This window comes from Kitasatospora sp. NPDC058243, assembly GCF_042882025.1.
Lineage (GTDB): Bacteria > Actinomycetota > Actinomycetes > Streptomycetales > Streptomycetaceae > Kitasatospora.
The window spans coordinates 250,472-307,653 of record NZ_JBHVWW010000001.1; the positions used below are offsets into that span (position 1 = coordinate 250,472).

At 72.7% G+C, this 57,182-nt stretch carries 47 protein-coding genes and 1 pseudogene (1 of these 48 cut by a window edge); 21 read left to right on the forward strand and 27 right to left on the reverse strand.

Going from position 1 to position 57,182, the window contains the following annotated elements:
- Positions 1–87: 87 nt before the first annotated feature.
- Positions 88–286 (forward strand): annotated as a pseudogene (locus tag ACFVX9_RS01030) (IS5/IS1182 family transposase); the annotation flags it as partial.
- 368 nt (positions 287–654) lie between these two features.
- On the forward strand, positions 655–1,842 hold the full coding sequence (locus ACFVX9_RS01035; protein ID WP_380482940.1) for a hypothetical protein: 1,188 nt from the start codon (positions 655–657) through the stop codon (positions 1,840–1,842).
- A 235-nt stretch (positions 1,843–2,077) separates the two neighbouring features.
- Here the strand turns inward: ACFVX9_RS01035 and ACFVX9_RS01040 are convergent, their stop codons facing one another.
- From ACFVX9_RS01040 to ACFVX9_RS01050, 3 genes are all read right to left on the reverse strand, one after another.
- Positions 2,078–2,626 carry a hypothetical protein gene (locus tag ACFVX9_RS01040; protein WP_380482942.1) on the reverse strand — a complete coding sequence of 183 codons (549 nt, stop codon included), beginning with the start codon at positions 2,624–2,626 and terminating at the stop codon, positions 2,078–2,080.
- Positions 2,627–3,074: 448 nt separating this feature from the next.
- Positions 3,075–3,797, reverse strand: a complete 723-nt coding sequence (locus ACFVX9_RS01045) for a glycine-rich domain-containing protein (protein WP_380482944.1) — start codon at positions 3,795–3,797, stop codon at positions 3,075–3,077.
- A gap of 589 nt (positions 3,798–4,386) precedes the next feature.
- Positions 4,387–4,797, reverse strand: a complete 411-nt coding sequence (locus ACFVX9_RS01050; RefSeq protein ID WP_387979745.1) for a hypothetical protein — start codon at positions 4,795–4,797, stop codon at positions 4,387–4,389.
- A gap of 616 nt (positions 4,798–5,413) precedes the next feature.
- Between ACFVX9_RS01050 and ACFVX9_RS01055 the strand changes: the two genes are divergently transcribed.
- A complete protein-coding gene (locus ACFVX9_RS01055) occupies positions 5,414–6,646 on the forward strand; it encodes a hypothetical protein (protein ID WP_387979747.1) in 1,233 nt (410 codons plus the stop codon).
- 262 nt (positions 6,647–6,908) lie between these two features.
- Here ACFVX9_RS01055 and ACFVX9_RS01060 read toward each other — a convergent pair whose 3' ends face one another.
- Positions 6,909–7,607 (reverse strand): glycine-rich domain-containing protein, encoded by a 699-nt coding sequence (locus ACFVX9_RS01060; protein WP_387979749.1) that lies wholly within the window; start codon positions 7,605–7,607, stop codon positions 6,909–6,911.
- A gap of 754 nt (positions 7,608–8,361) precedes the next feature.
- Between ACFVX9_RS01060 and ACFVX9_RS01065 the strand changes: the two genes are divergently transcribed.
- The 4 genes from ACFVX9_RS01065 (at position 8,362) to ACFVX9_RS01080 (ending at position 11,694) form a co-directional block, all read left to right on the forward strand.
- A complete protein-coding gene (locus tag ACFVX9_RS01065) occupies positions 8,362–8,916 on the forward strand; it encodes a hypothetical protein (RefSeq protein WP_387979751.1) in 555 nt (184 codons plus the stop codon).
- A 363-nt stretch (positions 8,917–9,279) separates the two neighbouring features.
- Positions 9,280–9,726: a transposase gene (locus tag ACFVX9_RS01070; protein ID WP_380482954.1), complete on the forward strand. Its 447-nt coding sequence runs from the start codon at positions 9,280–9,282 to the stop codon at positions 9,724–9,726.
- 445 nt (positions 9,727–10,171) lie between these two features.
- A complete protein-coding gene (locus ACFVX9_RS01075) occupies positions 10,172–10,393 on the forward strand; it encodes a hypothetical protein (protein ID WP_387979753.1) in 222 nt (73 codons plus the stop codon).
- A 962-nt stretch (positions 10,394–11,355) separates the two neighbouring features.
- Complete coding sequence (locus ACFVX9_RS01080) at positions 11,356–11,694, forward strand: hypothetical protein (protein WP_387979755.1); 339 nt, start codon at positions 11,356–11,358, stop codon at positions 11,692–11,694.
- Between the two features lie 581 nt (positions 11,695–12,275).
- Here the strand turns inward: ACFVX9_RS01080 and ACFVX9_RS01085 are convergent.
- From ACFVX9_RS01085 to ACFVX9_RS01095, 3 genes are all read right to left on the reverse strand, one after another.
- The gene (locus tag ACFVX9_RS01085) at positions 12,276–12,587 is read right to left on the reverse strand and encodes a transposase family protein (RefSeq protein ID WP_380482961.1); all 312 of its coding nucleotides are present in this window, start codon (positions 12,585–12,587) and stop codon (positions 12,276–12,278) included.
- Positions 12,588–12,872: 285 nt separating this feature from the next.
- A complete protein-coding gene (locus ACFVX9_RS01090; RefSeq protein WP_380482963.1) occupies positions 12,873–13,265 on the reverse strand; it encodes a hypothetical protein in 393 nt (130 codons plus the stop codon).
- 552 nt (positions 13,266–13,817) lie between these two features.
- Positions 13,818–14,108 carry a hypothetical protein gene (locus ACFVX9_RS01095; RefSeq protein WP_380482965.1) on the reverse strand — a complete coding sequence of 97 codons (291 nt, stop codon included), beginning with the start codon at positions 14,106–14,108 and terminating at the stop codon, positions 13,818–13,820.
- A 271-nt stretch (positions 14,109–14,379) separates the two neighbouring features.
- Here ACFVX9_RS01095 and ACFVX9_RS01100 point away from each other — a divergent pair, with 271 nt between their 5' ends.
- From ACFVX9_RS01100 to ACFVX9_RS01115, 4 genes are all read left to right on the forward strand, one after another.
- Positions 14,380–14,778, forward strand: a complete 399-nt coding sequence (locus tag ACFVX9_RS01100; protein WP_387979758.1) for a hypothetical protein — start codon at positions 14,380–14,382, stop codon at positions 14,776–14,778.
- Between the two features lie 74 nt (positions 14,779–14,852).
- Complete coding sequence (locus tag ACFVX9_RS01105) at positions 14,853–15,413, forward strand: hypothetical protein (protein WP_387979760.1); 561 nt, start codon at positions 14,853–14,855, stop codon at positions 15,411–15,413.
- Positions 15,414–16,103: 690 nt separating this feature from the next.
- Positions 16,104–17,780, forward strand: coding sequence for an ABC transporter permease (locus ACFVX9_RS01110; protein ID WP_380482971.1), 1,677 nt, complete (start codon positions 16,104–16,106; stop codon positions 17,778–17,780).
- A 30-nt stretch (positions 17,781–17,810) separates the two neighbouring features.
- Complete coding sequence (locus ACFVX9_RS01115) at positions 17,811–19,175, forward strand: nitrate/sulfonate/bicarbonate ABC transporter ATP-binding protein (protein WP_380482973.1); 1,365 nt, start codon at positions 17,811–17,813, stop codon at positions 19,173–19,175.
- Between the two features lie 174 nt (positions 19,176–19,349).
- On the opposite strand, the gene ACFVX9_RS01120 is transcribed toward ACFVX9_RS01115, so the two are convergent.
- Together ACFVX9_RS01120 and ACFVX9_RS01125 are read right to left on the reverse strand one after the other, a co-directional pair.
- On the reverse strand, positions 19,350–21,656 hold the full coding sequence (locus tag ACFVX9_RS01120) for an LPXTG cell wall anchor domain-containing protein (protein ID WP_387979763.1): 2,307 nt from the start codon (positions 21,654–21,656) through the stop codon (positions 19,350–19,352).
- 209 nt (positions 21,657–21,865) lie between these two features.
- Positions 21,866–22,495: a TetR/AcrR family transcriptional regulator gene (locus ACFVX9_RS01125; protein WP_380482977.1), complete on the reverse strand. Its 630-nt coding sequence runs from the start codon at positions 22,493–22,495 to the stop codon at positions 21,866–21,868.
- Between the two features lie 284 nt (positions 22,496–22,779).
- On the opposite strand from ACFVX9_RS01125, the gene ACFVX9_RS01130 reads away from it, so the two are divergent.
- From ACFVX9_RS01130 to ACFVX9_RS01150, 5 genes are all read left to right on the forward strand, one after another.
- Entirely contained in the window at positions 22,780–23,655 is an 876-nt protein-coding gene (locus tag ACFVX9_RS01130) for an APC family permease (RefSeq protein WP_387979915.1), read from the forward strand.
- A 151-nt stretch (positions 23,656–23,806) separates the two neighbouring features.
- Positions 23,807–25,543: an amidase gene (locus ACFVX9_RS01135; RefSeq protein ID WP_380482979.1), complete on the forward strand. Its 1,737-nt coding sequence runs from the start codon at positions 23,807–23,809 to the stop codon at positions 25,541–25,543.
- Between the two features lie 421 nt (positions 25,544–25,964).
- Complete coding sequence (locus ACFVX9_RS01140) at positions 25,965–27,134, forward strand: PLP-dependent cysteine synthase family protein (protein ID WP_387979765.1); 1,170 nt, start codon at positions 25,965–25,967, stop codon at positions 27,132–27,134.
- Between the two features lie 253 nt (positions 27,135–27,387).
- The gene (locus tag ACFVX9_RS01145) at positions 27,388–27,759 is read left to right on the forward strand and encodes a CU044_2847 family protein (RefSeq protein ID WP_380369261.1); all 372 of its coding nucleotides are present in this window, start codon (positions 27,388–27,390) and stop codon (positions 27,757–27,759) included.
- Positions 27,759–32,069: a trypsin-like peptidase domain-containing protein gene (locus tag ACFVX9_RS01150; RefSeq protein WP_387979767.1), complete on the forward strand. Its 4,311-nt coding sequence runs from the start codon at positions 27,759–27,761 to the stop codon at positions 32,067–32,069. The genes ACFVX9_RS01145 and ACFVX9_RS01150 overlap by 1 nt, the downstream gene beginning before the upstream one ends.
- Before the next feature lie 135 nt (positions 32,070–32,204).
- Here ACFVX9_RS01150 and ACFVX9_RS01155 read toward each other — a convergent pair whose 3' ends face one another.
- The 12 genes from ACFVX9_RS01155 to ACFVX9_RS01210 form a co-directional block, all read right to left on the reverse strand.
- Positions 32,205–33,311 carry a hypothetical protein gene (locus ACFVX9_RS01155; RefSeq protein WP_387979769.1) on the reverse strand — a complete coding sequence of 369 codons (1,107 nt, stop codon included), beginning with the start codon at positions 33,309–33,311 and terminating at the stop codon, positions 32,205–32,207.
- Between the two features lie 201 nt (positions 33,312–33,512).
- Positions 33,513–33,866 carry a hypothetical protein gene (locus ACFVX9_RS01160; protein WP_387979771.1) on the reverse strand — a complete coding sequence of 118 codons (354 nt, stop codon included), beginning with the start codon at positions 33,864–33,866 and terminating at the stop codon, positions 33,513–33,515.
- 204 nt (positions 33,867–34,070) lie between these two features.
- Complete coding sequence (locus ACFVX9_RS01165; protein ID WP_063352015.1) at positions 34,071–34,637, reverse strand: Uma2 family endonuclease; 567 nt, start codon at positions 34,635–34,637, stop codon at positions 34,071–34,073.
- A 141-nt stretch (positions 34,638–34,778) separates the two neighbouring features.
- A complete protein-coding gene (locus ACFVX9_RS01170) occupies positions 34,779–35,597 on the reverse strand; it encodes a maleylpyruvate isomerase family mycothiol-dependent enzyme (RefSeq protein WP_387979773.1) in 819 nt (272 codons plus the stop codon).
- Between the two features lie 139 nt (positions 35,598–35,736).
- Positions 35,737–36,090: an antibiotic biosynthesis monooxygenase family protein gene (locus tag ACFVX9_RS01175; protein ID WP_380334514.1), complete on the reverse strand. Its 354-nt coding sequence runs from the start codon at positions 36,088–36,090 to the stop codon at positions 35,737–35,739.
- A gap of 81 nt (positions 36,091–36,171) precedes the next feature.
- On the reverse strand, positions 36,172–37,416 hold the full coding sequence (locus tag ACFVX9_RS01180; protein ID WP_387979776.1) for a beta-ketoacyl-[acyl-carrier-protein] synthase family protein: 1,245 nt from the start codon (positions 37,414–37,416) through the stop codon (positions 36,172–36,174).
- The gene (locus tag ACFVX9_RS01185) at positions 37,413–37,724 is read right to left on the reverse strand and encodes an acyl carrier protein (protein WP_380334520.1); all 312 of its coding nucleotides are present in this window, start codon (positions 37,722–37,724) and stop codon (positions 37,413–37,415) included. Before ACFVX9_RS01185 ends, ACFVX9_RS01180 begins: the two co-directional genes overlap by 4 nt.
- The gene (locus ACFVX9_RS01190) at positions 37,721–38,827 is read right to left on the reverse strand and encodes a beta-ketoacyl-ACP synthase 3 (RefSeq protein ID WP_387979778.1); all 1,107 of its coding nucleotides are present in this window, start codon (positions 38,825–38,827) and stop codon (positions 37,721–37,723) included. The genes ACFVX9_RS01185 and ACFVX9_RS01190 overlap by 4 nt, the downstream gene beginning before the upstream one ends.
- The gene (locus ACFVX9_RS01195) at positions 38,824–39,663 is read right to left on the reverse strand and encodes an SDR family NAD(P)-dependent oxidoreductase (RefSeq protein ID WP_363630894.1); all 840 of its coding nucleotides are present in this window, start codon (positions 39,661–39,663) and stop codon (positions 38,824–38,826) included. Before ACFVX9_RS01195 ends, ACFVX9_RS01190 begins: the two co-directional genes overlap by 4 nt.
- A 29-nt stretch (positions 39,664–39,692) precedes the next feature.
- Positions 39,693–40,775 (reverse strand): 3-oxoacyl-ACP synthase III family protein, encoded by a 1,083-nt coding sequence (locus tag ACFVX9_RS01200; protein WP_387979780.1) that lies wholly within the window; start codon positions 40,773–40,775, stop codon positions 39,693–39,695.
- Between the two features lie 17 nt (positions 40,776–40,792).
- Positions 40,793–42,760 carry a hypothetical protein gene (locus tag ACFVX9_RS01205; protein WP_387979782.1) on the reverse strand — a complete coding sequence of 656 codons (1,968 nt, stop codon included), beginning with the start codon at positions 42,758–42,760 and terminating at the stop codon, positions 40,793–40,795.
- Complete coding sequence (locus ACFVX9_RS01210) at positions 42,757–43,848, reverse strand: acyltransferase domain-containing protein (RefSeq protein WP_387979784.1); 1,092 nt, start codon at positions 43,846–43,848, stop codon at positions 42,757–42,759. Before ACFVX9_RS01210 ends, ACFVX9_RS01205 begins: the two co-directional genes overlap by 4 nt.
- 336 nt (positions 43,849–44,184) lie before the next feature.
- Between ACFVX9_RS01210 and ACFVX9_RS01215 the strand changes: the two genes are divergently transcribed.
- Positions 44,185–45,513, forward strand: a complete 1,329-nt coding sequence (locus ACFVX9_RS01215) for a tol-pal system YbgF family protein (RefSeq protein WP_387979786.1) — start codon at positions 44,185–44,187, stop codon at positions 45,511–45,513.
- 38 nt (positions 45,514–45,551) lie between these two features.
- On the opposite strand, the gene ACFVX9_RS01220 is transcribed toward ACFVX9_RS01215, so the two are convergent.
- On the reverse strand, positions 45,552–46,625 hold the full coding sequence (locus ACFVX9_RS01220) for a hypothetical protein (RefSeq protein ID WP_380369291.1): 1,074 nt from the start codon (positions 46,623–46,625) through the stop codon (positions 45,552–45,554).
- A gap of 619 nt (positions 46,626–47,244) precedes the next feature.
- On the opposite strand from ACFVX9_RS01220, the gene ACFVX9_RS01225 reads away from it, so the two are divergent.
- Together ACFVX9_RS01225 and ACFVX9_RS01230 are read left to right on the forward strand one after the other, a co-directional pair.
- Complete coding sequence (locus ACFVX9_RS01225; RefSeq protein ID WP_380369294.1) at positions 47,245–48,555, forward strand: MFS transporter; 1,311 nt, start codon at positions 47,245–47,247, stop codon at positions 48,553–48,555.
- 51 nt (positions 48,556–48,606) lie between these two features.
- Positions 48,607–49,326 carry a hypothetical protein gene (locus ACFVX9_RS01230; protein WP_380483003.1) on the forward strand — a complete coding sequence of 240 codons (720 nt, stop codon included), beginning with the start codon at positions 48,607–48,609 and terminating at the stop codon, positions 49,324–49,326.
- A 170-nt stretch (positions 49,327–49,496) separates the two neighbouring features.
- On the opposite strand, the gene ACFVX9_RS01235 is transcribed toward ACFVX9_RS01230, so the two are convergent.
- Positions 49,497–50,414: a hypothetical protein gene (locus tag ACFVX9_RS01235; RefSeq protein WP_387979789.1), complete on the reverse strand. Its 918-nt coding sequence runs from the start codon at positions 50,412–50,414 to the stop codon at positions 49,497–49,499.
- A gap of 224 nt (positions 50,415–50,638) precedes the next feature.
- Here ACFVX9_RS01235 and ACFVX9_RS01240 point away from each other — a divergent pair, with 224 nt between their 5' ends.
- The gene (locus ACFVX9_RS01240) at positions 50,639–51,199 is read left to right on the forward strand and encodes a hypothetical protein (protein WP_387979791.1); all 561 of its coding nucleotides are present in this window, start codon (positions 50,639–50,641) and stop codon (positions 51,197–51,199) included.
- 225 nt (positions 51,200–51,424) lie between these two features.
- On the forward strand, positions 51,425–52,492 hold the full coding sequence (locus ACFVX9_RS01245; protein WP_387979793.1) for a hypothetical protein: 1,068 nt from the start codon (positions 51,425–51,427) through the stop codon (positions 52,490–52,492).
- A gap of 124 nt (positions 52,493–52,616) precedes the next feature.
- On the opposite strand, the gene ACFVX9_RS01250 is transcribed toward ACFVX9_RS01245, so the two are convergent.
- The 4 genes in view from ACFVX9_RS01250 to ACFVX9_RS01265 are tightly spaced (at most 36 nt apart) and all read right to left on the reverse strand, a layout consistent with a single transcriptional unit that may run on beyond the window.
- Complete coding sequence (locus ACFVX9_RS01250) at positions 52,617–54,869, reverse strand: MMPL family transporter (RefSeq protein ID WP_387979795.1); 2,253 nt, start codon at positions 54,867–54,869, stop codon at positions 52,617–52,619.
- Positions 54,841–56,064, reverse strand: coding sequence for a beta-ketoacyl-[acyl-carrier-protein] synthase family protein (locus ACFVX9_RS01255; protein ID WP_380369311.1), 1,224 nt, complete (start codon positions 56,062–56,064; stop codon positions 54,841–54,843). Before ACFVX9_RS01255 ends, ACFVX9_RS01250 begins: the two co-directional genes overlap by 29 nt.
- Positions 56,061–56,333 carry an acyl carrier protein gene (locus ACFVX9_RS01260; RefSeq protein WP_380369315.1) on the reverse strand — a complete coding sequence of 91 codons (273 nt, stop codon included), beginning with the start codon at positions 56,331–56,333 and terminating at the stop codon, positions 56,061–56,063. Before ACFVX9_RS01260 ends, ACFVX9_RS01255 begins: the two co-directional genes overlap by 4 nt.
- Positions 56,334–56,369: 36 nt before the next feature.
- A protein-coding gene (locus ACFVX9_RS01265; protein WP_387979797.1) for an NAD-dependent epimerase/dehydratase family protein crosses the window boundary here: on the reverse strand, positions 56,370–57,182 show its 3' portion. The gene runs 183 nt beyond the window's last position; only the last 813 of its 996 coding nucleotides appear in the window; its start codon lies off the right edge, out of view — the gene reads right to left on this strand; its stop codon occupies positions 56,370–56,372.

Here is a 57,182-nt window from a genome sequence, read left to right on the forward strand (position 1 = left end):
GCCGTGTTCGGTGGCAGACCCGGCACACGCCTGTCAGCACGTCGGCTCGGCCCGGCGTTCGGCCTCGGTGGCCTGGAAACGGTAGGGACCGTGAAGACGGTCAGCAGCCCCAAGAGCGCTGTCGGGTTCGTCATCCTGCCCAGTCGCTGGGTCGTGGAGCGAGTGGATCATGCACGCCCGCCGCCACGCCAGGGACCACGAAAGGCTGATCCAGCACGTTGAATCCTTGATCACATCGGCGGCGATCACGCGGATGACCCGGTGCCTTACCCGCAAGCAGCCCAGCCGGACGACCCGCCTGACGCCGACCCGGGCGAAGGAAGCGGCGTGATCACTCCAGCCCGGTGGCCACCGGGCTGATCATGACCGCGCACGGCAGTGGCTCCAGGGTCGTCAATCCGCCCGCTTGTGGACCGGCGGCCCTCCCCGGCAACTGGGGAGGCGCACGTCGTGACGGGCATCCAGGGGGCGGCCCGGCGTCGTGGAGCCGCGCGGATCGGACACCGTTTGCGGGCGCGACTGCGGCGGTTAGTGCGTATGCGCGGCATCAGTAGCGGCACGAACGAGCCTGTTGAACGCTGAGGCGGGGCTGATTCGTGCCGGCTGGCGCGGGTTCTCCCCGGCATCTTCTCCCCTTCATGAAAGGACGTTGACGTGACTGAACGAGGTACAGGACCGGCGCGGTTGCGGCGGGCGGCGGTGGGCACCCCGATGGTGCTGGGTGCACTGGTGATGCTGGCGGGTGCCTTCCCGGCCCCGGCCGCCGCCTCTGAGGAGCCGGCGCGGGCGGTGAAGGTCTCCGGGCAGAAGGAGTTCACCACGCCGGGCAACACCGGTTTCTACGTCCCGGCAGGGGTGACGTCGCTGACGGTCTACGTGCTGGCGGGTGGTGGCCCGGGGGGTGTCGCCGCCGGTGGTGGGGGCGGTGGCGGCGGCGGCGGTGGCGGGAGCTTCACGCTGGGGCCCGCCGGTGGTGGCGGTGGTGGAGGCGGAGCCGGTGGCGCGGGTGGTGGCGCGGGTGGTGGCGGCGGCAGTGGCTCATTCGTGTCCTGCACGCTCACCGTGAAGCCGGGAGAACCGGTCTACGTCACCGTCGGCAGGCCGGGAAGCATCCTCAGCGGGGGAACCGGCGGCGGTGCGGGGTCCGGTGGCAGGGCGGACAGCCTGTTCGAGCCCGGCCGCGACGGTTCTCCGGGCGGGGCGGGAACCAGAGACTTCACCAACAACAACAACGGCGGGCAGTCGGTGGTCTACGCCGCGACGAGCAAGGGGAGGGCGCAGGCCTTCGGCGGTGCTGTGGGCGGCTCCGGTGGTGGAGGTGCGGGCGGCGGCGAGGGCCTGCGCGGTGAGCGGGCCGAACTCAGCACCGGCGGCGTCGGCGGGGCCGGCGGCACGCCGGCAGCGGGAGGCAGCGGCGGCGGCGGAGCAGCCGGCGGCCTCGCCTCAGCCTGCACGGGGGCCGATCCCGTCCTGCTCTCGGGGAACACGGGAAACCAGGGCGGCGCCGGGGCCTCCAGCATTTCGGCCAGAGCGGGCGGCACCGGCAGCGGCGGCAGGGTGGGCGACGGCGGCCAGCCGACCACCGGTGGAACCGGTGGCACGGGCGGGTCGGGCGGCGCGGCCCCCACGCCCCCGGCCTCCCTGCCGGTCACCCTGCCCCCGGGCGCCGGACAGGGCGGAACCGGAGCAACCGGCGGCGCGGGAGGCGCCGGGGGTGCGGGAGGCCACGGTGGTGCTCCCGACCCCAGCCCCGGCAGCCAGGCCGGCACCGCGGGCACCGCCGGCACCGCTCCCGCAGCCAGTGGCAACGGCGGCCCCGGCTACATCCTGGTCACCTGGTGACAGGCCACACGACCGTGTAGGTGTTGGTGTGGCCGCCGGCCGCCCCAACACCGTCTCCAGCTGCCGTCCGGTCCGCTCTCCGGGATCGGGCTGACAGGCAGCCGCGAGAGGAGTGCAGATGGCGAGAGCCGGCCCGACGGTGGCAGGAACACCATCACGGGGTATTGCCTGTGCCCGCCCCGGCCACCGGACCAGAGCCTCGTCGCAGAGGCCGGGGAGAGCCCGCGCGCCGGGGTCAGAAGTGGGTGGCGATGAAGGTGACGCCGCCGGTGGTGCTGGTGACGCCCTGCCCGTCCACGCAGCCCAGGGGGTTGTCGGGGATCAGTTCCAGGGTGACCTCGATGCTGTCGCCGGCGAACTTGCCGGAGGTGAAGGTACCGGTGGCCACCGCGACCGGGGCGGCCAGGCCCCCGCCGACGTCGATGGTGGAGGAGACGGTGAAGGTGCTGGTGTCCTTGCCGTCCCAGAGCGCGTTGCCGGAGGCGGTGAACGATCCGACCAGGCAGCTGAGGCTGCCCGCCCCGGTACCGCTGAAGCTGACGGTGTGAACGGAGAGGTCGCTGAAGACACAGGAGGTGGAGCTACCGGTGAAGGAGAGGCCGATCTGCTGGGTCTGATCGGTGATCCCCGGGGTGTAGGAGACGGCGTTCGTGCCTGTCAGGCAGCTCGCGTCCAGCACGGCGGCGGAAGCCTGCGGAGCGGCCGGAAGCCACACACCGGCGGTGATCACCGTGACGGCCAGGGCACGGACGGCCAGGCGGCGCAGAAACGGGATACGTGACATGCGGAGGATCCTTGTCTGTGATGGGGGCGGGCTCTTGGCCCGTTGGGTAGGACGGGCCCAGGGCCCGTCCCGGAACTGTTCGACTGGCTGTGTCGCTCGCTCCGTGAGCCGGAGCAGGTGCCGTGGGCCCGTCAGGTGGCCCTTGGCGGGCGCCCGTGCGTACCCGACGAAGCTGCCGTCGGGTACGGGGCGTGCGGGGGTCGCCGGCGTCGTTCGGTGGTCGACCTCTGGGGGCGTACAGGAATGTAGCTGGTCGGAGTCGGGGCATCCGCGGAGCTCTGACACTGCTTCTCACGTACGGTCCGGGGCCGGTGCGGCCGCGCGAGCCGTGCGCATCGCTGTTGCGCGTCAACGGGTCGACCACCCGGCACCGGGCGGTGACCGTCCGGCATCCGGCTGCCGGGACGGCGTCGAGCACCGTCCCGGCTCATCCTGTGCGGCCGAACGGCTAGAACGACCAGTGGACGATCGCGTACCCCGGGCTTCCCCCCTCGCCTGGGGCATTGCCGTTGTAGGAGCTGGAAGTGCCGCCCGCTCCACCGGTCGCCGCGTCGCCCGGGTTGGAACTTCCGATGTTCGCGGGCAGACCGCCCGTGCCGCCCGGTGATTCGACGTCGGGGAAGCTCACTGGGGCCGTGCTGCTGCCTCCGCCACCACCGGGGCGTACGAAGCCGCCCCCGCCCAGAGCCGTCTCGGCGGGCGCGGTACCGCCGCCCCCTGCGCCACCGCCGGCGTAACCGGGGTTCGGGTTTGGCGCGCCGCCCGCACCGCCGCCCGCGGCGGTCGCCAGCACCGTCGATCCGATCGCGACGGCGCTATTGGTGCCGGCCGTGCCCGCGGTACCGAGCGCGCCGACCGCACCACCAGCACCGCCCGCACCGCCGCCACCGATAGTGATGGTGACCTCCTGCAAGGGGAGCACGTCGATCGCGCCATGGACGTATCCACCGGCTCCACCGCCGCCACCCCCGATCCTGTAGGTGGCAGACGAGGCGCCCGCACCGCCGCCTCCTCCTCCCCAGATGTCGATCGTCAGACCGGTCACACCGACAGGGACGGTAAGGGTGGCGCTCTGGGTGAACTCGCGCACACCGGTAGTGGCGTGGGCGGGGGCGGTGCCGGTGGCGACGGTGGTGGCGCAGACGGCCAGCACGGTGGCACAGGCGGCCATCGGGGCTCTGCTCCACCGGCGTCGTGCCGGGGCCGGGACGGATATCATCGAGGTGTTCCTCCGTATCGCTTCGCGGCCGCACACCACCGGGCTACCGGGCCGGGGCAGGTGGCGCCCAGCCGGCCGGGGCGATGGCGGACTGTCAGACCTCTGTGGGAAGTGCACGCACCATCTTTCGCGTGCCCGAGGAAACGCGCAGTCGGTGCTACGCCGAACGGCCCGGCCCGCGACACCGGCCCGCCCCTCCCGGCAGACAGCCGGACGCGTACTTCCACAGGGCAGGTCTCTTCAGCCCCGTTCCCGACGGACTGGCCCGGCACCGCGGCCGCTCCGGGTTCCCGCCGGTCCCAGGAGGCTGTGCTGCGTGGTGCGCCAGGGGTGATCCACCGGGGTCGTCCAAGTCCGGTCGCACCAAAGGCCGGTTCCCGGCCGGCCGGGCGCGGCGTCCGGACCGCCGGCGCCGTCCCGGAGGTCGCGGGTATCCCCGCCCGGCTGCTCGGCTATCGTCCCGTCCGCCTCCACTCCGAACACGTCGAAACGGTCCGCCGGTTGAACGGGCGGACCGTCACGAAAGATCGGGCCTACGTCATCACGGAACAGTCACTCCGAGAAGTTCAAGGAAATTAGCGGCAGAGGACGACGGTTCCAGGTCAGCGCTTTCACCGGGCTGGAGGGTGGCCTGCGTGGTTCGGACGGAGCGGGCTCCACCGGTATTCCGGGAGGACAGGGACAGCGTCACCGGCTCTGTGCTGAGCGCGCTGTTCGTGCAGTGCAGCAAGGTCGTCCCGTCGGGGATCGCTTCCGTCTCCTCTTCGTCCAGGGGGGTGAGGACGGCCAGGTTGTCGCCGGTCATCTGACCGCCGGCGCCGCGGTCGACACAACTGACCACGGCTTCTCCCGGCGCCAGCGAGCGGGGGGCGGCACCGGCAGCAGGAGCGAGCAGGACGATGGAACCGGCGGCTGCCACACCGACCACGGTGAGCTTCACATTCACACGCATGCAGAAAGTCCTTCGATCGCAACGACAGGCCACGACTTGCAGCGCACACCGCGGCCGGGCCCGCTGCACCACCCATCGCACACCGCCCCAGGGCACCGCGCGCCCCGTGCTGCTCCATCCGGTTCGCGCAGTCGCCGGTGGCGTGCCGGAAGCGGGGGAGCCGGTGGCCGGAGGGAACCCGAGGCGACCTCTCGCCATCCGCGACGAGCCCAGTGCGCGGGGCGTGCGGCGTCTTCCTCCGGATCCCGGTGGCTTCGCGACGGCCCGCCGGATTCCCTCGTACTCCAGCGCATGGGCCGGATCCGCGGCCTCCACGGAGGCGCCACCGCCGAGAGCGTCTCGGACACCGGCGGCCTCACCGGGACCGGCCCGGAGCTGTGCCCGATCGGGGACGGCACCGTCTCAGGAGCCGGCGGCCCGTCACTCTCACCCCGACCTCACGGTGACCGGACGCCCGACGCGGCCGGCCGCCGCCCGGTGCCGGCGGCCGTCCGCCAGCTCACCTGCGAGTACCGGGTGCCGCTTGGCCGCATCGTCACGGACCGTGAAGCATCAGGTGCACAAGTCGCGCCGCTCTGTAGCGGGGCCAATACGATGCGTGCAGGAGGTGGTGATTGTGAACAGGGCAACGACGAGGTCGCGGCCGGCTGTCAAGGCGTTCGTGCTCGCTGCGGCGAGTGCGCTCGCCTGCTCCATGGTCACGGGAGCCGCCGCGCGGCCGGCCGGTGCCGTTGCCGCGACCGGGGTCCGGGCGCCCGGCGCGCAGGTGGCATTCTGGGCGGGCCAGGACGTGCAGCCCTGTGTGGCGGCGGATCCGCTGACCTGTCCACGGGACCTCAGCGCGTTCACCGACACGGTGTGGAACACGCTGGCGACCGGCAACAGCCCGCTCTACCTCGACCTGATCTACGGCTCGGACTTCGGCCCCGCGCTGCCGGGGGAGAACCAGCGCACCGACGGACTCGCTCTCGTCCGGCAGGCCAACGCCCGGGGTGTCCCGGTCAGTGCCTGGATCACCATGCCGTTGTCGGAGGGCACCTTCGACACCTCGCAGAACGCCGCCCTCGTCCGGGACGCCGTCGAGGCCTTCCACAACTGGTCGACGGCGAACAGCCTGCAGTTCACCCAGGCCGTGCTGGATCTGGAGTCCCCGATCGGCGACCAGGCGGTGGCCCAGGCGCTGACCGGCGGTGACCTGACCGGCTTCGACGCCCTGCTGACCGCCGACAGCCTCAACCCCGCCACACAGTGCGCCGCGATCCGCACCTATGCCGACACCATCGCCTGGGCGCACCAGAACGGCATGCGGATCGCGGGCTCGCCGGTGCCCTACGCGCTGGACGACCTCGAGAACGCCAGCATCGCGCTGCAGGCCGCGCTCAACATCACGGCGTTCCCGCCCCCGGGATACGACCAGTACTTCGTGCAGGCCTACCGCGCCTTCGGCATCGACCTGGGATCGGGCTACGTGGCGTCCTACTTCACCGACATGCAGAACCGCTTCGGCGCCGCAGGACAGGTCTCCATCGGCAACACCGGGGTCCCGCCGTACAACAACCTGAACACCGTGGTCGACGACGTCAGGATGCTCGCCGGGCTCGGCGCCTCCACGATCCCGGTCTTCGACCTGGAAAGCACCGTGCAGGCCTTCGGCGCCGACGGCGTGCAGTCCGTCATCCAAGCGGGACACGACCCGATGACCGGCAGCCAACTCACCGCGGCCACCAAGATGACCACAACCGGCACCGCGGCACGCGCTCTCTACCGCACCCTCGACGCGGCCGCCACCACCGCAACCCCCCTCCTCACCGGGCAACAGCCCAACCCCTACCCGGGGGCCTGCACGTAGACCGGCACCGCCACCGTCGGAGGCAGTCGAGACGGGGCACCGCCGTCACGAGGGCCAGGACGGCCGGGCCGTGCGGCGACCCGGACAGGTGGTCAGCTGTGGTCGTCTGCCTGGCGGTGCGGTGAGTGCCTGACACTGTCGGGGATTCCCCGACAGCGTCAGGCACTCACACTCACGGCGCATCGCCCGGCGCGTCCCGCTTGCCGGCCCTTGGGTGCCGGGACGGCTTTGAGCACCGCGCCGGCTCGGCCTGGTCGGGCGGCTAGAACGACCAGTGGATGAGCGCGTATCCCGAGGCTCCCTCCTCGCCGGGCGAGTTGCCACCAAAACTGGAGTTGCCGCCCTGCCCACCGGTCGCCGCGTCGCCCGGGTTGGAGCTGCCGGTGTTCGCGGGCTGGCCGCCCCCGCCCCCCGGAGAGTTGCTGCTGGGGTAGCTGGCGGTGACCGCGTTGCCTCCACCACCACCGGGACGCACGAAGCCACCGCCGCCCAGGGCCGTCTCGGCGGGTGCGGTGCCGCTTCCCCCCGCGCCGCCGAAGGCGATCGCGCCGCCGATGTTTCCGTTCGACGGGCTGCCACCGCCGCCGCCTCGGGCGGTGGCCAGTACTGTCGTTCCGATCGCGATGGTGGTGCTGGTGCCGCTGGAGCCCGCGGTGTTGGCCGCGCCGCCCGCACCGCCGGCGCCGATGGTGATGGTGACCTGTTCCAGGGGGAGCACGTCGATCGCGCCGTGGACGTATCCGCCGGCTCCCCCGCCCCCACCACCGGTCACGGGCGCGGCGCCGCCGGCGCCGCCGCCACCACCACCCCAGGCGTCGATCAGCAGGCCGGTGGCACCGGCGGGGACGGTGAAGGTGGCGCTCTGGGTGAACTCGCGCACACCGGTGGTGGCGTGGGCGGGGGCGGTTCCGGTGGCGACGGTGGTGGCACAGACGGCCAGCACGGTGGCACAGGCAGCCATCGAGGCTCTGCTCCACCTGCGCCGTGCCGGGGCCGGGACGGATGTCATCGAGGTGTTCCTCCGTATCGCTTCGTGTCCGGGCGCCACCGGATCGCCAGCACACTGACAGGTCGCTCCCGTCGCGGCCGGATGATTCGGCGGCGCACCCTCAGACTTCGTGGGGATAGTGCACGCACCATTCCTCGCTCTCGAAGGGACCCACGCCGAGTACTACACCGGACGGGCCAACTACCTGTTCCGGTAGCGGGCGGAGCGCTTGCCAACGCCGCCGTCGCCAGTGCACTGGACCAGTGCGGTCGAGCCGACATGCCCGCCCGGAACGTGCTCCCGCTGATCGGGGGCCCTGCGGAGCCCGCCATCGTGGCCGGTGGCCAGGCTGCCACCCCCCTCATCAGGCATGACGAGCCCGGACGCACGTCACACGATCGTCGTAGCCGGCGTCTGCGAACTTCCGATCCGCGCGCCCTCCGCCGGTGGCACGTCCGTTCGGGTGGAAAGCGGAACGCCCCCGGCAGCCGGCTGCCAGCCTCCGGCCGTCTCTGTGCGAGCCTCAGCCTCAGTGGCACGGCGGATGGTGACGAACCATGCATCGCGCGTCCCGCCGCCCTCTTCACGAGGTTCCAGGCGAGGCCGTCCGAAGACGCCGAAGGCCGGTGGCCAGACCACGGCGGACCTCAGCCCCGCATGTGCATCCCGATCATCCCCGGACCAGAAAGGCCGAGCCATGATGCCCGCCTCCCGATCAGCTCTGTCCGTGGCCGCCGCTCTCACGGTGTTGTGCACCGCTGCGGCGCCGGCCGCCGATGCCGCACCCGCGGCGGCCACGGAGACCCTCACGTGCACGGTGAACGCCGCCGTCGCCTTCAGCCCGCCGCTGTCGGCCCAGGCCCCGCCGACCACCGTGACCATCGGGGGAACCGCGGGCACCTGCCTGGACTCGCAGACCGGCGACAGCACCATCGTCAGTGGAACCGTCAGCGCCACCCTCAAGTTCACCGCGCTCAGCTGCAACCCCGCGACACCCGCCGTACTCGCCCAGGGCTCCACGGCCGCCTTCACCTGGAACCTGAAAGACGGCGGCCAGGCCACCAGCACGCTCACCGGCATCGCCATCACCCAGGTCGACGGAGCCGGCACCCTCACCGCCACCGTCACCGACGGCTCGACACGCCTGGCCAGCGAGAAACTGACCGCCTTGCTGAACATCGACAGCGACCAGCCCATCCTGGACAACTGCATCGACGTCCTCCTCGGAACCGGCACGCCCATCACCAACTCCACCCTCACCGCCGAGACCGCCTTCGCCTGACAATGAGGATTGACCATGGCATCGCCCGGAGGTCTGACCCTTCGCCTGACTGACCCTTCGGTTGTCCTTGTGGGGAATCGTCGGCCGACCGGGCGACCGTCCGGCGCGTGGCCGGTCGGGCTTGCGTGACTTCGTAGTCAGCCGTTCACCTGCGGATGACGCCTCGCGGGCGTGAAAATCGGTCTGGGGGCTGTCCGCCGACACCGCACGATCTTTGGGCTGTTGAGCCCGCATAGGAGTCTGGTGAGGGGGCCGCCCGAGGGACCACGCACTGTCGTCTCGAGCACGCCGTTCAGCTTCTCCGCCTCCCTCTGGCCTACCGGACAGCCCCGTCCCAGAACTGCGTACGAGGGGAGGATGACCGTGGAGGAGACGAGGGAGGACCTGGCCGACGGGGCGGTGGCCCGGGTCGCGGCGATCGACATCGCCAAGGCGTCCGGGGTGGTGTGCATGCGGCTGCCGCACGAGGAGCGCGAAGGTCGGCGGGTCCAGGAGGTCTGGACGGTGGCGTCGACGACCAACGCGGTCCTGGAGCTCGGCGACCGGCTGCGGATCCACGGCGTTCAGCGGGTGGTGACGGAGGCGACCGACAGCTACTGGAAGACCTTCTTCTACCTGCTGGAGGCCCGGGGCTTGAAGTACTGGCTGGTCAACGCCCGCGAGGTGAAGAACGTCCCAGGGCGCCCGAAGACCGACCGGTTGGACGCCGTGTGGCTGGCCAAGCTCGCCGAGCGCGGCATGGTCCGCGCCTCGAACGACGAGGCCACGCCAAGGCGCTGGTCGCCGTCGCCCGCTCGATCCTCGTCATAGCCTGGCACCTCATCAACGACCCCGACGCCCGCTACCAGGACCACGGCGCGGACTGGCACCAACGCCACCTGAACACCGCCCGCAAGACCCGAGACCTCGTCCCGCCAGCTCCAAGCCCTCGGCCACCAGGTCACCCTCGCACCCACAGCCTGACCGACCTGCTCACGCGCTCGTCCGTTCCGCTCACGCGCAACGGACGCTGCCGCCTGCCCGGCTGAGGCTCGATTTTCCGTTCAGCATCCCCGCCTGGCAGAGCGACGGGCTCCCGGCTTCCCGAGGCACGAGTAGCTCTCGCTGCTGACCTACCGTCTTTGACAGGCAGGTCAGATTCCCTCCAAGAGCGGGGGTTCCGGAGGCCTGGGCCAGGCGGGGCTTCCCGTCCCGGCGGCGCGGGTAACTGCCCGGCGAGACGACCTGCATCACGTTCTGCTCGGGAGGCGGTACGGTGCGGGAAGCCGACGGTCTCGTCGGCGCGCCCGGCCAGGTCGGCGGTATGCCGACCGCCGCCGACGAAGGCGGCAACGGCAACACGGGCTGCGGAGGGGCCGGCAGATACGGCGGCAACGGCACCATGAGCAGCCAGGCCTCCGGGCAACCCGGCACCACCGGTACGGCAGGTAGCCCCGGAGCCCAAGGCGGCCCCGGCTACGTCCTGCTCACCTGGTGACAATACCAAGGCCAGCCATGCCCTCGGCCGTCTCCCGGTCCCGCCCGCCCAACCCCGCGGACGGGACCACAGCTGGAACAGCAGGTACCGCAACGCGTCCTTGAGTATCAGTCTCCGCCAGGTTGTCAGGCAAGGATCCGGCGGACCCCTTTCCCGGCCGGGACCTGCCCCACTGCGCACGCCCAGCAGCGAAAGACGGTGCGTGCCCACGGGCTGTCGATCGGACACCAGGGCCGTACAGCGGGGAGGACTTCCACTCGGCGGCGGAGCCAGGGGGCAGGAAGCGCGCATCCCTCCGGCTACCCGACCCGGTGGACCTTCGCAGTCGCAGCCTTCCTGGTCGGAGCACCAGAGACGGGTGGCGGTGAAGGTGACGCCGGCGGTGGTGCTGGTGACGCCTTGTCCGTTGACACAGCCCAGAGGGCTGTCGGGGATGAGTTCCAGGGTGACGGCGATGCTGTCGCCGGCGAGCTTGCCGGAGGTGAAAGTGCCGGTGGCCACCGCGACCGGGGCGACCGGGCCCCGCCGACGTCGATGGTGGAGGAGACGGTGAAGGTGCTGGTGTCCTTGCTGTCGTCGATCGCGGGCCGGAGGCGGTGGATGATCCGACCAGGCAGCTGGGAGCGCCCGCCCCGGTGCCGCTGAAGCTGACGGTGTGAACGGAGAGGCCGTTGAAGAGGCAGGTGGTGGAGTTGCCGGTGAAGGAGAGGTCGATCTGTTGGGCCTGATCGGTGACCCCGGGTGTAGGCGACGGTGTTCGCGCCGGTCGGGCAAAGGGCGCGCCCCTCAAGCCCCCAGGCCAACACCCAAGCCATAGCCTAGGGTGACAGTTAAGTGACCATATGTGCTGATCGTTTGGTCGGCATGCCACCCTGTGCACGGTTCAAGAATGGAGACCGCCGATGCCCTACCCCCCGCTCCGATACGTAGCCGTGGCCGCGGTTCTCACCCTGGCGCCGCTCATGGGCGCCACCACCGCCCACGCCGCAGCCGTTCGCCTGACCGCCCCCGCCTGCCAGAGCGACATCGCCACCGCACAAGTCGATATCGCCGCCGCAGAAGCCGCCAACACCGCCGGCGACGCGGGCACCGCTCTCACCGACGACAACAAGGTCACGGCGGACCTCACCGCTGCGGCAGGGGACTGCGCGAACGAACCCTTCCCGGTCCCGCAGGAAATCGCCGTCGCCCAAACCCTGAACGCCACCGTCACAGCATTGGACAATGTCGGCAACACCCGCGCCGCCGGCAGATCCCTCGCGATCCTCAAGAGCTTCGTCAACGACATCTTCGAACGATGACGAAAAGACCCCAGACCGGCAGCGGACCCGCCGTTCCCTCTCGCCCAACGAGGCCATGGCCCCCGGAAGACGACGCACCGGCCCGGTGAAGACCACAGCCCCACGCCATACCGGGCAACAGGCCATCCGGCAGCCACAGAGGAACGCCCCGGGTCGGGCGCCAGGACCACGACAGCACCGGACGGCTACTCACCAGCGGTACTACAGGTGCGGGGTGCCACTCTCGTGACAGCAGCCTCGGCTGCGCGCCCCCGCGCAAACCCCCGGCCCGGTCGAGAAAGCCGCCCAGCAGGCAGGTCGGCGGTGGTCTCGGCGACGGTCGAACGCGGGTTCTGGATCACTTTCCGTGCCAGAGCCACGGAGGGTCACCGGAGCCGCGATCATGAACTCGTCGATACCCAGGACGCGCGGCACCGCGCGCGCCGGATCCGGCAGGGCGCCTATCAGCCGCAGGAGCGTGGAACGGCTCACCGGGACCGCGAAGGTCTCGGCCAGACGGGAGCCGGCCTGGCCGGCCAGGGCCAGGGCGAGCTGCTGCAGCGCGGTCTGCAGACCCTGGCTCCGCCGCCCGTGACGGAAGGTCAGCCCCGCCGCCTGCTCGACGAACGTGGCCCGGGGCAAGCTCGTTCACGGCAGCGGAACCGGCGGACCCGTAACTCGACCACCACCCGACGCCCGCCCGCCGCACTGTCGTCCAACCGCCGCACGTAGCTGCTGTGCACCCGGGCGGGACGGTGGCGGCGCCCGGCCACGGGCGGGCGCCGCCGGCGACGGTTCGTGCCGTTCCTGTCGGCAGGGGATGCCGCGTACGAGGGGGGCGCCGTCCGCCCGTGTGATTGGCAGGCGTCGATCAAGCCCCGCTCCCGGTGGCGGCGCCCGACACGGGCGCACACGCCGAACCTCGATCGGCACCACGCGGTCAGGTGCCGATCGGATCCCCCACCGGCGGACCGTCAACGGAAAGTCGTCCACCCGTGGACGGCGACGCTGCCGCGCACCGCCGAGCTGCAGGGCCACGCCCCCAGCGGGCCCACGCAGGTTCGGGCCGAGGGGCCGGGCGGCTGCCGGCGGCGCGGCGGCCTGCGACGACCCGGCCCGGCCCTGCCCTGCCCGAACTCCCCGCCCGCTCTGCGACGAACTGCCGATCCGCCCGCCGGCGGGCGCTGGGCCCGCACGCCTCAGGATGCAGGACCGGCCGCCTGCTGGTGGGCCGTGCACGAGTTGTCGGTGATGTGCTTGTGGCCGTTCCCGTTGGACGGGAGGTCGAGGTCCAGCCCGTCGGCGAGCAGTTCGGGCGCGGTGACGCCCACCGGGACGAGGCCGATCAACGACTGCGCGGTGAGGTTCTTGCCGAGATTCTGGCCGAGGCACCCGAGGTTCGGACTCACGTTCACATCGTTGAGGGCGTTGACCGGGATCAGCCCGAACGGGCCGACCTCGCCGGCGCGGCTGCCGGAGTGCCGGGACTGCCCTTCGTCGGCCGGCAGGGCAGAGGCGGCGGCAGTGGTGCCGATCTGCGCGGTGAGCGCGAAGCCGAAAGCGGCGAGTGCGGCAATGGCGCGGGAGCGCATGGAGACCTCCTGAACGCGGGGGGCCCTCCCCCGCTGCAGGCATGGTCGGCGCTGCTCCACTGCCGGGCACGGCGTGTCACCCGGCGGAGGGCAGGTCGACCTGAGCCGTACGGCCCCTCACCGCCGACGGCTCCGGCCGGACGACGGGTCAGCTGCTGCGCAGGGGTGAGCAGCGGGCTACCTCAACGTCAACGACCTCAGGACCAAGCCAGGCCGGCAAGCGCTCCGGCGCGTCGGCACCCAGGCCGGCGAGGCAGCCCTCCACCGCGGCAGCGTCGAGGGTGAGGTAGGCCGACGTCAGATCCGCGGCCCGCCACAAGGCGGCGGGCGTCTCCCGGTCCCCGACATCCGTCACACCCCCGGTTCCACCGGCCGGCCCCAGCACCGGCAGGACCTTCTGCCGAATGCACCCCACGAGACCAACACCGACCGACACCGGAGCCCGGCCCGGACCGGTGTCCGCGTCGATGGGCACTTTCGGGCCAGGACAGAACGCGGCCCTTCCTCGACCCAAGCCGGCCGAAGGCGAGGGCCCCTCGTCGTGAGTGGCGGTCACCAGGCCTGGTTGACATGGCCCTTGAGGGGCCAGTCGGTGGGCGGGATCGGAGCCTGGCCAAAGGCGTCGCGGACGGCTTCGTCCAGGGCACAGGCGCCGCACACCCGGATGTGGCCGTCGTGGGTAACCCGCGAGGCGGCACCGCGGGCGCCGGTGCGGGGGGCGCCGGTGGTGTCGGGGTCGAGGAGCGGGGCCCGCTCGACGGCGAGCAGCGGTGTTCCCGGACGTGGAGCGCCGGGAACGGGCCAGGTCGCGCCGGGCGGGCCCCGGGAGGCCCGACCGCGCATCGACCGCCCGCGTACCGGCGGGCCGTCGCCCCGACCGAGGCACCGCCGCCGGGCCCCGCAGCGTCCTCGCTCATCGGTCGTGCGGGTGAACCTGCGGCCCCGTACGTGTCCCGTGCCTCCTGCGACGTTTCCGGTATGGGAGAACCGTGCGTGGCCGTCCTGTCCGGAGGGCCCGAGCAGGCCGCCGGACGGGCCGGTGCGGGCACCCGCCAGGCCCGGCCGCCCACGGCCCGACTCCCGCAACCCCCTCCACGACCGAAGGTGAACCCCCGTGCCCCGTACCGCCCGCCCCAACCGGACGGCACTCGCCCTCGCCGCCCTCGCCCTGGCCCTGGCCTGCGGACCCGCCACCGCCCACGCCGCCCCCGCGGAGGAGGACGTCGTCTTCGACTGCTTCACCATGGTCGAGGACGACGGCCTCGCCGAGGCGTCCGCCTGCCTGGACGGCCCCGCCGACTACACCGGCCCCGCCACCGTCCACTCCTTCTACACCGGCCAGAGCTGGACCTGCGAAAGCGTCCAGAGCACCGTGGCCGCCGACCAGGACGACCCCGAGATCACCGACATCACCACGTCGGGCTGCACCCCGCTGCCCGCCGGACCCGCCGCCGTCGACCCCGGCGAGGACGACAACCCCGGCGACGACGGCGCCCAGCACGCCACCACCTGAGCACACCGGGCCCGGCCGCGGAAACCCCCGCACCCGCACCGAAATCCGCACCCCGCACACACCAGGAGACACCCGTGTTCGCCCCGCCCCGCCTGTCCGCCCTTCTCGGCGCCGCCGCCGCAGCCGCGCTGCTCGCCGCCCCGGCCGCCTCCCCTGCGGCCGCCTCCCCTGCGGCCGCCGCCACCCAGCCGCGGGCCGCCTACCCCGACCAGGTCAAGGCCGGCATGTACTGCTCGAAGTGGCTCCAGAAGTACGGCCCGCAGAAGCGCACCTACGTCGAGATCCGCACCTGTCTCAAGGTCCGCGACAACGGCACCTGGGGCCTGATCACCGACACCCGGAAGAGCATGTCCAAGGACTATGCCGGCATCTGGTACGCGGCCTCCCGGGACGAGGTGGCGACTTGGAACGTCGAAGGGCGCGTGACCTGGTACGCCGGCGGCACCAACCCCTCCGTGGATTACCACCAGGGCCTGCGCCAGGAGAAGGGGTCCGGCTGGCAGGAGAGCATGTTCACGGAGCAGCTGCGCTGCGGCGGCACCACCGTGGACCGCAACTTCGGTCAGCTCGGCCCCTCCTACAGCGACGCCATCCGCTCCGTCACGAGCTTCAACATCGAGACCGACTGCCGCTGACACCACCGGCGACCCGGGCCCGGACACACCCGCCCCGCAGGTACCGCGGGCAGGCCGTGTCCGGGCCACAGCCGCACAGCCCTTCTCCGAACCGGACGCCCCGGCACGCACCGCCAGCCACCGGCCCGGCCGCCACCGTGACACCCCACACGCCCTGAGGACCAGGGTGGTGCCCCAGATGTCGCCGGTGCAGAAGTGCCATGTTCCGTCCGGCCGCCGGACGCACTGAGCCTCCGGCCGCGCCGGGGAAGCCACGTACGGGATGTACGCGCTCCTGGCAGCCCGACCTCGCCGTAGCTTGCCGTCGCATCCGCCACGGCCATACCCCTGTGCGGGGAATTGATCTTGTGGCATCCGGGAACGGCCACGCCGCAGCCTGGAGACAGCCGCAGGTCAGCGGATTGTGTCGGTTGGCCGCTCAGCCGTCAGATTCCACACCCGAAGGGCTTCCCTACTCCCTGTCGGCCGCGGCCCCGGCGGCGTACGTGTGGACCGGGTGCCCGGCCCCGCGGCTGCTCTGGATCTTCTGTCGGTGCATGTTCGCGTGTCGCTCGGCGGGGACTCGTCCGGAGTTTCCCGGGCATGGTTTCCTGGCCGAGGCAGCGAGCCGACGGCGACACGGGAGGCCAGGTGGCGGGTCCGGGCGGGTTCCCCTCGCGGGGGGTGTGGCGGCGGCCGGCATTCCGGTGGGTGGACGTGCTGGTGGTCGTGGCACTGGTCGCGTTCCTGTACGGCCTGCTGCGGCTCGCCCCGTCGCTGAACGCGCCGTTCCTGCCCAGCACGGCTCCTGACACGGTGTCGACGGACCCGGCGAACCTGCCGTACTACGCGGTGCGCTCGCTGGTACGGATGTTCGCGGCGCTGGTGGCGTCGGTGGTGTTCACCTTCGTGTACGCCACCGCCGCGGCGCGGCTCCGGCGGGCGGACAAAGTGCTGCTGCCAGTGCTGGACATCCTGCAGTCCGTGCCGGTGCTGGGCTTCCTGTCGGTGACGGTGACCGCGTTCATCGCCCTGTTCCCCGGTTCGATCCTGGGCCTGGAGTGCGCCTCGATCTTCGCGATCTTCACCGCGATGGCCTGGAACATGACCTTCGCCTTCTACTACTCCCTCGTCTCCCAGCCCAAGGAGCTGGACGAGGCCGCGCGGGTGATGCGGCTGACGAAGTGGCAGCGGTTCTGGCAGCTCGACGTGCCCTCCGGGATGATCCCGCTGGTGTGGAACGGCATGATGAGCTTCGGCGGCGCCTGGTTCTTCCTCGCCGCCTCCGAGACCATCAGCGTCCTCAACCACCGCTACGCGCTGCCCGGCATGGGGTCCTACGCCGCGGCGGCCATCGCCGCCGGCGACCTGGGTCAGGTCGGCATCGCGATCGCCGTGATGGTGGTCATGGTGATGGGCGTGAACGTGCTGTTCTGGCGGCCCATGGTCGCGTGGTCGGAGCGGTTCCGGGTGGAGGAGTCGGAAGCCGCCGAGCGCCCCCGCAGTCTGGTGCTCGATCTGTTGCGCCGCTCGAGCGTCCCCGAACGGCTCGGCCGCCCGTTGCTGCCGATCGGCCGCGCGCTGGAGCGGGCGAGCCGGCCGTTCGGGCTGGCCGAGCACCCGATCGGCGGGTCGGCGGCGCGCGAGCGGACGGGGGACGTGTTCTTCGCCGGTGCGGTCAGCGTGCTGGTGCTCTTCGGGGCGTGGAAGGCGTTCGCCTACGTCAGATCCACCGTGGGGCTCGCGGAGTTCGGACACGCGCTGGCCCTGGGAGCGGCGACCTTCAGCCGGGTGATCGTCCTGATCGCGTTCGCGACGGTGGTGTGGGTGCCGATCGGCGTGTGGATCGGCATGAACCCGCGGGTGACCCGCTTCGCCCAGCCCGTGGTGCAGGTCCTGGCGAGCTTCCCGGCGAACTTCGTCTTCCCGTTCGCCACCGCCGCGTTCGTCGCGCTGGGCATCTCGCTGAACGTCGGCGCGATCCTGCTGATGGCGCTGGGCGCGCAGTGGTACATCCTGTTCAACGTGATCGCCGGCGCCTCGGCCATCCCCACCGACCTGCGCGAGGCGATGACCACCTTCCACGTCGGCGGGAGACTGAAGTGGCGCACCTTCATCCTGCCCGCGATCTTCCCCTCCTACGTCACCGGCGGGATCACGGCGGCCGGCGGAGCGTGGAACGCCTCCATCGTCGCGGAGGTCGTGACCTACGGCTCCCACACGCTGACCGCCACCGGCCTCGGCTCCTACATCACCCAGGCCACCGCCACCGGGGACTTCCCGAAGATCCTGGTCGGCATCGTGGTGATGAGCCTGTACGTCGTCGCCCTCAACCGGCTGTTCTGGCGCCGCCTCTACCGCATCGCCGAGACCCGCTACTCCCTCTGACCTTTCGTACCAGCGAGCGAGGCAGGACCCGTGACCACCGACCACCCGCGCACCCCCGGCCCCCGCCCGACCGGCGCCACGATCGTGCGGGCCGAGCGGGTGACCAAGACGTTCACCACCCCCGACGGCCGGGAGCTGCCTGTCCTGGACGACATCGGCTTCCACCTGGCGGAGGGCGAGATCGTCGCGCTGCTGGGCAAGTCCGGCTCCGGCAAGTCGACCCTGCTGCGGTGCATCGCCGGGCTGATCGCCCCGTCCTCGGGCACCGTCGCCTACCGGGGCGAGCCGCTGACCGGTGCCAACCCGGGTGTGTCGATGGTCTTCCAGTCCTTCGCCCTGCTGCCCTGGCTCACCGTGCAGCAGAACGTCGAACTGGGCCTGCACGCCCAGGGCGTCGGTGAACAGGAGCGGCGCGAGCGGGCGCTGAAGGCGATCGACCTGATCGGTCTGGACGGCTTCGAGTCCGCCTACCCCAAGGAACTGTCCGGTGGCATGCGCCAGCGCGTCGGCTTCGCCCGCGCCCTGGTCGTCGAACCGGACGCGCTGCTGATGGACGAGCCGTTCTCCGCTCTGGACGTGCTGACCGCCGAGAACCTGCGCAACGAGCTGGTCGGCCTGTGGGAAGGGCATGAGGCGCCGGTCAAGTCGATCCTGATCGTCACCCACAACATCGAGGAAGCCGTCCTGCTGGCCGACCGCATCCTGGTGCTGGCCGCCAACCCCGGCCGCATCCAGGCCGAACTGCGCGTCGACCTGCCCCGCCCCCGCAACCGCCAGGACCCGCACTTCGAATCCATCGTCGACACCGTCTACGGCATCCTCACCGGCCGGGAGGATGCTGCCGTCGCCGCGGTAGAGCCTGCGACGACCGGTGGTGCCGAGCGGCCCGCCCCGACCCCGACCAGCACGCCGCTGCCGGAGGTCAGCGTCGGCGGGCTGGCGGGCCTGCTGGAAATCCTCGTCGCCCGCGGCGGCGAGGACGGCCTGGCGGAGATCGCCGACGAACTCAACTTCGAGATCGACGACCTGCTACCCCTGGTCGACGCCGCCGAGCTGCTCGACCTCGCGCGCACGGAGGGCCCCCGCATCCGCGTCACCGACGCCGGCCGCGAGTTCGCCGCCGCCGACATCCTCACCAGCAAGCAGCTCTTCGCCCACCACGCCGCCAGCCGCGCCCCGCTCGTGCGGGCCATCGTCCAGGCCCTGGCCGCCACCGACGGTCACACCTTGCGCGAAGGGTTGTTCCTCGACCTGCTGCGGCGCGGTTTCTCCGCCGAGGACGCGCGCCGCCAGCTGGACACCGCCATCGACTGGGGCCGCTACGCCGAGCTGTTCGACTACGACTCCGGCGACGGCGAACTCACTCTGGACCCCGGCGCGCAGGACGCCCTGTAGGCGGGGTGCGTGTCTCAGTCCTTCCGGTGGGCCGCCGCGTCGGCGAGCAGGCTCGGCCGGCCCTTCACTCCCCGGTCCGTCCGGCGCCGTCCGGCAGTACGAGGCCGCACCCACGCGGGGGGCGTGGGTGCGGCCGTGGGGTCGTGCGGCTACGGGGCTCAGCGGGTGCGGGGCTCAGCGGGTGCGGCGGCTCCTCAGCAGCAGGAGCGCGCCCGCCGCGACGGTGCCGAGCGCGGCGAAGCCGACGAAGGGCAGGACCCGGCCCATGTTGCTGCCCGTATCAGGGAGTTGGCCGCCGTGTCCGGGCGGAGGGGTGTGGGTCGGGATCGAGCTGGGCGCCGGGCTGGGGCTGGTGGTCGGGCCGGGGCTCGGCGAGGACGTCGGGCTCGGGCTGGGACTCGGGCTCGGCACGGTCACCGGCACCTCGGCGCGGCAGTGCGCGTCGGTGGAGCCGGGGCGGCAGTTGTTCCCGAAGGTGTCGGAGGAGACGGTGTTGCGCAGGACCGCGTCTGCGGCCAGCGGGGAGCGCACGGTGACGGAGTAGTTGATGGTCGCGGTGGCGCCGACGGGCAGGTCCCCGCTCCAGGTCAGCGTGGTCCCGACGGACTGGACCTGCCCGCGGTCGGCAGTGGCGTCGTTGTTGTACGCGGCGGAGTTCAGCACGCCCGACAGGTCGTCGGTGAGGGTGACCCCGGGGGCGTCCGTCTGGCTGGTGTTGGTGACCTGGATCCGGTAGTGGACGGTGTCACCGGGCTTGGCCGTGCCGGGGTCGGCCGTCTTGGTGATGGTGTAGGCGGGTACCGCGGCGACGGTGTTGCGGACGGTGTTGCTGGTGCGCTCCTGGGCCCGCTGGGTCTGGCTGCCCTGGAAGTGGAGGGTGGCGGTGTCGTCGAGGTGGGTGCCGACGGCGGCCGAGGCGTCGACGGTGACCTGGAAGGCGACGTCGGCCTCGGCGCCCGGGGGCAGGTCGGGGACGGTGCAGGTGACGGTCTGTCCGCTGGCCCGGCAGGCGGGGTTGGAGGCGGGGACGAAGGTGGTGCCGGCCGGGATCGTGTCGGTCACGGTGACGTCGGTCGCGGTGTCGAGGTCCGTGCTGCTGCCGTCCTGGCGGCGGTTGGTCACCGCGAAGGTGTAGGTGATGGTCTCGCCGGGGCCGACCAGACCGGGCGGGTTGTCGTCGGGGCTGCCGGGCGGGGTGTTGGCCTTGGTGATCCGCAGGTCGGGTTCGAGGGCGTCGAGGGCGAGCCAGGCCGCCTGCGGTTCCAGGGCGTCGCCGGCGCCGCTGATCCGGACCAGGGCCTGCTCGCTGCCGGCCGGGATCTTGCCGGTCACGTCGATCATCCGGGCGTCGTAGCCGTAGTTGTTGATCGGGTCGGGGTCGCGGGTGGTGATGTTGGTCCCGGTGCCGTCCGCGGCGACGTGGTCGATCCGGCTGGTGAACGCGTTGTCGGTGCCGACCCCGTTGGGGCCGGGCATCGGCAGGAGGGTCAGGTTCTCCGGCGTGGAGCCGACGGCCAGGGTGTCCCCGGCGATCGGCGCGTCGCCGTCGCCGACGGTGATCCCCATGGTGGCGCGCGGGGCCGTGGTGGCGGGGGTGCGGATGCCGCCGAGCGTCAGCGTGGTCGAGTTGTCCGGGTCGCGCAGCAGCTGGTAGCCGTCCCAGACCTGGAGGTAGCGCAGCGGCTCGGCCTGGTCCTCGTACGCGACGACGAGTGACCAGCCGCCCCAGCAACCCACGTTGTTGCCACCGTAGTTCTGCGCGGAGGAGCGTCCGCTGCACGCCTGGATGTCGGCGACGGTGTAGCTGCCGGGGCCGGCCGCCTTGACCTCGGCGGTCACGTCCTTGACCGCCCCGCCGGCCAGCAGCGGCTCGGGCGGGTTCCCGCCGACTTTCTGGTCGAACCAGTCGTAGGTGTCGGCGGTCACCTGCTGGTAGCCGCTCGCGCCCGGGACCTTCCAGAAGACCTGGTTGCCCTTGTTGATGTCCCCGGAGGTGCCGTTGGTGCTGGTCCCGGTCGGGTTGAACTGCCAGTACAGGCGGGCGGAGAGGACGTTCGCCCCGGCCGGCAGCAGCAGTTGCGCGGAGGCGGCGTTGGGGCCCGGCGCGTTCGGGTCGACCTTGATGAACTTGGTCCGCCCGTTGTTCGAGCCCTCGGTGTCCGAGCAGACCGTGCCGTCGCTGTCGTCGCAGGTCAGCACCGAGTTGGAGGCCATCGTGAGGTTGCCGTGCGCCAGCAGGTCGACCACCGGGCCCGGGCCGATCGGACGCTGAGTGCCGGCTCCCCGTGGCTTGGGCTCAGCCGCCTTGGCTGCTTTGGTCTCCGGTTCCGCAACCGACTGGGCGTGACCGGGCCTCGGTGTCCCCGCGGAGGCGGCCGGGGCCGGAACGGTCAGCGCGGCAGCGCCCGCACCGAGCACCACCGCCAGCAGCGCGGACAGGACGTGCGGCGGGCGCGGCCGCAACCGTCGGACAGATGACACGGGAACCTCGATGTCGGCAGACGGCACGGACAGCAGGACCACGTACCTGCGCCGGCCCGAATCCAAGCCTGACGGGTGGTTTCTTCACCTGCCCGGCGCAGCACCAGTGGCCGCAACGCCCGGGGTGTGGTCGCTGTGGCGAAGTCGGGCTTGCCCGGCGATCGGGAGCCTCACTCCCCTCCCGGGGGACGCGACGACCCGCCCCGGCCCTACGGTGTCCGACGCTCCACGCCGTCGAGCAACAGACCGAGCCCCAGCTCGAACCCGCGGTCGTCGAGGCCCGTAGCACCACCGCCGCGGGCGAAGGAGCCGTCCAGGGCGTCCGCGAGCGCCGGGTACTCCGGCCGGTATGCGGCCGGTGCCCGGGTGAAGCCGGCCGTGAAGGTCTCCATCGCGGAGCCGAGTACCAGGTAGTCCAGCGCGGCGGCGACCTCCGCCGCGTCCGCGGGGCCGAGACCGGCCCGGCCGAGGAGGGCGAGCAGCGCGTCGTAGCCGCGCAGCGCGCTGGCTGCTTCGACGCGGCGGCGGGCGAGCAGGGCGATGGCGTTCGGGTGCCTCAGGAAGACCGCGCGGTAGCCGCGCGCGTACGCCGCGAGGCCGGCCCGCCAGTCGGGATCGCCCAGCGGCGTGTGGTCGATCTCGTCGTTGACCAGCTCGGAGACCGTGTCGACCAGCGCGTCCTTGCTCTGGATGTGGTTGTAGAGCGAGGCCGCCTTGACCCCGAGCCGCTCCGCCAGTGCTCGCATGGTCAGGCCGTCGGGGCCGTCCTCGTCCACCACCTGGAGCGCGGCGAGCGCGATCCGCTCGCGGGTCAGCAGTGCCTTGGTAGGTCGGCCCACCGAAAATTCCCCTCTTCCGCTCTCCGTGTCCGGGGGCTATCGTGCCAGACCGACAGCAGTTGCTAACAAAGTTAGTTTTATCTGGAGGGCGCAGCCCGTGGCCGAGAACACCCCGACCGATGCCGACCGGCTGGCCGCGCTCGGCTACCAGCAGGAGCTGCGGCGCAGCCTGAGCGTGCTCGGAAACATCTCCATGGGCTTCGCCGTCGCCTCCCCGGTCGTGGGGCTTCTTCCGGCAGCACGGCTTCTCCCTGCTCACCGACTTCCTGAACGCGCCGAAGGGGCTGGGCATCAGCGACACCGGCGCCCTGCTCGCCGCCGTGGCCGTCGCCGGCTGGGCCTTCATGGGCTTCGACGCCTGTGTGTCGACCGCCGAGGAGACCAAGGACGCCGCTCGACAGGTCCCCAAGGCGATGTGGTGGTCGCTGCTCAGCGTCGGACTCGTCGTCATCCTCAACGCGGTCTCCGTCGAGCTCGCCCACCCCGACCCCGCCGCCGTCGTCGCGGCCAAGGACCTCGACCCGGTCACCACCGCCGTCACCCACGCCTTCGGCGGCTGGGCCGAGAAGCCCTTCGTCCTCGTCGTCCTGATCAGCTTCACCGCCTGCCTGATGGCCTCCCAGGGCGGCGCCGCCCGCGGCCTCTACTCCCTCGCCCGCGACGACGTCTTCCCGTTCTCCCGCCACGTCCGCAAGGTCAACCGGCACAAGGCGCCGATCGGCGGCCTCGTCGCGGCCACGGTGGTCAGCTGCGCCGCACTGGTGCTCGGCCTGAACACCTCGGCCATCGGCAGCCTGATCACCTTCGGCAGCGCCGCCATCTTCGTGCCGTTCTTCCTGCTCGCCCTCGTCGCCCTCATCGCCCGCCTGCGCGGCACCTGGAAGCCCGCCGGCGCGGTCGGCTACGGACGCCTCGGCACCCCGCTCAACGTCCTCGCGGTGCTGTGGACCGGCTTCGAACTGGTCAACATATGCTGGCCGCGCACCATCCTCGCCCCGGCCGGAGCACCCTGGTACCAGATCTGGGCGGCACCGCTCGGCGTCGGCACCGTCACCCTCGCCGGCCTCGCCTACCTGCTCGCGCGCCGCCCCGACCGCCGCATGGCCGACACCGACCAGGAGCACCCGCACACCGACGAACTCGCCCCCGCCGTCCTGTAGCCGGCGCCGACCCGGCCGACACCGCTCGGCCGACACGTGCGAAGCTGCGTCCCCACCCCCGGGCGGGGCCAAGTCCCACCAGCGGCCCAGCGCCGCACCTTCGAGGCCGAACGCCTCGGACCGTTCAACCGAAAACCCTGGAGGCACCCGCATGACACGCGCATTCGACGTCGTCGAGACAGATATCGCCGACCTGCGCGCGGCGTTGGAGAAGGGCGAGACCACCGCGGTCGGCCTGCTCGACGCCTACCTCGCCCGGATCGACGCCTACGACCGACCCGGCACCGCCACCGCGCTCAACGCGATGGTCGTGATGAACCCGCACGCCCGCTCCGAGGCCGAAGCCTCCGACGCCCGCCGCGCGCGCGGCGAGACCCTCGGTCCCCTCGACGGCATCCCCTACACCGCCAAGGACAGCTACCTCGCCGAGGGCCTCACCGCCGCCGCCGGCTCACCGGCCTTCGAGCACCTCGTCGCCCAGCGCGACGCCTTCGCCATCGAGCGCCTGCGCGCCGGCGGGGCCGTGCTCATCGGCCTGACCAACATGCCGCCGATGGCCAACGGCGGCATGCAGCGCGGCGTGTACGGCCGCGCGGAGAGCCCGTACAGCGCCGACTGGCTGACCAGCGCCTACGGCTCCGGCTCCTCCAACGGCTCCGGCACCGCCACGGCCGCCTCGTTCGGCGCCTTCGGCCTCGGCGAGGAGACCTGGTCCTCGGGCCGGGCCCCCGCCTCCAACAACGCGCTGTGCGCCTACACGCCGAGCCGCGGCGTGATCTCGGTGCGCGGCAACTGGCCGCTCGTACCGACCATGGACGTCGTCGTCCCCCACACCCGCACCATGGCCGACCTGTTCGAACTGCTCGACGTCATCGTCGCCGACGACCCGGACACCCGCGGCGACCTGTGGCGCGCACAGCCCTGGATCCCGCTGCCCGCACCGTCCCAGGTCCGTCCGGCCTCGTACCCGGCGCTGGCCCCCGCGGACGCGGCAGCGGCGCGCGCAACGCTCGCCGGCCGGCGCGTCGGCGTCCCCCGGATGTACATCAACGCCGACCCCGACGCTGGCACCAACCCCGACGGCGGCATCGGCGGCCAGACCGGGCAGCCGATCGACACGCGCGCCTCGGTGATCGCCCTGTGGCAGGCCGCCCGCCGCGACCTGGAGGCCGCCGGCGCCGAGGTCGTCGAGGTCGAGTTCCCCGTGGTGACCAACTACGAGTCCGACCGCCCCGGCGCGCCCTCCCTCCTCACCCGAGGCCTCGTCAGCCGCGACTTCCTCACCCACGAGATCCTCGACCTCTCCGCCTGGGCCTGGGACGACTTCCTGCGCGCCAACGCGGACCCCGCACTGGCGACCCTCGCCGACGTCGACAGCGCACTCATCTGGCCCAAGCATCCCGGCGAACTGCCGGACCGCTACGCCGGCTTCGACGACGTGATCGCCGACTACCCGCGGCTGGTGCGCGACCGCCCCTACGCGTCGATCACCGAGATCCCGCACCTCGAGCAGGGACTGCGCGGGCTCGAGGAGACCCGCCGGATCGACCTGGAGACGTGGATGGACGAACTCGGCCTGCACGCCGTGGTCTTCCCCGCCGTCGCCGACGTCGGCCCTGCGGACATGGACGTGAACGAGTCCTCCGCGGACCTCGGCTGGCGCAACGGCGTCTGGGTCGCCAACGGCAACCTCGTCCCCCGCCACCTCGGCATCCCGACGGTCACCGTCCCCATGGGCACCATGGCGGACACCGGCATGCCCGTCGGGCTGACCTTCGCCGGGCGCTCCTACGACGACAACACCCTGCTCCAGCTCGCCGCCGCCTTCGAGACGACCGGGCAACGCCGCACGGAACCGCCGCGCACCCCGCGCCTTCCGGTCGGCTGACGGACAGCCAGGACAAAGGGATCGCGGGTTCCCAATGCCCCCCGCGACTTCACACAACGAAGAGGCCGCTTCCACCAGAAGGTGGAGGCGGCCTTTCCGGCCTTTGCACGCTTGCCGAACTCCGCACCGCACGCAGGGAGCCGTCCCTGACGGTACGTCAGAAATGTGATGCCGATGTGCCGGTGTACCGACCACCACCCGGAGAGGCGCCTGGTCCTGGTCCCAGCCGTGGGCGGCCGGCCCCCTCGGCCCGGAGCTGCTCCTCCAGCTCACGGGCGGGCCGCGCACGTTGCGCTGTCGCGACGAATAGTGCGTGTCGCAAGCACCGCGTTTCCACCAGGGGCCTTCGCGCCTCCCATGCTGGGGCGGATGCCGCCCCGCGTGGGCGGGTGGAGCTCGATGAGCTGGACGGAGACTGCTGATGAGTGTGATGGAACGCGTGGACGAGAGGGTCCTGGCGGTGGAGGGGGACGACGAGTCGGACGTCTACCCGGACGACCGGGAGTGGGTGAACGCCTGCATCCAGCGCATCCGCGGCGAACTCGCGCCCAAGGAGACGGCGGTGAACGAGATTCCGCTGCCCCCGCAGCTCAACGGGTTGAAGCTGTACATCAAGCGAGAGGCCGACCAGCCGTCCGGTAGCCACAAGCACCGGCTCGCGGCGGCGCTGCTCACCCACGCGCTGGCCAGCGGTTGGCTGGCGAAGGGCCGCCCCGTGGTGGAGGCGTCCAGCGGCTCGACGGCCATCTCCGAGGCGTGGTACTGCCAAAGGCTCGGCATCGACTTCTACGCGGTCGTGCCGAAGAGCACGGCCCCGGAGAAGCAGAAGCTGATCGAGCAGTACGGCGGCACCGTGGTCCCGGTGGCGGGTGACATCGTCGAGTACGCCCGCCGGGTGGCGAAGCGCTATGACGGCCACTTCATGGACCAGTTCACGTACGCGGAGCGGTCCTACGACTGGCGTGGCGACCACAGTCTCGCGGCGGAACTGCTGAAGGGCCTGCCGGACCTGGACTGGTTCGCCATGGGCGCGGGCACCGGCGGCACGACGACCTCGGTGGCCCGGTACGCCCGGTACACCGGCAAGAAGCTCCGGGTGTGCGTGCCCGACCCGGAGCACTCCGCGTACTTCGACGGCTGGTACTGGCAGGACCCCACGGTGACCGACCAGGGCTCGCACATCGAGGGAATCGGCCGGCCCAGGGTCGAGGCCTCGTTCGTACCGACCACGGTCAACCGCATGATCCGCGTCGCCGACGCGGCGTCGGTCGCCACCATGCGCTACCTCTCCGACCGGACGGAGTTGGGCATCCACGCCGGGCCCTCGACCGGAACCGGCGTGTTCGCCGCGATCCGGATCCTGCTCGGCATGAACGAGGGCACCCAACTCGGAAGCGTCGCCACCGTGATGTGCGACCCGGGCGACCGCTACACGAACGAGTACTACAACGACGCCTGGCTGGCAACGCAGGGGATCGTCTACAAGCCCTGGTACACCACCATCAAGGACTTCTTCGAGAACGGCGTCTGGGCCCCGCCCACCTCCGTTCCCCCCACGCCCCGCCCCACGACCGTCCTGTGGAACATTTGACGGCCCATGCGCCGACGAGCGGGCCCCGGAACGGCGGTGCAGCCGTTCCGGGGCCTGTTCACGGATTTCCGTCGCGATCGGGGCCGGCTCCCGGCACCAGCGGGACCGCCGCGCGGACCGCCGGCGACGGGAAGCCCGAGCTGACTGGCAGTCATGATTCCGGGACGCGGAGGCCGGTAGGCCTTTACGGTGAGCAGGCGACACCTCACAAGCGGTGTGCTGTTCGGGGACTTTGACCAGATCCGGGGGGATCATGGCGTACTTCGTGGAACTGCCCGTCGGCTCGGTGAGCGACGGGCAGGACGTGGTCCGGGTGGAGATCGAGCAGGTCGGGGAAGGGCTGGTGCAGGTCGCCCGGCCCGGACAGGTGGTGGCTCGGGCGACACGCTCGCTCGGGGACATGCTGGCCGGCGTGCGTCCGGTCGCGCAGAACTTCGTCGAGGGGTTCCGGGACCTGGCGCACGCCCCGGACGAGATCAGCATCGAGTTCGGCCTGTCCTTGTCGGCCGAGGCCGACGTGGTGATCTCCAGTACCGCCGCAGAGGCCAACTTCAAGGTCTCGCTCACCTGGAACCGGCAGACCACCGAGGCGTCGGCGCCTCCGGCGGCCTCGGACCCGGCCTAGTGTCCACGTCCCGCGCCGACGCCGTCGACGGGGCCGGGCCCGACGCACTGGCCTCCGCCGTCGTACGCATCCATGACCGTCGAGGCGTCCCGGTCGGCCTCGGCTTCCTGGTGACCGCCGATCGGATACTGACGTGTGCGCACGTGGTGTCCGCCGCGCTGGGCCTCCCTCCGGGAGCCGAGCCGGACGCCGACGCCCGCGTCGACATCGACCTCCCGCTGCTCACCGACCCGCTCACCGGCCCACTCACCGACCCGCCCGCCGCAGCTGACGGCACAGGCGGTACGCGCGTGCCCACGACCGTTGAACGGTGGGCGCCCGCCCACCCGCACGGCGCCGGGGACGTGGCCGTGCTGCACCTGTCCGCTCCGCTTCCGGGCGCCCGGCCGATCCGCATGGTGGAGTCCTCCGACGTCTGGGGACACACCGTGCGGGCGTACGGCCTGCCGAGCGGCCGCCCGGGCGGTGTCTGGCACTCCGGTGTCCTGAGGGCCCGGCAGGCCAACGGGTGGATCCAGGCCGACCTGGCCGCCAACGGCTACCGGGTCTCCCCCGGGTTCAGCGGCGGCCCGGTGTGGGACGAACAACTCGACGGTGTCGTCGGCATGATGGCGGTCGCGGAGACCGGAGATCCTCCATCCGGTTACCTCATCCCCGCCGAGGGCCTCGCCGCCGTGTGGCCGGAGCTTCGCGAACTGGCGCTGCCGCCGTCACCGTTCCGGAGTCTGCGCCCGCTTCAGGAATCCGACGCCCCGGTCTTCCACGGCCGTCGGGCGGAGACCGCCGAAGTCGCCGCTCTGGTCGCCCGGGAGCGGTGGACCACCCTCGTCGGCCCCTCCGGTTCGGGCAAGTCCTCCCTCGCGATGGCCGGCGTCATACCCCGCCTGCACTCCCAGGGCATGACCGCCGTGGTGATCCGGCCCAGCGCCGGCGCCACCCCGGTGTCCGCGCTCGCCGCCGCGCTGTCTCCGCTGCTGGAACCGGATCTGACCGAACTCGAACGCCTCGAACGCCTTCCGGCGCTCACCGGCCTGCTGCGCGCCCAGGGGCTCGGAGATCTCGCGGCCCTCCTGCTGTCCCGCCTCGGCACCGATCAACTGATCGTCGTGGTCGACCAGTTCGAGGAGATGCTCACCGGAACCGACCCGGCGGCCGTCGACGAGCTGGCGGCCGTGCTGTTCGGCCCGTCGCTCCCCCAGGCCGTGCACGTGCTCACCACGCTCCGGGCCGACTACCTGGAGACCGCGCTGGCTCATCCGAGCCTCGGCCGGGCCTGCAGCCGGCAGGTCTACGCGCTGGGGCCGATGACCGGTGACCAGCTCCGGGAGATCGTCACCGCACCGGTGGCGGCGATTCCGTCGGTTCGCTACGAGGCCCATCTGGTCGACCGCATCCTGACCGATGCGGGCGGTGAGGCGGGTGCCCTGCCGCTCCTCGGCTTCACCCTCGACCTGCTGTGGAAGCGTCAGGCGGCCGGGGTTCTCAGCCACCGTGCGTACGAGGAGATCGGTCATGTCAGCGGAGCTCTCGGAGAGTACGCCGAGCAGGCCTGGGACAGACATGTCTCCGCCGGGGAGGAGCCGGCCGCCCGCCGGCTCTTCACCCGCCTCGTCCGCGTCCCCCTCGGCGCACCCGGTGCCACCCGCCGGACCGTTCCCCGCCAGGAGCTCGCCGAGGACGAATGGCACATCGCCCAACGTCTGGCCGGCACCCGGCTCCTGGTCATCGATCACAGTGCCGAGGGCGTCGAGACCGTCGAACTGGCCCACGAGGCCCTGATCACCGCCTGGTCCCGGCTGCGCGACTGGGTCGGCGAGGACCGTGCGTTCTTGGAGTGGCGGGAATCCGTCCGGCACGACCGCCGGCGCTGGGACCACGCCGGCCAACCCGCCGACCTGCTCCCCACCGGGCCCACCCTCGCCACCGCCCGCACCTGGCAGCGCGAGCGCGGCGCCGAGCTGTCCGAGGCCGAACGCAGCTACCTCGAACTCGCGAGGAGGCACCACCGGGCCCGCGGCCGCCGGCGCCGCACCTTCCGGACCGCCCTCGTCGGGGTGATCACCGTCTCCCTCGCCCTGGGCGTCCTGTTCGCCACGGCCCGCCACGATGCCGCGGAGCGCCAGGCCGACTCCGACTCCCGCGCCCTCGTCCAGGCCTCCCAGGACGACATGGCCTACGACCCGGTCCGGGCCGTGATGATGGCCCTCGCCGCGTACCGGACGAAGCCCACGCCGGAGGCCCGGAACCAGCTGATGCGGCAGTACCTCCTCCGGGCCGGCGCGGACTCCCTGTTCTCGGGCATGTCCGGAACCGGCGGGACGTTCAGCACCAGCCGGGACGGTGACGTCGTCCTCTCCCGTGACGCCATGGCCCACGTCGTCCTGTTCGTCCGCGGCCGGGACGGCACCGTCCACAGCTGGCCGGTCCCGGCCCAGTACGCCTTCTACCTGATGGTCTCCCCGGACGGACGCCGAGCCGGATTCGTGGCCGACGACGGGACGGGAGGCTGGTTCGACGTCGACAAGGAGAGCACCGCGCCCATCGGCCAGGTGCACCAACTGCCCCGGGTGGACGGGGTGCTGCAGATCTCCGCGGCTCCTGCCGACGCGACCGCGATGTCACCCGACGGGCGCTACATCGCGGTTCCGACCCGCGACAGCCTGGTCTGGTGGGATCTGGACGCGGGGACGATCGCCGGCCGCGTTCCCGCACCTCAGAACATGGGAAGCGGGCTGTGGTTCGGCTCCGACGGGCATTCCCTGCTCGTGAAGACCAGCAACGGCAGTACCGGACTGGCCTCCGTGGACATGGCCGGCGGCGCCGCGCGGACCGTGGTGGTGCCTGCTGATCACCAGGGGATCCTGCCCTCCGGGGACCGGACCACCGTCGCCGTCGTCCAGACCCACGACCCCGGACAGGGCAGTGGCACGAAGAGCACCGTACGACTGATCCGGGTGTCCGACGGATCCGTGGTGGGGAAACCTTACGAAACCACGGAGACGATCGCCCCGGCGGCCGAACTGACCGCGGCGAGCGCCGACGGCCACCGGATCGTGATCAGCGAAGCCGCCAAACTGACGGTCCTGGACCTCGACCGGGGAAAAGCCGTCGCGTTGGTGGACGAACCGGGCCGCCTGTACGAGCACGCGTCCGTTCTCCTCTCCAGCGGCGGGAAGGAGTACCTCGCCGGTCAGGGACGGAGCTCCATCTCCTACACCGAGATCCCCGCGGGCGAGGAGGACACGGCCGCGGCCGACACCGTCCACCTCAGTCGGGACGGCAGAAAGCTCACCACCCGCCTGACGGGCGGCACCGACCTCGAACTCCGCGAGCCCGGGCTCGACCCCGGAAGGCTCCTGACCAGAACAGCCCTGCCACAGCCCGCCTGGAAGGGCAAAGGCGACCGCCTCATGTCCAACCGGGACGACACGCTCATCGCGCTCCGGGACGGCCCGAACACCGTCTCCGTCCGTGATGCCTCCACCCTGCGAGCGGTCGCCCGCATCACAGTGGCACCACCGCCCCAGGGCGACTCGGCAGCCGAGGACTTCAGCTACTTCTTCGACGGGGCCGACCGCCTGGTGACGGTCTCCGGCACCCGGATCCAGCAGTGGGAGGCCAGAACCGGCCTCCGGTCGGCGCAGTTCGACGCGGCCGCGTTCCACCCCCGGGCCGACAAGCCCGGCACGCCGCAGATGTACGTCGGCCCGTACTGGCAGGAGGGAAAGGTGACCGTGGTCGTGCACGACGACCCCGTGATCCGTGTCGTCGACATCGGCACCGGCCACACCGTCACGTCGCTGAACCCGGGCATCACCGACCTGATCGCGGCCCGGTTCGACGAGAGCGGCCGCTACCTGGCCGTTCTCCGCCGCAACAGCGTCATCGAACTGTGGCGGCTCGACCCCCTGCAGAGGGAAATCGGCCCCCTCCCCACCACCAGCACACCGGGCCAGAACTCGGCCATCACCCGCTTCGTCGACGCCCAAGGCCGTTTCATGATCGCGGCCGACAACGCCATCCGGATCTACCAGGTCGGCGGCCAACCTTCCGTCGACTCCTACGACTTCCGCAACGTGACCGACAACAGTCTGCAGGAGCCGCTCACGTTCCTGGACGCCACCAACGACGGAAAGACCCTCCTCATCCGCACCGAGAAGGACTACGTCCACCGGATCGTCCTCGACCCCGACGCCTGGCAGCGGAGCCTGTGCCGCATCATCGGCTACCGCTCCTTCACCGCCGATGAACGACGCACCCTGCCGGTCCGGGTACCCGACCGCCCCCTCTGCCCTCCCCCCAAGCCCTGAAGCTGCGGACGGCCCCGGAATCGACGCCGACTGCGCGGTGAACGCGCAGATCCGGGCTTCCACCCGCAACGGCTGGACGTGATCTCGCGCTTGTCGCCCTCCCGACCACCCGCGCCCTCCCGACCGCCCGCGCCCTCACTCCGGCTGCGGGCGGTGGTTGTGGAACAGGACGGTCCCCTCCACCAGCCCCTTCTCCACCACGGCCGGCGTGGCGCGCAGCCACTGGAGTGCCTCCGCACTGGTCGGGGTGTCGGCGACCAGCTTGTAGAAGGACAGGTAGCCCGCCACGCGTTCCAGGAGCACGCTGTTGGGGATCGGGATCGCCGCCCCGAAGGCGTCGAGGGGATCCCGGCCGGCGGCCCGGTAGCTGTCCATCGTGTGGAACTCGCCGGCGAGTCGGCTGCGCTCGGGCGTGAGCCGGTCCGGGGGGATCGTCTTCAGGATCGCGGAGAGTTTCCCCTGGCTCTTGCTGTAGCCGTCGCCCATGGCGAGTTTGAGCGCCGCGGCCGCCTCTTCGCCGAACGCGCGCAACTCGGTGGAGATCTTCCGCTGCGCCATCGTCTGCGGCTTCTCCTGGGACTTGAAACGACCGGTGACCGAGTCGAGCGCGTGCTGCATCTCATGGGTCACGGTCGCGGCGAATTCCCGCAGTTCGAGCGGTGAGGCCTGGTCCTTGGGCGGGGTGATCCGCAGCGCGCCGCCCTCTCCTTCGTTGCTGAGCGCGAACAACGCGCGCGCACCCCTGATGTCCGTCTGCTCGTCGATCTCGATGGTGATCGCAGACTCCTCCAAGGCCTTGAACAACTCCCGGTAGGGGACGCTGAATCCGTCACCTTCCTGCTCGCCGGACGCCTGTTGGAGCAGTTCCGCGAAACGGTCCGGCGAGAGGTGCTGCCGTGACCAGTCGGCCTTGGCGTAGGTGATGGCGCGCTGCACGACCGGCTCACCGGGACGGGCGGCCGGCGCGTCCCCCGTCCTCCTCTGGACGGGGGACCGCTGTACCGGTGCGCCCGCCCCGACGACGGCCTGCGGGTGACCGCACCCCGCACCGTGCTGGTGCCTGGACCGCTCGATCACCCGCGAGACCGCGGCGTTGCCGATGCCGCGCTGCAAGGCGAGGACCGTCTGCGCAGACACGCCCCCGAGGCTCAACCCCAGTCCGTCGGCCGCCGGATCGGCCTTGCGCGGCAGGTCGCGGCGCCGCTGCGGCTCCGACGGCTTGCCGGGGTCTTTCGCGTGCATGGGGAACCCCTCCGGAGGCGCGACAGGTGTTCCCTCCGGCATATCCGGCCGGACTGTCGCCGCGCAGCACAACGGACGATCGGGCACCGATCTGTGCTCCAAAGGGCACGCAACGGCCGGGGTACGCACCCGTGCTGTGCCCGGTGCGTCCCCGGCCCCGCCGGCGTGGTCAAGGAGGAGAACACGCCGGTGTCGAACGGATCAGCTGTTGCCGCCGCTGCTACCGCCGCCGTTGTTGCCGGTACCACCACCGTTGTTACCGCCGCCGTTGTTACCGCCGCCGTTGTTGCCGCCCCCGTTGTTGCCACCGCCGCCGGTGGTGGGAGGCGGCGAGAGCAGGTTGAGCAGGTCGCCCAGAAGGTTGGGCTTGTAGATGTACGTGTTGCCGCAGTTGTTCGAGAAGCCCGCGTCCTGGCCGACCACGCATGCGATGCCGACGTCTCCGCCACGCCTGTCCGTGCCGCCATGGCCGCCGGAGCCGGCGACGGCCCAGCTCGCGTCCGCAAGAACGAGAGCACTGGCAGCAGCTGCAACGACAGCGAATTTCTTGATCATCTCTCCACCTCTTGGTTGGTGACTTCGCTTCATGCTGCGGAATCCACGCATGCCACCACCGCACGGCAGGGCGGTTAAATCGTAAAACTCGATAATATTTCACCCAATTCACCCAGGGTTGACGGGCCGTCACCGCAGGGCAGTCGGCTCACCGGACCCCGATCAGGCTACGAAGCCGACCCACCGCCCGGCCGACTCCCCGACTCAGAAACCCGCCGTGTCGAGTTCAAGGCTCAGCGGAGGCGGTAGCTGCAGGGGGGTGCCGAAGGGGTGCGGTCCTTCCACCCGGGTGTAGCCGAGCCGGCCCGGCTGGGAGAGCAGCGTGCAGGTGCGTTCCTGCCGGTCGACCAGGAGGTACACGGGCGCGCCGAACTGCGAGTAGCGCCGGCGCTTGGCGGTCCTGTCGGTTTCACCGTTCGACGGTGATGTCACTTCGACGACGAGCACGGTCTGGTCCGGGAGGAGCGCTCCCTCCGTCTTCGCCAGCTCGGCGGGCACGACGGCCAGGTCCGGCACATAGAAGTTCTCCGTGCCGGGCAGGTCGAGGTTCCCGGAGCCGGCACGGAGGTCGAGCTCGCGCATGCGAGGGCCGATCTGCTCACGGATCAGGTCGACAGCACTCTCGTGGGCCCAGGACGGTGACACCGGGGTGATGACTCCCTCTACGATCTCGACACGGTCACCCGCAATATGCCGAATTGCATACTTCAGGGCCTGCTCCGGATTCGGCACCTGGCTGTAGTCACCTGGGCCGGCGTGCGCTGTACTCACGTGCTGCTCTCCTGTCCGGGATCTCAACCCGCAGAACGGACCAGTGACAGTCTGACGTGTCCGCCCCTGGGCGCCACGACATGACGTCACGATGCGCCGGCGTGACACCGGCGGCGGCCGACGCCCGGCCGGCGGGCGGGTTCAGGGGGCCGCGAACAGCCGGGGGAAGCCCGGGGCCAGCCAAGGCCGGCGGCCCCAGGCGAGCACCTTGCCCCGGGCGAGGGCGCCGGTGGCGGTGTAGCGGCCCAGCGCGATGAGGAAGAACGCCACCGGGCCGGTGAGGATCGTGCAGTCCGGGCGGCGCGGCGGCTCCTGGCTCACCACGGCGGCACCGTCCGTGAAGGTCACCGCGAACCCGCCCAGGCCGCGCACCCGAAGCCGGTAGCAGGCGCTGTGGCCGGCCGCGGCGCGCGGGTCCAGCACCCGTGGCATCGCCATCCGCAGGAAGGGCATCGTCAGCCCGACGCGGTGCCGGTCGATCGGGTGCGGCCGCCCGAGCGCGACGGCGATGTCGTAGAGGTGGCCCAGCATGTGGGTCAGCAGGTAGGCGCCGAGGGTGTCCAGGTCCATCGGGCCGAGCGGGGTCAGCACCGGCTCGGTGCCGCCGCGCGCGCCGGCCGCTGCCGTGAACTCCCTTGCCTGCCGGGCGATCTCCCCGGCGAGCACGGTCAGGTCCCGCTCCGGCCGCCTGGCCAGCGAGGCCTCGTTCGCGGCGGCCAGCGAACCCGGAGTGCCGTCCCCGTACGGCCGTTCCTCGCCGGCGGCCAGTGCGGCCATCAGCTCGTTGGCCATCGCCAGGTGGGCGGCGGCCTCGCCGACCGTCCACTCGGCGCCGGGTATCGGGGTGTCGCCGCGGCCGCCGGCGAGCAGGGCGACGGCCTCGTCGCCGACGGCGGTGACGGCTTCGAAAAGCGCGGTGCGCGCGGCACCGGAGACGTGCTCGGGGAGCGGGAGGGTCATGCTGGTGAAGACTGGCCGACCCCCGCACCGCTGTCCAGACCCGCGACACGGTTCGGTCCGGCCCCTGACCATCGCGGCCCGCCTGGACGACGAGAGCCGGTCAGCCCGCTATCGGGCCCCGCGGACCCTGGAAACCGCCCTACGCTCGGCTGAAGCCGTGGCTGCGCTCCACCTTCGCCACGTGCAGCGTGTAGTTCTGGTACCACTCGGCCTGCCCGCGCTTCTGCGCCGCGCGGTGCTCGACGTTGCTCCGCCACTCCGTGAGGGCGTCGGCGTCGCGGAAGTACCCGACAGTGATGCCCAGGCCGCCGGGAGTCTGGGCGTGGTCCATCCCCAGGTATCCGGGGACGTCCTTCACCAGGTCTTCCATGCGTGCGCTGGTCTCGCTGTAACCGCTCTGGTCCTGGGTCCGCACTGTCGTGAAGACGGCCAGGTAGTAGGGGGGTTCATAGGCCTCGACGGGCACGACAGGTGCTTCGGGGTGATCGCTCATGGCGCCACCGTAAGGCGGGACGCGCCGAATGATCCAGTTCTTTCCTGAACAGCTGATGCGCCTTGCGTCCTCGTCCCGCTGTCAGCTCCCGGAGGTGGCGGCGGGGGCGAAGGCGAGGGCGGTGTTGTGGCCGCCGAATCCGGCCGAGGTGCTCAGTGCGAGGTGGAGGCGCTGGCGGCGGGGGCCGTCGTGGACCAGGTCGATCGCGCCGGTGTCCCGGTCCGGGAGGGCGAACCCCGCGGTGGCGGGGACGAGTTGGTGCTGCACGGTGAGCACCGTCAGGGCGGCTTCGATGGCACCGGCGGCGCCCATCGTGTGGCCGAGCGCGCCCTTGGCGGAGGTGACGGACGGGGGGCGCCGGGCGAAGAGCCGGTCGATCAGGCGGGCTTCCGCGGAGTCGTTGAGCGGGGTGCTCGTACCGTGGGCGTTGACGTGGTCGACGTCGTCGGGGCCGGCGCCGGCCTCGGCGAGGGCCAGCCGGGCGGCCGCTTCGAGTCCACGGGCTTCCGGGTGCGGTGCGACGGGGTGGTAGGCGTCGGCGGCGGTTCCGGTGCCGACCAGCAGGGCCCTGGGCGTGGGCTGCCGCGACGTCGCGTCCGGCCGGCGTTCCAGGACGAGGAAGCCCGCTCCCTCGCCGATGACGAAGCCGTCGCGGTCCGCGTCGAACGGGCGGGAGGCGCGGGCGGGGTCGGTGTTGCGGGAGAGCGCCTTCATCCGGGCGAATCCGGCGACGCAGACCGGAGTGATCATGGCGTCGGTGCCGCCGGCCAGGGCGATGTCGCAGGCTCCGGTGTGGAGCAGCAGGGCCGCGGTGTGGATGGCGGCGGCCCCGGAGGCGCAGGCCGTGGCGGTGTGCAGCACCGGGCCCGTCGTGCCGAGCTCGATGGCGAGTTGAGCTGCTGCCATGTTCGGCAGGAAGGCGGGGAGCGCCAGTGCGGACACGGCGGAGGGGCCCAGGGTGCGGAGTCGTTCCGCCGCGTGTTCGTAGCTGCCGACTCCTCCGGCGGCGGAGCCGAGGACCAGGGCGACCCGGGCGCCGTCCCAGCGCGCGGGTTCGAGGCCCGCGTCGGCGACGGCCTCCCGCGCGGCGGCGATGGCGAAGCGGGTGGCGCGGTCCAGCCTCCAGGGCTGACGGCCACCGACCAGCGCGGCGGAGTCGCCGGGGACCCGGCAGGAGAGGACGACGGGGAGCCCGGCGAGCGCCGGATCGGGTGCGGCGGTGCTGCGGGCGTCGAGGACGCCTCGCCAGGTCGGCTCCGCCCCGTGACCGGCCGGGGTGACCAGGCCGATCCCGGTGACGGCGAGCGGTGGGCGGGCCGCACTCATGCGGCTGGGCCGGGCGGCTGCTCGGGGTCGACGGACGGGTCGGGCCGGACGGAGGCGACGGGCCGGACGGGCTGCGCGAGCAGGGCGTGGATGCGGTCGACGAGCTGGCCCACCGTCACGTCGGCGGCGGAGTCGAGGTCGTCGTCCAGGGCGACGCCCCAGTGTTCCTGGAGGGTGACGACGAGTTCGATCCGGGCGAGGGAGTCGAGGTCGAGCTCGTCGAGGGCGGCGTCGTCGCCGATCGTGTCGGAGGGGGTGTCGAACTTCTCGGTGAGCAGGGTGACCAGGTGCTCGCGGACGGGGTTCACGGTGGGCTGACCTCCTCGTGGTCGTGGTCGTGGTCGTGGCGCGGGGGCCGGGGTTCCGGGGCGGCCGTCCGTACGGGTGCGTCCGGCCACAGCAGGGTTGCGGAGGCCCAGGTGAGACCGCCGCCGAAGGCGGTGAGCAGAGTCGGGGCGCCCGGGCGGCAGGCCCCTCGGGCGGCGGCGTCGGCGAGGGCGAGCGGTACGGAGGCGCCCGCCGTGTTGCCGACGTCGCGGATGTTGCCGAAGCGGTGCCGCGGCGGGATGCCGAGGCGGTCGGCGACGGCGTCCAGGATCCGCTGGTTGGCCTGGTGCCCGATGAAGGCCTCGACCTCGCGGGCCTGCCAGCCGGTCGCGGCCAGGGCGGCCCCGGCGGAGGCGGCCATCCGGCGTACGGCGTGGGCGTAGACCTGGCGCCCGCGCATCCGGAAGTAGCGGTCGCCGCGCCCGAGGGCTTCGGTGGCGGGGAGTCGCGGGCCGCCTGCGGCCACGGTGATCAGGTCGCTCCCGCCCCCGTCGCTGCCCCAGTCGGTCTCCAGCAGGGCCCCGGGTTCGGTGGTGTCCCCGGGGCGGAGCACCACCGCGGCGGCGGCGTCGCCGAAGAGCGGTGCGGTGTCGCGGTCGAAGGGGTCGACGATGGCCGAGTACTTCTCGGCCGCGACCACCAGGGGGGTGCGGCAGGCGCCGCTGCGGAGCAGGGCGGAGGCCGTGGCCAGGCCGTAGAGGAAGCCCGAGCAGACGGCTGCGAGGTCGAACGCGGGGACCGGTCCGAGGCCGAGTCGGTGGGCGACCTCCGGTGCGGTGGCCGGGCAGGGGCGGTCCGGCGTGGTGGTGGCCAGCAGGAGCAGGTCCGGGCGCAGGCCCGGGGAGCCGGTGGAGTCGATCGCGGCGCGCGCGGCGGCCGTGGCCAGGTCCCCGGTGCTGACGCCGGGTCCGGCCAGGCGCCGGCGGTGGATGCCGGTCCGGCCGGTGATCCACTCGTCGGTGGTGTCCAGGCCGCCCCGGGCGATGATCTGGGTGTTGGTCACCTCCTGGGGCGGGAGGCTGGAGCCGAGGCCGGCGATCACCGCCGTGGCGCGGTGGCCGGGGGCGGAGGGTGAGGAGGTCATGCCGCGGCGAACGGGGAGGGCGGCTTGGGGGTGCCCGCAAGACCGCCGTCGGGGACCGAGAGGCCGCCGTCCAGGGCGATCGCCTGCCCGGTGAGGAAGGCGGAGGCGGGCGAGGCCAGGAACAGCGCCGCTGCGGCGACCTCCTCCAGCTCGGCCCAGCGCCCCATGGGCACATGGGCCAGCAGCCAGTCGGTGAGCGCGGCATTGGTGTGGACGGCGGCCGTCATGTCGGTGCGCACCCACCCGGGGCACAGCGCGTTGACCCGGATCCCGCTGCGGGCCCAGCCGACCGCGAGGCTGCGGGCGAGGGAGACCTGGGCGGCCTTGGTCGCGGCGTAGACCTCCATCATGGGCGTGCCGACCAGACCCGCGACCGAGGACATCAGCACCAGGCTGGCGCCGTCCGACTGCGCCAGGTACGGGTGGGCGTGCCGGCAGATCGCGGCGGTGGCGTTGAGGTTGACCGCGACCACCTCGTCCCAGACGTGCTGCGGGAGGTGCTGCAGCGGTGCGAGGAGTGTGCTGCCGTCGGGGTTGGTGGGCAGGATGCCGGCGTTGTGGACGACGATGTCGAGACCGCCCAGGGCCTGGGCGGCCTGGTCGACGATGGCGGCCTGCCCGGTGTCGGCGAGGTCCCCGGGTACCAGGACGGGGGTGCCACCGTAGCGGGCCACCTGGTCGGCGGTGTGCTTCAGCGCGGGCCCGGTGCGGGCGGAGAGGGCGAGCCGGGCCCCGGCCTGGGCGAGCGCGACGGCGACGGCCTGGCCGATGCCGCGCGAGGAGCCGGTCACCAGTGCGCGGCGGCCGTCGAGGCGGAAGCGGTTGAGGATGGTCATGGGGGTGTTCCTCCGGTTCCGGCGGGGCGTCAGTCGGTGGCGTTCCGGGCGGTGCTGTCCCGGGCGGGGGTGTCCCGGGCCAGGGTTTTCAGGTCGCTGCTGGACCGGACGGGCGCGCGCAAGGAGCGGGCGCCCGTCCAGGTGAGCAGGGCGCTGCCCCAGGTCAGGCCGGCGCCGAAGACGCAGACGAGCACGCGGGCCCGGTCGGCCAGCAGGCCGCGGGCGGCGGCGTCGGCCAGCGCGAAGGGGGCGGAGGCCGCGCCGATGTTGCCCGTCAGGTCTCCGGTGATGTGCAGGCGTTCGGCCGGGATGCCGATCCGGTCCGCGACGGCGCGCAGGAGCAGCGGGTTGGGCTGGTGGGTGATGAAGGCGTCGATGTCCTTGAGGTCGAGGCCGTGGTCGGTGAGGGCCTGGTCGACGAGGCGGGGGAAGATCTCGGTGATGAAGTCGCGCACGACCCGGCCGTCCATGTGGATGTGGTGCAGCCCGGCGTTCAGGCTCTCGGGGCCGGCGGGTATCCGGCTGCCGCCGGCGGGGATCAGCACGTGGTGCGCGCCGCGGCCGTCCGAGCCGAGGCGGAAGCCGTGGAAGCCGGCGTCGTCGTGGACGGGGCCCAGGACGGCTGCGGCGGCGCCGTCGGCGAAGAGGACGGCGGTGGCTCGGTGGGCGGGGTCGATGAACTTCGAGTAGGCCTCGACGCCGACGACCGCCGCGTACCGGGCGCCGGGGGTCGTGGCCAGCCAGGCGTGCGCGACCTTGGCCGCGAACAGCCAGCCGGAGCAGGCCGCGCTGACGTCGAGTGCGACGGCGTTGCCGGCGCCGGTGAGGGCCTGGATGCGGCAGGCGGTGGCCGGCCCGAGTTCGTCGGGCGTGGAGGTCGCCGCAACGACGAGGTCGAGCCGCTCCGGCGGGATACCGGCGGCCTCGCAGGCGGCCAGTACGGCGGCCGCTGCCAGGTCCGAGGCGGCCTCGTCGGGTGCGGCCCGATGCCGTTCGACCACGCCGGTGCGCTCGGTGATCCAGGTGGCCGAGACCCCGGCGGGCGGGCCGACCTCGTGGTTGCCGCGGACCTCTGCGGGCAGGTACGTGCCCATGCCCAGGACGCCGGTCATGGGGGGCTTCCTTCGGTTCACGACGTGCTCCCGGTGCGATCGGAGGAGCCGGTGGAGGAGCCGGTGGAGAAACTGGTGGAGGAACTGGCGGGGGCGCCGGCGGAGGCACCATGGGCGGCCAGGAGCGCGGCGGCGTAGTCGGGCTCGTCGAGGGCGGTGCGGGCGAGGCCCGCCCCGGGGTCGAGGGCGGCCACGATGTCCGGCAGGGCCTGACGCAGCCGGTCGCACAGGACGTCCATGGCGGCGGGCAGGGCACGCACGGCCGTGGGGGTGAGCACGCCGGTCGCCAGCAGGGGGCCGGCCAGGCGGCGGGCCTGGCGCAGGCCGTCGAGCGCGGCGAGGTCGGCCGCCTGCGGAACGGGCCACCCGCGCCGGTGCGCGGCGCTCCCCTCCACCGCGGCCTCAGCCGCGAGCCGGCGGGCCTGGACGTCCCCCAGCTCCAGGGCGTCCTCCAGCAGCGGGTTCCACAGCTCCAGGTCTCGCTGGAGCGAGCCGTGGAGCGACTCGGCACGGTCCGCCGCCGCCGCGGCGAGGTCGTCGGCGAGCCGGTCCTGCAACGCGGTGACGGCCGCAGGCCACCACGCGGCGTCGGTCGGGTCGGCCGGGAAGCGACAAGGGTCGGCCGGGAACCGGCCCGGACCGGCCGGCCGCCGATCGGGGCGTGCCCGCTCCTCGGCGAGGGCGCGGCCGGCGTCGAGCAGGATGAGGGTGTTGTCGCCGCCGGCGTTGTCGAAGGCGCGGGCGAAGCCGAGGTAGCCCGGCAGCCGGTTGTGGTCGAAGAGGCCCGACACCCCGCAGCGGTGCTGGAGGGAGTCGACGAGGTCCGCCACGGCCCGGGTGCTGTGCGCCTTGTAGAGGGCGAGCGAGCGGTCGACCGCGGCCCAGGGCGAGAAGGTCATCGCCGTGCCCGGCCCGTCGGAGGGGCTTGCGGCGCGCAGGCCCGCCCACGTGGACAGGGCCGCCCGGGCGGTGCAGCGCAGGGAGAAGGCGGCGGCCAGCGCTCCGACGACGGCGTGCTGCTGGGTGCGGTACTCCAGGACCGGGCTCCCGGGCGCCAGCCGGCCGTGCGAGCGGCGGCCCGCGCTGAACCGCCAGGCCATCGCCGCGCTGCGGCCCGCCAGGCCGGCCATCGCGGACGGCAGGGTGGCCCACAGCCCCTGGCCGCAGCTCAGGGTCCGCTGGAGGCGGGCCTCGGCGCTGGGCTGAGGGTCGTGCAGCACGCCCGTGGCGTCGATCCCGGCCCCGTCCGCCAGCCAGCGGTCGTACGGGATTCGGGCGCCGTGGAACCGGACGAGGCCGTAGGGCAGCGGGAGCGCGCCCACCGGGAGCGGGCCGGAGACCGACACACCCGGTGCCGGGCGGCCGTCGGCCCCGGTGATGTCGACGAGGAAGGAGAACACTCCCCCGTCCCGGGCGCCCGTCAGCAGCCGTGCGCAGACCACCGCCTGCTGGGGCAGGCCGAGCGCCGCGACGGAGGAGAACTTCGCGGCCCGGTGGTCCGGGGTGTGCAGTGTGAACGCGCGGCGGACCGGGTCGAACCGGGCCTCGGTACGGATCCCGAGGTGGCTGCCGGCGTCGCCGATCTCGGTGACCAGGAAGGAGCCCTTGGTGCGTGCGTGCGCGAGGGCACCGTCCGGGTCCGCGGCCTTGCCGCCCAGGAGAACCAGCGAGCCGACGCACAGGGTGTAGTGGGAGAGGAAGGTCTGGTAGAGCGATGGATCCGCCAGTGCCGTCGCCTCGCTGAGTGCGGCCAGCAGCTCCGCGTCGGCGACCACCTCGGCCGCCGGCGGCAGCGAGGCCGCCAGACGGGCCAGCCGCCGGTGCGCGCTGACGTCCGTGCGCAGGGCTGACGCCCCGTGTTCGGCCCGGTGGTCCGCCAGGAGCTGTCTGAACTCCGCGGCCCGCCGGGGAGGGAGCAACGCCGAGAGGCGGGTCAGGACGTCGATCGCGTCGGCCTCCTCGCCGGGCCTCCGTTCGGTGTTCATGAGTCTCCCCGTGCGGCCGTCGTGGTCGGGTGGTGGTGGTGCGACGTGCCCTCCCCCGGCGCGGCGGGAGGCGGGCAGGAGCGCGGGGGCTCCAGCGGCGACTGGGGCGGGGACGGAGGGCCGGTCGGCCACGGACCGTCGGCGACCGGCGCGAGCGCGTCCTGCCGCGGGTCGATCCTGCGCACGCTGTTCGTCAGCGTGCTGCCGGTGCCTGCCTCGACGACCAGCGAGGCGTCCGCCAGCGCCGCGCCGAACACCGCGGGCAGGTCGAAGGGCCTGACCAGGCAGGCGGACAGCGCGCTCGGCAGGTCGCTGTCCGCGCGGTAGAGCCGGCCGGCCACCGCCGAGTACACCGGTCGGCGCGGCGGGGACAGGCGCAGCCGTCGGGCGAAGTACGCGAACGCACCGGCCTCGTGGACGAGAGCCGGGTGGTGGCTCATGAACGGGAGCCGCAGCCGCTGCACCCCCACGCCGTGCGCCGTCGCCGACCGTTCGACGACGGCGAGCCCGTCGAGCGGGCCGGAGACCACCGTCTCCCCGCCGTGGTTGACACAGGCCACCACCACGCCCGTGCCCGGCCCGGCGGCCGCGAGCAGCCGGCGGGCTGTGGCCGGGCCCGTGCCCAGCAGTGTCATGCCGCCACCGTGGCCGGTCAGCAACTGCCCGAGCCGGCAGGCCAGCCGGGCCCCGTCGGCGACCGAGCAGCATCCGGCCGCGGTCAGCGCGGGGATCTCGCCGAAGCTGACCGCCAGGAGACGGTGCGCCCGGCAGCCGTCGACTTCGAGTGCCCGGTGCACCGCCAACGACACACCGAACAGCGCGAGTTGTACGGTCCCGGGCGGCTCGGCGGCCAGCGCGCCGGTGCTGAGCGGGGAGCCGCCTGTCAGTTGGGAGCCACCACCCGAACGGGAGCCGCCTGTCAGTTGGGAGCCGCCTGCCAGCCGGGGGCCGATCGGTGCCACCCCGAACTCGGCGGCGACCACGTCGGCCTCCTCGAAGACCTCGGCGACCGCGCGTGCCAGCGACCCGACGCGGGGAAGCGTCCGCAACAGCGGGGTCAGACTGAAATCCCCCTGCCCGGGGAACATGTGAACGAACTTTTCGATGGCCGTGGGACTCTGCGGACGCTGCGGGCCGGACATCACGGATTCCGCCTCCACCCTGGGGCACGCTCGAAGGAAACGCCCCGACGTCACTGATGGTGGAGTCTGCGGCCGCGCTCGCGGGCGCTTTTCGACGGCCGGCCCGTCAAGCTTTTCCGGGCGTCAACTTTCAAAGAATTAAACCGAGTTGAGAATCCCATTCGGGTATCCCGGCGGCACCGCGAGCGGATAGCATGGCGGGATGTGCGCAGCGCGACCGCGTACCGCGGAGGCCGGACCGGGCCGCCGTGAGCGCGGCGTCGACGACCCGCCGGGAGAGACATGGCCGTCCGCCGTGTGCCCAACGCCCGCCTTCGCGAACTCCTCGAAGAAGCCCAATGGACCGGAGAGCAACTGGCCCGGGCCGTCAATCAGATCGGCACCGAATCCGGATGGGCCCGGGCCTACGGGCGCGCCTCGGTGCACCAGTGGCTCACCGGAGCTGTTCCCCGCAAGCCCGTCCCCCACCTCGTCTGCGCGGCGCTGGGCCGTCGGCTCCGACGGCCCGTCACCCTGGCCGACGCCGGATTCGGCGGCCCGCCACCGGACGCCCCGCCGCCGGATTCCCCGGCGGTGCTCGCACGGCTCGCTGCGGCGGCCGTCACACCCGATCGCCACGGGAGCCTCCTCTCCTACCAGCCGCCGCCCGCCCCGTCCGGAAGCCCGACCGGCCTGACCGAAGCCCCGAGCGGCCCGTCGGTACCCGCGGGCGCAAAGGCGCCCCCGCCCCAGCCGGACGCGCTCGCCCTGCTACTGCCCGTCTTCTCCGCGATCGACCGCGTCCACGGCGGAGGCCAGGCCCGCACCGCACTCGCCGCGTTCCTCTCGACCACGGCGGCGCCCATGCTCGCCGCACCCGCCCCGCCCGTCCGGCACTTCGGCATCCTCGGAGCCACCGCCCGACTGTGCTACCTGTGCGCCTTCATGCACATCGACGACGACCTCAACGGCCTCGCCGGCCAGTACTACCGCCTCGCCCTCGACCTGGCCCGGCACGCCGGCGACACGGCCGCCCAGGCGATGACCCTGCGCGCCATGGCCACCCAGGCCTACGAACTCGGCCACCGGCGCCAGAGCCTGCGCCTGGCGCAAGCCGCCGCCGACTGCCGCATCAGCTCCTCGGCGCCGCGGCTGCGCGCCTCCGTCCTGGGGCAACTCGCCCTGTCCGAGGCCGCCGTCGGCGATCGGACGGCCGCGCTGCGCCACATCGGCGACGCCCGCGACCTCCTCACGAACGCCACGGGCCCGCCGCCGCCGATCGGCGACTACCACCGCGCCTCGTGGGACCACCAGCGGGCCCTCGTCGGAGTCGAACTCGGCGACCCCGCCGGGGCGATCAAGCTCCTGGAGGTGTCCGCCGCCCGCAGGCCCCGGGGCGAGTCCCGCTCCCGTGCCGTCATCCTCAGCAGGCTGGCCGAACGGCAGCTGGCGGCCGGGCACATCGAAGCCGCCTGCGCCACCTGGCACGAGTTCCTCGACGTCTACCCGCTGCTGGCTTCCCGCCGGGCCCATCTGGCCAGGGCGCGGATGCCCGGGCTCCTGCTCCCCCACCGACGACGGCCGGCCGCGGACCACCTCATCCAACGGGCCACCGCCCTCGGGCGCGTCTGACGATTCGCGCCCGCGGCACCGTCCGGGCCTTCTCCCCGTCAGGGCCGGCGCGGAGTCCGCGCGAGGACGTCGGTCGCGACCTCCGTGACCGTACGGTGGTAGGCCACGCTCACCGGCCCCAGGCCGCCGATCGCCCCGACCACCGCGTCCGTCGCGTCTCCAGCGCCCTCGGCCGCCCGCAGCGGGGCGATCACACCGACAGTCGCCGCCGCCGCGATCTCCTCGGGCCGCAGGGCGTTCAGACCGTTGAACGCCACGAACGCGCCGGAGCGGATCGACGCCGCCACGGCGCTGCTGGCGGAGACCAGTACCAGGTCGCTGGACTCCGCCACCGCGCGGACGGCGCGCCGCCGGTCGGAGGAGCGGTAGCACCACTGATCGGGGTGCTGGCCCCGAAGCAGCGGGAACCGCACGCGCAGCACCCCGAGGATCTCCGCGACCTCCTCGACCGGTGAGCACGGGTGCTGGACGAAGGACAACCGCTCGGGATCGACGGACCGCAGGGCCCGCGCCCCGGCCGCATCCGGCACCCGGACCCACCCCGCCTGCTGCGCGCCCGTCTGCTGCGCGGCGGGGCCGGCCGGGGCGAAACCGCCGCAGCCGAGCACGAGGACCGTGTCCCCGCGCGCCTCGTACTGCCGGACGGCGGCCCACGTCGCGGCCGCCCGCGGACACTCGGCCTGCCCCGCGCCCCCTGCGGACGGGGGAAGCCGGTTCAGGGGCTGGGACGGGACGACCGGGGTCGGTCCGCACGCGGGCTCCGACGCGCAGACGATCAGCCGTCTGGTCCGCACCGTGGCCGACCAGACCCGGACGGCCTCCGCCGCCACCGCCTCCTGGCGGGCCGGAGCGATCACGGCGATCCCCACCACGGCCCCGTCCAGGTCGATGTAGGTCGTGGCGAACAGCCGCCCGCCCCGGCCCGCCGGCAGGATCCCGCCGGCACCGATCCGGGAGGCGAACCCGCGCTCGTGGAGCCACCCGGCCACGAGCGGGGCCGCCGGGCAGGTCACCGGTCCGCGCGTCGGATGGACGTAGCCGGACAAGACGGTGATCGGACCGTCAGGGCCCGATGCCACGTCGGACTGCTCCGTCAACCGGGACCGGTTCATGCCGGCTCCTCCCAAGGGTGGCTGGCCACGTCGTTCGGCTCCGGCGAAGATCGCGGATGCCGTTGGTGATCTTCCGAGTGTGCCCGGTGAAGCCGCGTCGGCGAGCTGCGGACAGCGCCGTGGACAGAGGTGTCGCCGACGGGCGTCCGACAGCACTCCGGCGACGGCAGCGGGGGCCGGAGCGGGCGACGGGCCGGGTGTGAAAGTCGGATTCTCCATGAATCCGACCCGCCAGTGAGCCACATGCGAATGGAAGTCGCATTGTCCTGGCGGTCGGACGGCCGGAATCCACTCCACAGCACGACGATTCACCGGCGACACGATTAACCTGAACGCCACATTCGGACAAGAAGTCGAGTCGACCACACGAACCACGAACTCCCTTACTTTCGAGCCGAGTTGAACCAACCTCCGACCGGTCACGCCGGACGCCCCGGCGAACCCCCGGAGTTCGGGGCAAAGGTTCCGTGCGCACGCGAATAGTCCAGCCCGCGACGGCCTGCGTGGCGCGATGCCACCGGCGCTGGAATATTGCTAGAAGTGACGGCAGTCACACGCAATGGAGTTCGATGTGCGCTTCGCGACGCGCGATGTCCGCCGCTCGGTCATCGTCAGCCTCATGGGTACCACGCTCGTCTGGTACGACTTCTTCCTCTACGTCAACGCTTCGGTGCTGGTCTTCAAGCACCAGTTCTTCCCCTACCTCTCGCCCTTCGCGGCGACGCTCACCGGCATCGGCCTCTACGGGGCCGCGCTGGTGGCACGGCCGGTCGGCGGGGCGTTCTTCGGGCACCTCGGCGACCGCCACGGCAGGCGCCCCGCCCTGGTCGGCGCGCTGCTGCTGACCGGGGCCTCCACCGGCCTGGTCGGGCTGCTGCCCGGCTACGGCCAGATCGGCTTCGCCTCCCCCCTCCTGCTGGTCACGCTGCGCCTGCTCCAGGGGCTCGGCCTGGGCGGTGCGTGGGGGGCCGCCACCGTCGTCGCGCACGAGTGCGCCGAACCGGGTCGCCGGGGGCTGGTGTCGAGCTGGGCCCAGATCGGCGCGCCGGCGGGCAACCTGCTGGCGTTCGGGGCCATGACGGCGGTCTCCGGTGCGCTGACCCCCGCCCAGTTCATGACCTGGGGCTGGCGACTGCCCTTCCTGCTCTCCGCCGTGCTGGTGGTGGTGGGGCTGTGGGCCCGGGCGCGGATCGAGGAGACCCCCGCCTTCCGGGCGCTCACCCTCACCGGGGCCCGCAGCAGGCGGCCGGTCATCGAACTGATCGCCCGGCACCGCAGGAAGCTGCTGATCACCACGGCGATCACCGCCGGAGCCGACGTCGTGCTCTTCGGCTTCTCGTTCAACTACGTCCTCACCCTGCTGCGCGTCGCCGGCCTGTCGCTCAACGCCCTGATCGCGCTCTCGCTCCTCGCCCCGCTCGCGCTGATCGCCCTGATCCCGTTCTTCGGCGCGCTCTCGGACCGCTACGGGAGACGGCGCGTCTGCCTGGCCGGGACCATCACCACGGCGGTCTGGGCCGCCGCGTTCGCGCCCCTGCTGCGCTTCGGCTCTCCCCCGGTCCTGGTGCTCGCCTACCTGCTGTCGCTGGTGGGCTTCGCCGCGATGTACGCCCCCCAGGCTGCCCTGGTCTCCGAGCTCTTCCCGAGCCGTGTGCGCCTCAGCGGAACCGCCGTCGGCTACCAACTGGGCGGACTCCTCGGCGGCACCCTCGCCACCTACCTGACCGCCGAGGCCACCGACTGGTTCAAGTCCCCGTCCGTGACCCCGCTCTACGTCCTCGCCGTCCTGGTGGTCAGCGGTACGGCGCTCCTCACCCTCGCGCGCCACGGCGAGGACGACGGCTCCCCCGCAGCGGCCGGGCCCTCGGACTCCGGGTTCCCCACCCCGTCGAGCCGTCCCACAGCCCCGGCCCCCGGACTCCCCGGGTGAGCCGGCCCCCAGCACCACCGGGCTCCCCCACCCCAAGAAAGGCACGACCCCATGAAACACCCCATCGGTATCGCGGCCGCCGCCCTCACGGCCGGCACCCTGGTCGGCGGACTGCTCGTGTTCGACACCTCCGCCGTCGGAGTGCCCCAGGTCATCACCTGTGAGGACAGCTTCACGATGACCTTCAGCTCCGGCCTCACCCTCGTCCCCCAGGACAACATCACGGCCACCCTCGGCAACCCCAAACTGCTCAACTGCACCGGTGACGCCCCCATCACCCAGGCGGACTACGTGGGGACCGGCCTCGGCAACGGCGTGACCTGCGCGGCCGGCAGCTACCAGAACGCGCCCGGCACCCTGCAGCGCGTCACCTGGGAGACCGCGAACGGCCAGCCCACCACGGAGGACCCGGGCACCACCGACTTCACCTGGGACATGCAGCCGATCCAGGACCTGCTCAAGTCGAGCAACCCCCTCAGCGGCGGCATCACCGCGGGCCGCTACAAGGGCGCCACCTGGACGGTGGTCCTCGACCCGGTCAAGTCCAACATCGACCTCACGGCCTGCAGCACCCCGACCGGCCTGAAGTCGATGACGCTGGACGGGACGGTCACCATCACGCTGCCCACCGGCACGCAGTCCCCCACGCCGACACCGACCTCCACCTCCAGCCCGACTTCCACCGCCACCCCCACGCCCACCGCCACACCCACGGCCACCCCCACGGCCAGGCCCATGCCCGTCCCCTTCGTCCCCGCGCAGGACGCCTGATCCCGAACGGGCGCCCCACCGCCGCGCTCCCGCAAGCCCCGCCCCTCGCTGCGGAGAGGGCGGTGCCCGGCGAACTCGGGCCGGGCGGGACGAGCCTCCTGGACACGGCGGCCTGACGAAGCGCTGGGCCCCGACGCCGATCAAGCGGCGCCGGGGCCCAGTCCGCTGTTCTAGAAGGTGAGGGTGATGCAGCCGTTGCCGCCCGCAGCGCCCTCGGTGCCGTCCTCGCCGGGGGTCTGGGGGTCGTCGAAGTTGCCGACGTAGTCCTGGCCGTCGCCACCGTCCCCGCCGTCCCCGCCGTCGCCGGTGCCCACGGGGCAGGCGGCCGGCACAGGAGCCCCCGCTGCACCGCCTTCGCCGCCCACGCCGCCCGTGCTGCCGGGGACGGTGTCGCCGACGGTGGCCGGTGTCACGTCGACGCCTTCCTCACCACCGGCGCCGAGGTCACCGTCGGATCCGCCCGTGCCACTGGGCCCTCCGCCCTTGCAGGCGGAGGCGGGGACGCTCCCTCCGCCGTGGCCTCCCTCGCCCCGGGCGCCTCCGAGCACACTGCCCGCGCCCCCGCCACCGGGGCTTGACCCGCCGTCCACGGCTGCCAGGACGACTGCGCCGCCGGTGAGGGTGGATCGGCCCCCGGCGCCCCCGGCGCCGCCGTCGGCGCCCGGGTCGGTCTCCTCACCGGCGACACCTCCCGCTCCACCGGCTCCGCCGCTGCCGACGGTGAGGGTCAGCACGTCGCCGGGGGTGACGGCCAGGGTGCAGGTGACCCGGGCCCCTCCTCCGCCGCCGCCTCCCGCCCCGCCCCCGCCGCCGCTCTTGAAGAGGCCGGTGCCACCTCCGCCGCCCCCGCCGCCTCCCCCGGCACCCGACGCGACGAGGGTGACGGTGATGCCGGTGACACCGTCCGGGACGGTGAACGTGGCGTCGGTGGTGAAGGTCCGGGTGGTCGCGTCCCGGGCGGGCGCGGTTGCACCGACGGGCAGCACCAGCGCCCCCGCGAGGCAGCCGGAACCGAGGGCGGCGCGCACCCTCCGGGGGCGGGCAGGCCTCACACGGGCTCCGGCTGTCACCCAATCGTCGTAGCTCATGCTCAAACAGTGCTGTGGCCGCGGTCCTCCCGCGACGCCGGAGTGGGGATCGGGTGACCCGACCCGTCCGCGGCGGGGCGCCCGCACCGCCCACCTGGCCGCCCCGTCCCGCTGTCCGAGTGAGACACGGAGCGCGCCGGTGCCGCACAAATGCCGGTTGATCGAGTACCGACGATCCTTGGCCCCAAGGCACAGCGCCGATGAACAGAGAGTAAGGACGACTGATGAGACGTTTGATGGTGGCGGCCCTCGTGGGCGGGTTGCTGTCGGTGGCGATCCCCGGCGTGGCCGGAACCGCACAGGCGACGGAGGTCCTGGACAACCTGACCTGCACAGGGCCGGCGACGTTGACGTTCAAGAACCCGGTGACCGACGCGGCGGCATCGAACTCGTACACGCTCGAAGGCAGTCTCGACGACTGTTACAGCGCCGCCGGAACCAACTCGAACGTCGGCCATGGCACGATCTCCTCGGTCGCCACCGGGACGTTCTCCTGCGAGTCCTACCATCCCTTCTCCGGAACGGCGACCTTCACCTGGTACGACGTCAACAACAGGGTCCTCGGCCGCACCACCGTCTCCTTCAAGGGCGGGGAGAAGGGCAACTCGGGCAGCAGCGAGGTGACCAACGACGAGACCGGCATCACGGACGTGACCAGCACCCTCCTGCCCCTCAACAGCTACCAGGGCAGCTTCGACCTGTCCGGCATCACCGGCTCCTGCGACACCGGAGTGACAGCCCTGACCGGGAAGCACGAGGTGGACTTCAGCCTCGCCTCGCTCTGAGCGCACAGCACGCGCTCCCGCGCCCCCGGGCACCGTCCGACGCCCGGGGGCTCGCCATTCCAGTGGCCACTGCTCGGAAGGGCACCGTTGCCGCGTCGACTCCGGCACGGTGACGGACCGGATGCCGTCAAGCGCGTTGACCGAGCTGCGACATGACTACGTGTCATGGTACGAACCGTTGGGCTGGAGCCCGCTTCACCGCTACGTGCCGATGGAGGCGCAGACATGGTCGATGGAATCCGCGAAGAGGACGAGTCCGGCGGGCCGGGGGCAGCACCGGTGGCACGCCGAAGCCTCCTCCGGGCCGCAGGACTGGGTGCCGCCGTGGTGGGCCTGGGCGCAGCCGTGCCTGCGGGAGCCGCAGCCGAGGACCGGTCCGCGACCCCCGCAGGCACCACCCGCCGGCCGGATGTGCTGAACAGCGTGAACCTGTACTGCTCGGCGGACGCGGGCACCTACATGGGCGGCGGGACGGCCACCGTGCAGGTCACGGTCGGCAACTTCAGCAGCGCCGCGGCCACCGGACCGGTGTCGCTGAAGGTCATCACCCCGTTCCACGCCAACGTCGCGTCGCTGCCCTCCGTCAGCGGCGCCACCTCCCGCTGGCTGTACCAGAACAGCGCGCCCGACGTGCCCTCCGTCATCCAGGTCTCGTTCAACGGCTTCCCCGCGAACACGGCCGTGACCGTGCCCGTCACCTTCACCCTGCTGCCCGCCGCCCCCAACATCCCCCCGATCGGCCGGGCGATCTTCACCACCGACGCGAACAACACCACCGACATGGACAGCGACCTGACCCGCAACGTGTGGGAGTTCGGCTTCGTCCGCTCCAGCCTGGCCACCCCGCCCCCCGGCAACGCCAACCTCTACTTCACCTCCCCCCAGCTGCCCCTGATCGCCGGAGGCGCGGCGGCCGAGATCCCGTTCCACTTCTTCAACGGCGCCGGCACCCTGTTCGACGGCACCCAGAGCCCCGCGAACTTCACCTTCTCCACCCCCTTCTACACCCAGGTCCCCACCGCCGGCCGCCCGCCCGGCCTCACCGCGCTCTACGAGAACAACGACCCCGCCATCCCCTCCGTCTACCGGCTCTCCGTCCCCCCGGGGCTCGGCTCCCTCGGCCCGCAGACCCCCGCCACCATCGGCATCCCCTTCCTGATGCAGAGCGGCGGCCCGAGGGAGTACACCGTCTCCTCCGCCATGATCACCCCCACCGGCGGCGACACCCAGGGCGACCTCACCATCGCCCACCACCACTTCGGCATGGTCTCCGTCATCAACACCGCCGTGTAGCCCGGTCGGATCACCGGCCTTGCTCCCGGTGTCCTGCGCCGGACCTCCGGCGCAGGACACCAGTACTCCGAGCCCGCTCCGCACGCCTCCGAGCGCCGGGCCCTCTCGGAACCCGCTCGCGCGCTCACTCCACCGCTTCCAGGCCCGGCAACGGCGCCGGACGGGGCCCGCTGGGCGCCGCCTGCCGCCGCAAGCGCGGTGCCCACCAGTTGAGTTCACCGAGCAGGCGCATGGTGGCGGGGACCAGCAGCATGCGCACCACGGTGGCATCGACGGCCACGGCCACCAGGACACCGAGGGCGATCTCCTTCACGGTGACGACGGGGCTGGTCGCGAAGGCCGCGGCGACCAGCACGATCAGGGCCGCCGCGGCCGAGATCAGCCCGCCGGTGCGCCCGAGGCCGGTCACCACGGCGCTCGCGTTGTCCATGCCGCCGCGGTGGAGCTCGCGGATCTGCGCGATCAGGAAGAGTTCGTAGTCGACGGAGAGCGCGAAGACGAACATCAGCATGATGGCGGCCTCCAACGCGCCGACGTACCCGGTGGGTTGGAGGCCCAGCAGCCGGGCGCCGTGGCCGTCCTGGACGGTCCAGGTGACGGCCGCGAAGGCGATGCCGAGGGACATCGTCGTGGTGATGACCGCCTTGAGCGGGACCAGCAGCGACCGGAAGGCCAGGAAGAGCAGGCCGAGCGTGACCACCAGCAGGTACCCGACCAGTGCCGGGAGCCTGGCCTTCAGGGTGTCCAGGACGTCGACGTTGGCCGCGGCCGGTCCGCCGACCAGGACGCGGCCGCCGTCGGGCGGGTCGAGCGCCCGCACGGCGCGCACCAGTTGCCCGGCGGCGGGAGCGTCCGGAGCCGCGTCGGTGCTGACGGTCAGTATGGCGCTGTGCGCGGTGCTGACGCGCAGCCGGACGTCCTGGGCGTTCGGCAGTCCGGCGAGCCGCTGCTGCCAGCGGGCCAGTGCGGCCTTGCCCGGCTGGCCGCCGATGTCGTCCCGCAGGTGGGCGACGACCTGGAGTTGGTCGAGCGCGGCCGCCGGGAAGTCCTCGTGCAGCAGTTCCTGGGCTCTGCGGCTGGCCGCCCCGGCGGGCAGGGTCCGCTGATCGCTCGCGGCCAGGTGCAGGCCGACGACCGGGGCGCTCAGCACCGCGATCATCGCGACGGCGGCGGTGAGCCAGGCCCACGGATGGGTGACGGCGCTCCGGCCGAGCCGGTACCAGAACCCCGTCTCCTCGCCCTCCGCCCAGGCACGTCCGAGACCGGCCCGTCCGAAGCCCGGCAGCCGGACGCACCCGGCCTCGACGCCCGGGCCGAGCACGGCCAGTACGGCGGGCAGCATGGTGAGGCTGACGGCGCCGGCCAGCGCGACGGTGACGGCGGCGCCGATGCCGAGGGAGCGGGTGATGGGGAACGGAAGCAGGGTCAGGCCCAGGACGGCGAGCGAGATGGCCGTCGCGGAGTAGAGCACGGTGTGCCCGGCGGTGGCCATGGTGGCGGCCACGGCCCGGTGCAGGTCGCCCCGGTGGCGCAGCTCGCGCCGGAAGCGGACGACGACGAACAGGGCGTAGTCGACGGACAGCCCGAGAGCGATCATGACGACGACGTTGCGGGTGACGTAGCTGACCGGCACCAGTGGGGCGAGCACGCGCAGCACCGCGAAGGACAGCGTGAGGCTCGCGCCGGCCACGGCCAGCGGCAGCAGGGCCGCGGCGAGGCTGCCGAAGAAGAGCAGCAGCAGCAGGAACAGCAGGGGGAAGACGTAGAGTTCGGCCCGGGTGAGGTCGTCGTCGACGGTGCGGTCCAGGTCGGCCTGGAGCGGGACCTGCCCGGCGTAGGCGACGGTGAGTCCGTCGGCGTGCAGCAGCCGGCGCAGCCGCTCGTAGGAGGCGGTCTTGGCCTGGTCGCCGGTGCCGGCCAGTCCGACGACCACGCAGGCCGCGTGCCCGTCGGTGGAGAGGAGTTCCCGCTTGCCGGTGTTCCAGTAGTGCTGGGCACCCGTCAGCACGGATCTGGGCACCTCGGCGAGCGCGGAGCGCACGGCTTCGCCGAACTCCAGGTCGTCCACGGTGAGGGTCTCGCTGCGGAAGACCACGATCGTGCTGGTCCCGCCCGCGTTGTAGTGGTGCTCGATGGCTTCGAGCGCCCGGCTGGACTCGGCCCCTTGGTTGGTGAAGCCGCCGTGGGACAGCCGCGCGGGCAGCCCGGCCCCGACGACCGCGGCGACGGCCAGCAGCAGGGCGGTGGTCCACAGCACCGCCCAGCGGTGGCGGGCGACGAGTGCGCCGAGCCGGGCCCCGGTGCCGTCGGGCGGCGCCGGGGTGGCTCGGACCGTACCCGCCCGGGGGTCAGTCCCGGCGCAGGGCGAGGACGACATTGTGGCCTCCGAAGCCGAAGGAGTGGCTGAGCGCCGCGTCGATGCGCTGCCGGCGCGCCGTCCCGGTGACGCAGTCGATGTCGAACTCGGCGATGTCGGGGGTGAGGTTTGCGATCGGCGGCACCAGCCCGCGTTCGATGGTCAGCACGGTGAGCGCCGCCTCGATCGCGCCGGCCGCGCCGAGGCTGTGGCCGAGCACGCCCTTGGGGGCGGTGACGCTGGGCTGGTGCGGCAGGGCGCGAGCGATCAGGCCGGCCTCGGCGGCGTCGTTGAGTGGGGTGGAGGTGCCGTGGGCGTTGACGTGGCCGATGTCGCCGGCGCCCAGGCCCGCGCTGCGCAGCGCCGTGCGCAGCGCCTGTTCCGCACCGGCGGCGCCCTGGGGCGGCGCGGTCGGGTGGTGGGCGTCGTTGCTGGCGCCGTGTCCGGCGAGCACGGCGCGCGCCCGGGCGCCGCGCGCCCTCGCGTCCGCGGCGCGCTCCAGGACGAGCACGGCGGCGCCCTCGGCCAGGACGAAGCCGTCCCGGTCGGCGGCGAACGGCCGGGAGGCGCCCGGTACGTCGTGCCCGCGTGCCGACAGGGTGCCCATCCGGTGGAACCCGGTCGCCACCAGCGGGCTGAGGGCGGCTTCGGCGCCACCGGCCAGGACGATGTCGCAGGACCCCGCGACCAGCAGGTCGTGGGCGATGGCCAGCGCCGTGGCACCGGAGGCGCAGGCGGTGGCGCAGGCGAGCGTGGGGCCGCGCGCGCCGAACTCCTGGGCCACCTCGCCGACGGCCATGTTGCCGATGACCATCGGGATCACCGTCGGCGAGACGTGGGCCGGCCCGCGCTGGTGGAGTCGGCGCAGTTGGTCCTCCCAGTGCGGCGCGCCGCCGAAGCCCACCCCGAGCACGACGGCGACCCGGGCGCCGTCCCACCCGCCGGTGTCCAGTCCCGCGTTCTGGACGGCCTCCCGGGCCGCGAGCAGCGCGAGCTTGCTGAACCGTCCGATCCGCCAGGCCTTCTTGCGCCCGACCGCCGTGTCCAGGTCCATGGCGGGGATGCGGCAGGAGAACGCCACCGGGGCGGCGTCGAGGTCCGGGTCCGGTGACGCGGTGGGTGTGCCGGCGCAGACCCGCTGCCAGGTCTCCTCGGCGCCGAACCCGGCCGGGGTGACCAGCCCCAGGCCGGTGACGGCGATCTCGGGGCGGTTCACGCGACCGGTTCGGTCGCGTCGCCGAGTCGGGCCTGGACGATCCGGGCGACGTCGATGAGCGTGCTCTGCCGGTCGGCGTCCTCCTGGCTGATCAGGATGCCGAACTCGTCCTGGAGCACGAAGGCGAACTCGGCCAGCGCGAGCGAGTCGACGTCCATCTCCTCGAAGGTGGCGTCGGGGCTGACGGCGTCGGCGGATACGCCGAACCGCTCGACGAGCAGGGTCTGGGCGGTGTCGCAGACGTCGTCCACGGAGAGCGTCGTGTCCATAGCGGTGGTTCCTTTCCGGAGTGTGAGGGGGCGGGCTCAGCCGCCGGTAGTGCGGTGGTGACGGGTCAGCTCGGCCATGGCCTGGTCGAACGTGGTGGGCGGCTCGAAGCCGAGGTCGCGCCGGGCCGACGTGAGGTCGAACCAGTGCGGCCGGGTGAGCTGGTGGAGCAGGAATCGGCTGAGGCCGTGGTCGGTGTGGCGGCGGAGCACCGTCGTGGTGGCGTCGGCCAGGACGGCGGCGGCCAGGGCGACGGGGTAGGGCACCGGGCGCCAGCTCGCGTGGCGTCCGGCTGCGGCGAGGAGCCTGGTCACCACCTCGCGCAGGGGCCGCGGTTCGCCCTGGGCGATGAAGTAGGCCTGCCCGGCCGCCGGGTGGCCCGGTCGCAGCCGGTCCAGCGCGAGCAGGTGGGCGTGGGCCGCGGTGGCGAGGTGGCAGGTGTCGACGAGGTTGGTGCCGCGGCCCGGCATCAGCAGTCGCCCGCCCTTGGTCGCCCGCAGCAGGGCGGGCAGGAAGTGCGGGTCGCCGGGCCCCCAGATCAGATGGGGGCGCAGCACCGTGGTCGCCAGGTCCGGGCCGTTGGCGGCGAGGACGGCCGCCTCGGCCTCGGCTTTGGTGCGGGGGTAGGCGGCCGAGTGGCGTCGGGGCCCGAGCAGGGACTCGTCCGCTCCCGTGACGCCCTCAGGGGTGAAGGCCACGCTCGCGGTGGAGGTATAGACCAGTTGGCGGATACCAAGGGCGCGGCAGGCGGTCAGGACGCGCCGGGTGCCGTCGACGTTGACCGCGCGGTACGGCTGCTCGGGCCCCCGGACCCCGGCCAGGGCCGCGTTGTGGATCACCGCCTCGCACCC

Bases quoted from the DNA above. Each gene is read 5' to 3' on its own strand.
- ACFVX9_RS01040 (WP_380482942.1), bottom strand. From the start codon at position 2,626: ATGTCACGTATCCCGTTTCTGCGCCGCCTGGCCGTCCGTGCCCTGGCC.
- ACFVX9_RS01045 (WP_380482944.1), bottom strand. From the start codon at position 3,797: ATGGCCGCCTGTGCCACCGTGCTGGCCGTCTGCGCCACCACCGTCGCC.
- ACFVX9_RS01050 (WP_387979745.1), bottom strand. From the start codon at position 4,797: ATGCGTGTGAATGTGAAGCTCACCGTGGTCGGTGTGGCAGCCGCCGGT.
- ACFVX9_RS01060 (WP_387979749.1), bottom strand. From the start codon at position 7,607: ATGGCTGCCTGTGCCACCGTGCTGGCCGTCTGTGCCACCACCGTCGCC.
- ACFVX9_RS01080 (WP_387979755.1), top strand. From the start codon at position 11,356: ATGGGCGCCACCACCGCCCACGCCGCAGCCGTTCGCCTGACCGCCCCC.
- ACFVX9_RS01090 (WP_380482963.1), bottom strand. From the start codon at position 13,265: ATGCGCTCCCGCGCCATTGCCGCACTCGCCGCTTTCGGCTTCGCGCTC.
- ACFVX9_RS01095 (WP_380482965.1), bottom strand. From the start codon at position 14,108: ATGCGCGGTCGGGCCTCCCGGGGCCCGCCCGGCGCGACCTGGCCCGTT.
- ACFVX9_RS01135 (WP_380482979.1), top strand. From the start codon at position 23,807: ATGACACGCGCATTCGACGTCGTCGAGACAGATATCGCCGACCTGCGC.
- ACFVX9_RS01140 (WP_387979765.1), top strand. From the start codon at position 25,965: ATGAGTGTGATGGAACGCGTGGACGAGAGGGTCCTGGCGGTGGAGGGG.
- ACFVX9_RS01145 (WP_380369261.1), top strand. From the start codon at position 27,388: ATGGCGTACTTCGTGGAACTGCCCGTCGGCTCGGTGAGCGACGGGCAG.
- ACFVX9_RS01155 (WP_387979769.1), bottom strand. From the start codon at position 33,311: ATGCACGCGAAAGACCCCGGCAAGCCGTCGGAGCCGCAGCGGCGCCGC.
- ACFVX9_RS01160 (WP_387979771.1), bottom strand. From the start codon at position 33,866: ATGATCAAGAAATTCGCTGTCGTTGCAGCTGCTGCCAGTGCTCTCGTT.
- ACFVX9_RS01170 (WP_387979773.1), bottom strand. From the start codon at position 35,597: ATGACCCTCCCGCTCCCCGAGCACGTCTCCGGTGCCGCGCGCACCGCG.
- ACFVX9_RS01175 (WP_380334514.1), bottom strand. From the start codon at position 36,090: ATGAGCGATCACCCCGAAGCACCTGTCGTGCCCGTCGAGGCCTATGAA.
- ACFVX9_RS01180 (WP_387979776.1), bottom strand. From the start codon at position 37,416: ATGAGTGCGGCCCGCCCACCGCTCGCCGTCACCGGGATCGGCCTGGTC.
- ACFVX9_RS01190 (WP_387979778.1), bottom strand. From the start codon at position 38,827: ATGACCTCCTCACCCTCCGCCCCCGGCCACCGCGCCACGGCGGTGATC.
- ACFVX9_RS01195 (WP_363630894.1), bottom strand. From the start codon at position 39,663: ATGACCATCCTCAACCGCTTCCGCCTCGACGGCCGCCGCGCACTGGTG.
- ACFVX9_RS01200 (WP_387979780.1), bottom strand. From the start codon at position 40,775: ATGACCGGCGTCCTGGGCATGGGCACGTACCTGCCCGCAGAGGTCCGC.
- ACFVX9_RS01205 (WP_387979782.1), bottom strand. From the start codon at position 42,760: ATGAACACCGAACGGAGGCCCGGCGAGGAGGCCGACGCGATCGACGTC.
- ACFVX9_RS01210 (WP_387979784.1), bottom strand. From the start codon at position 43,848: ATGTTCCCCGGGCAGGGGGATTTCAGTCTGACCCCGCTGTTGCGGACG.
- ACFVX9_RS01215 (WP_387979786.1), top strand. From the start codon at position 44,185: ATGGCCGTCCGCCGTGTGCCCAACGCCCGCCTTCGCGAACTCCTCGAA.
- ACFVX9_RS01220 (WP_380369291.1), bottom strand. From the start codon at position 46,625: ATGAACCGGTCCCGGTTGACGGAGCAGTCCGACGTGGCATCGGGCCCT.
- ACFVX9_RS01225 (WP_380369294.1), top strand. From the start codon at position 47,245: ATGGGTACCACGCTCGTCTGGTACGACTTCTTCCTCTACGTCAACGCT.
- ACFVX9_RS01230 (WP_380483003.1), top strand. From the start codon at position 48,607: ATGAAACACCCCATCGGTATCGCGGCCGCCGCCCTCACGGCCGGCACC.
- ACFVX9_RS01235 (WP_387979789.1), bottom strand. From the start codon at position 50,414: ATGAGCTACGACGATTGGGTGACAGCCGGAGCCCGTGTGAGGCCTGCC.
- ACFVX9_RS01240 (WP_387979791.1), top strand. From the start codon at position 50,639: ATGAGACGTTTGATGGTGGCGGCCCTCGTGGGCGGGTTGCTGTCGGTG.
- ACFVX9_RS01245 (WP_387979793.1), top strand. From the start codon at position 51,425: ATGGTCGATGGAATCCGCGAAGAGGACGAGTCCGGCGGGCCGGGGGCA.
- ACFVX9_RS01250 (WP_387979795.1), bottom strand. From the start codon at position 54,869: ATGTCGTCCTCGCCCTGCGCCGGGACTGACCCCCGGGCGGGTACGGTC.
- ACFVX9_RS01260 (WP_380369315.1), bottom strand. From the start codon at position 56,333: ATGGACACGACGCTCTCCGTGGACGACGTCTGCGACACCGCCCAGACC.